The organism is Neorhizobium populisoli (genome assembly GCF_019430945.1).
Classification (GTDB): Bacteria; Pseudomonadota; Alphaproteobacteria; order Rhizobiales; family Rhizobiaceae; genus Neorhizobium; species Neorhizobium populisoli.
The window spans coordinates 1-56,633 of record NZ_JAHYCB010000022.1 but is presented as its reverse complement, the minus strand read 5'-3'; the positions used below and the strand labels follow the sequence as shown (position 1 = coordinate 56,633).

The 56,633-nt window shown below is 60.4% G+C and carries 49 protein-coding genes and 2 tRNA genes; 16 read left to right on the top strand and 35 right to left on the bottom strand.

The genetic code is table 11. The features are described 5' to 3' along the window. Positions 1–155: 155 nt before the first annotated feature. The gene (locus KX729_RS31635; protein ID WP_219746424.1) at positions 156–719 is read right to left on the bottom strand and encodes a dihydrofolate reductase family protein; all 564 of its coding nucleotides are present in this window, start codon (positions 717–719) and stop codon (positions 156–158) included. Positions 720–812: 93 nt separating this feature from the next. Here KX729_RS31635 and KX729_RS31630 point away from each other — a divergent pair, with 93 nt between their 5' ends. Next, the gene (locus KX729_RS31630) at positions 813–1,319 is read left to right on the top strand and encodes a winged helix-turn-helix transcriptional regulator (protein WP_219746423.1); all 507 of its coding nucleotides are present in this window, start codon (positions 813–815) and stop codon (positions 1,317–1,319) included. Here KX729_RS31630 and KX729_RS31625 read toward each other — a convergent pair whose 3' ends face one another. The 3 genes from KX729_RS31625 to KX729_RS31615 all read right to left on the bottom strand — a co-directional run bounded on the left by KX729_RS31625 (position 1,320) and on the right by KX729_RS31615 (position 7,361). After that, entirely contained in the window at positions 1,320–2,123 is an 804-nt protein-coding gene (locus KX729_RS31625; protein ID WP_219746422.1) for a TIGR02186 family protein, read from the bottom strand. Continuing rightward, positions 2,123–3,049, bottom strand: coding sequence for a sulfite exporter TauE/SafE family protein (locus tag KX729_RS31620; protein ID WP_219746421.1), 927 nt, complete (start codon positions 3,047–3,049; stop codon positions 2,123–2,125). The genes KX729_RS31625 and KX729_RS31620 overlap by 1 nt, the downstream gene beginning before the upstream one ends. Positions 3,050–3,314: 265 nt before the next feature. Further along, positions 3,315–7,361: a peptidoglycan-binding protein gene (locus tag KX729_RS31615; protein WP_219746420.1), complete on the bottom strand. Its 4,047-nt coding sequence runs from the start codon at positions 7,359–7,361 to the stop codon at positions 3,315–3,317. Between the two features lie 481 nt (positions 7,362–7,842). Here KX729_RS31615 and KX729_RS31610 point away from each other — a divergent pair, with 481 nt between their 5' ends. From KX729_RS31610 to KX729_RS31585, 6 genes are all read left to right on the top strand, one after another. Next, positions 7,843–9,636, top strand: coding sequence for an acyl-CoA dehydrogenase C-terminal domain-containing protein (locus tag KX729_RS31610; RefSeq protein WP_219746419.1), 1,794 nt, complete (start codon positions 7,843–7,845; stop codon positions 9,634–9,636). A gap of 233 nt (positions 9,637–9,869) precedes the next feature. After that, the gene (locus tag KX729_RS31605; protein ID WP_219746418.1) at positions 9,870–11,078 is read left to right on the top strand and encodes an acetyl-CoA C-acetyltransferase; all 1,209 of its coding nucleotides are present in this window, start codon (positions 9,870–9,872) and stop codon (positions 11,076–11,078) included. A gap of 195 nt (positions 11,079–11,273) precedes the next feature. After that, complete coding sequence (locus KX729_RS31600) at positions 11,274–13,490, top strand: 3-hydroxyacyl-CoA dehydrogenase NAD-binding domain-containing protein (RefSeq protein WP_219746417.1); 2,217 nt, start codon at positions 11,274–11,276, stop codon at positions 13,488–13,490. A gap of 88 nt (positions 13,491–13,578) precedes the next feature. Next, positions 13,579–14,046 carry an HD domain-containing protein gene (locus KX729_RS31595; protein ID WP_219746416.1) on the top strand — a complete coding sequence of 156 codons (468 nt, stop codon included), beginning with the start codon at positions 13,579–13,581 and terminating at the stop codon, positions 14,044–14,046. Continuing rightward, a complete protein-coding gene (locus KX729_RS31590; protein WP_219746415.1) occupies positions 14,001–16,175 on the top strand; it encodes an HD domain-containing protein in 2,175 nt (724 codons plus the stop codon). The genes KX729_RS31595 and KX729_RS31590 overlap by 46 nt, the downstream gene beginning before the upstream one ends. 573 nt (positions 16,176–16,748) lie before the next feature. Further along, on the top strand, positions 16,749–17,057 hold the full coding sequence (locus KX729_RS31585) for a hypothetical protein (RefSeq protein WP_219746414.1): 309 nt from the start codon (positions 16,749–16,751) through the stop codon (positions 17,055–17,057). A gap of 179 nt (positions 17,058–17,236) precedes the next feature. Here the strand turns inward: KX729_RS31585 and KX729_RS31580 are convergent, their stop codons facing one another. Then, positions 17,237–18,520, bottom strand: coding sequence for a cystathionine gamma-synthase family protein (locus KX729_RS31580; RefSeq protein WP_219746413.1), 1,284 nt, complete (start codon positions 18,518–18,520; stop codon positions 17,237–17,239). 171 nt (positions 18,521–18,691) lie between these two features. On the opposite strand from KX729_RS31580, the gene KX729_RS31575 reads away from it, so the two are divergent. Beyond that, entirely contained in the window at positions 18,692–20,134 is a 1,443-nt protein-coding gene (locus KX729_RS31575; RefSeq protein ID WP_246618019.1) for a mannitol dehydrogenase family protein, read from the top strand. Between the two features lie 257 nt (positions 20,135–20,391). Here the strand turns inward: KX729_RS31575 and KX729_RS31570 are convergent, their stop codons facing one another. The 9 genes from KX729_RS31570 to KX729_RS31530 form a co-directional block, all read right to left on the bottom strand. Further along, entirely contained in the window at positions 20,392–21,669 is a 1,278-nt protein-coding gene (locus tag KX729_RS31570; protein WP_219746412.1) for an L-fuconate dehydratase, read from the bottom strand. Between the two features lie 30 nt (positions 21,670–21,699). After that, on the bottom strand, positions 21,700–22,434 hold the full coding sequence (locus KX729_RS31565; RefSeq protein WP_219746411.1) for an SDR family oxidoreductase: 735 nt from the start codon (positions 22,432–22,434) through the stop codon (positions 21,700–21,702). 27 nt (positions 22,435–22,461) lie between these two features. Then, complete coding sequence (locus KX729_RS31560) at positions 22,462–22,791, bottom strand: L-rhamnose mutarotase (RefSeq protein ID WP_219746410.1); 330 nt, start codon at positions 22,789–22,791, stop codon at positions 22,462–22,464. A 10-nt stretch (positions 22,792–22,801) separates the two neighbouring features. Beyond that, the gene (locus tag KX729_RS31555; protein WP_219746409.1) at positions 22,802–23,809 is read right to left on the bottom strand and encodes a zinc-binding alcohol dehydrogenase family protein; all 1,008 of its coding nucleotides are present in this window, start codon (positions 23,807–23,809) and stop codon (positions 22,802–22,804) included. A gap of 4 nt (positions 23,810–23,813) precedes the next feature. Then, positions 23,814–24,632, bottom strand: coding sequence for an amidohydrolase family protein (locus KX729_RS31550; RefSeq protein WP_219746408.1), 819 nt, complete (start codon positions 24,630–24,632; stop codon positions 23,814–23,816). 3 nt (positions 24,633–24,635) lie between these two features. Beyond that, positions 24,636–25,649 carry an aldo/keto reductase gene (locus KX729_RS31545; protein ID WP_219746407.1) on the bottom strand — a complete coding sequence of 338 codons (1,014 nt, stop codon included), beginning with the start codon at positions 25,647–25,649 and terminating at the stop codon, positions 24,636–24,638. A 70-nt stretch (positions 25,650–25,719) separates the two neighbouring features. Beyond that, complete coding sequence (locus KX729_RS31540; RefSeq protein ID WP_219746406.1) at positions 25,720–26,661, bottom strand: ABC transporter substrate-binding protein; 942 nt, start codon at positions 26,659–26,661, stop codon at positions 25,720–25,722. Positions 26,662–26,754: 93 nt separating this feature from the next. Then, positions 26,755–27,783 (bottom strand): ABC transporter permease, encoded by a 1,029-nt coding sequence (locus KX729_RS31535; protein WP_219746405.1) that lies wholly within the window; start codon positions 27,781–27,783, stop codon positions 26,755–26,757. Beyond that, a complete protein-coding gene (locus KX729_RS31530; RefSeq protein ID WP_246618020.1) occupies positions 27,776–29,338 on the bottom strand; it encodes a sugar ABC transporter ATP-binding protein in 1,563 nt (520 codons plus the stop codon). Before KX729_RS31530 ends, KX729_RS31535 begins: the two co-directional genes overlap by 8 nt. A 297-nt stretch (positions 29,339–29,635) precedes the next feature. On the opposite strand from KX729_RS31530, the gene KX729_RS31525 reads away from it, so the two are divergent. Together KX729_RS31525 and KX729_RS31520 are read left to right on the top strand one after the other, a co-directional pair. Continuing rightward, positions 29,636–30,337 (top strand): FadR/GntR family transcriptional regulator, encoded by a 702-nt coding sequence (locus tag KX729_RS31525; RefSeq protein ID WP_219746403.1) that lies wholly within the window; start codon positions 29,636–29,638, stop codon positions 30,335–30,337. A gap of 30 nt (positions 30,338–30,367) precedes the next feature. Further along, positions 30,368–31,900, top strand: a complete 1,533-nt coding sequence (locus KX729_RS31520; RefSeq protein WP_219746402.1) for a D-arabinonate dehydratase — start codon at positions 30,368–30,370, stop codon at positions 31,898–31,900. Positions 31,901–31,969: 69 nt separating this feature from the next. Here KX729_RS31520 and KX729_RS31515 read toward each other — a convergent pair whose 3' ends face one another. From KX729_RS31515 to KX729_RS31500, 4 genes are all read right to left on the bottom strand, one after another. Beyond that, complete coding sequence (locus tag KX729_RS31515) at positions 31,970–32,254, bottom strand: hypothetical protein (protein WP_219746401.1); 285 nt, start codon at positions 32,252–32,254, stop codon at positions 31,970–31,972. 126 nt (positions 32,255–32,380) lie between these two features. After that, positions 32,381–33,343, bottom strand: coding sequence for a GlxA family transcriptional regulator (locus KX729_RS31510; RefSeq protein ID WP_219746400.1), 963 nt, complete (start codon positions 33,341–33,343; stop codon positions 32,381–32,383). Positions 33,344–33,477: 134 nt separating this feature from the next. Continuing rightward, positions 33,478–34,716 carry an OpgC family protein gene (locus KX729_RS31505; RefSeq protein ID WP_219746399.1) on the bottom strand — a complete coding sequence of 413 codons (1,239 nt, stop codon included), beginning with the start codon at positions 34,714–34,716 and terminating at the stop codon, positions 33,478–33,480. A gap of 228 nt (positions 34,717–34,944) precedes the next feature. Further along, on the bottom strand, positions 34,945–38,457 hold the full coding sequence (locus KX729_RS31500; RefSeq protein ID WP_219746398.1) for a PAS domain-containing hybrid sensor histidine kinase/response regulator: 3,513 nt from the start codon (positions 38,455–38,457) through the stop codon (positions 34,945–34,947). Between the two features lie 191 nt (positions 38,458–38,648). Between KX729_RS31500 and mscL the strand changes: the two genes are divergently transcribed. The 4 genes from mscL to KX729_RS31480 all read left to right on the top strand — a co-directional run bounded on the left by mscL (position 38,649) and on the right by KX729_RS31480 (position 42,586). Further along, on the top strand, positions 38,649–39,080 hold the full coding sequence (gene mscL / locus KX729_RS31495) for a large conductance mechanosensitive channel protein MscL (protein ID WP_219746397.1): 432 nt from the start codon (positions 38,649–38,651) through the stop codon (positions 39,078–39,080). A gap of 124 nt (positions 39,081–39,204) precedes the next feature. Beyond that, entirely contained in the window at positions 39,205–40,374 is a 1,170-nt protein-coding gene (locus KX729_RS31490) for a pyridoxal phosphate-dependent aminotransferase (protein WP_219746396.1), read from the top strand. Between the two features lie 157 nt (positions 40,375–40,531). Then, entirely contained in the window at positions 40,532–41,566 is a 1,035-nt protein-coding gene (galE, locus tag KX729_RS31485) for a UDP-glucose 4-epimerase GalE (RefSeq protein WP_219746395.1), read from the top strand. Positions 41,567–41,704: 138 nt separating this feature from the next. Further along, a complete protein-coding gene (locus tag KX729_RS31480) occupies positions 41,705–42,586 on the top strand; it encodes a polysaccharide deacetylase family protein (protein ID WP_246618018.1) in 882 nt (293 codons plus the stop codon). Positions 42,587–42,661: 75 nt separating this feature from the next. Here the strand turns inward: KX729_RS31480 and KX729_RS31475 are convergent, their stop codons facing one another. From KX729_RS31475 to KX729_RS31465, 3 genes are all read right to left on the bottom strand, one after another. Then, entirely contained in the window at positions 42,662–43,060 is a 399-nt protein-coding gene (locus KX729_RS31475) for a DUF1236 domain-containing protein (protein WP_219746394.1), read from the bottom strand. Positions 43,061–43,126: 66 nt separating this feature from the next. Continuing rightward, on the bottom strand, positions 43,127–43,315 hold the full coding sequence (locus KX729_RS31470; protein WP_219746393.1) for a hypothetical protein: 189 nt from the start codon (positions 43,313–43,315) through the stop codon (positions 43,127–43,129). A 45-nt stretch (positions 43,316–43,360) separates the two neighbouring features. Continuing rightward, positions 43,361–44,206 carry a DUF1236 domain-containing protein gene (locus tag KX729_RS31465; RefSeq protein ID WP_219746392.1) on the bottom strand — a complete coding sequence of 282 codons (846 nt, stop codon included), beginning with the start codon at positions 44,204–44,206 and terminating at the stop codon, positions 43,361–43,363. Between the two features lie 562 nt (positions 44,207–44,768). On the opposite strand from KX729_RS31465, the gene KX729_RS31460 reads away from it, so the two are divergent. After that, the gene (locus KX729_RS31460) at positions 44,769–45,485 is read left to right on the top strand and encodes a hypothetical protein (protein ID WP_246618017.1); all 717 of its coding nucleotides are present in this window, start codon (positions 44,769–44,771) and stop codon (positions 45,483–45,485) included. On the opposite strand, the gene KX729_RS31455 is transcribed toward KX729_RS31460, so the two are convergent. The 14 genes from KX729_RS31455 to KX729_RS31390 all read right to left on the bottom strand — a co-directional run bounded on the left by KX729_RS31455 (position 45,465) and on the right by KX729_RS31390 (position 55,669). Then, positions 45,465–46,130 (bottom strand): response regulator, encoded by a 666-nt coding sequence (locus KX729_RS31455; RefSeq protein ID WP_219746426.1) that lies wholly within the window; start codon positions 46,128–46,130, stop codon positions 45,465–45,467. The genes KX729_RS31460 and KX729_RS31455 overlap by 21 nt on opposite strands. Next, positions 46,127–47,527 carry a sensor histidine kinase gene (locus tag KX729_RS31450; protein ID WP_219746391.1) on the bottom strand — a complete coding sequence of 467 codons (1,401 nt, stop codon included), beginning with the start codon at positions 47,525–47,527 and terminating at the stop codon, positions 46,127–46,129. Before KX729_RS31450 ends, KX729_RS31455 begins: the two co-directional genes overlap by 4 nt. A 190-nt stretch (positions 47,528–47,717) precedes the next feature. Further along, on the bottom strand, positions 47,718–48,308 hold the full coding sequence (locus KX729_RS31445; protein ID WP_219746390.1) for an alpha-ketoglutarate-dependent dioxygenase AlkB: 591 nt from the start codon (positions 48,306–48,308) through the stop codon (positions 47,718–47,720). Between the two features lie 276 nt (positions 48,309–48,584). Then, a tRNA-Phe gene (locus KX729_RS31440) sits at positions 48,585–48,660 on the bottom strand. Positions 48,661–48,830: 170 nt separating this feature from the next. Further along, positions 48,831–49,046 (bottom strand): DNA gyrase inhibitor YacG, encoded by a 216-nt coding sequence (gene yacG / locus KX729_RS31435; protein WP_219746389.1) that lies wholly within the window; start codon positions 49,044–49,046, stop codon positions 48,831–48,833. An 85-nt stretch (positions 49,047–49,131) separates the two neighbouring features. Continuing rightward, positions 49,132–49,752, bottom strand: coding sequence for a Maf-like protein (locus KX729_RS31430; RefSeq protein ID WP_219746388.1), 621 nt, complete (start codon positions 49,750–49,752; stop codon positions 49,132–49,134). 29 nt (positions 49,753–49,781) lie between these two features. Continuing rightward, positions 49,782–50,000 (bottom strand): translation initiation factor IF-1, encoded by a 219-nt coding sequence (infA, locus tag KX729_RS31425; RefSeq protein ID WP_004435948.1) that lies wholly within the window; start codon positions 49,998–50,000, stop codon positions 49,782–49,784. Positions 50,001–50,141: 141 nt separating this feature from the next. Beyond that, positions 50,142–50,621, bottom strand: coding sequence for an arsenate-mycothiol transferase ArsC (locus KX729_RS31420; protein ID WP_219746387.1), 480 nt, complete (start codon positions 50,619–50,621; stop codon positions 50,142–50,144). A gap of 2 nt (positions 50,622–50,623) precedes the next feature. Next, a complete protein-coding gene (locus KX729_RS31415) occupies positions 50,624–51,097 on the bottom strand; it encodes a UPF0262 family protein (RefSeq protein ID WP_219746386.1) in 474 nt (157 codons plus the stop codon). A 3-nt stretch (positions 51,098–51,100) separates the two neighbouring features. After that, positions 51,101–52,414: a histidinol dehydrogenase gene (hisD, locus tag KX729_RS31410; RefSeq protein ID WP_219746385.1), complete on the bottom strand. Its 1,314-nt coding sequence runs from the start codon at positions 52,412–52,414 to the stop codon at positions 51,101–51,103. A 64-nt stretch (positions 52,415–52,478) separates the two neighbouring features. Continuing rightward, on the bottom strand, positions 52,479–52,910 hold the full coding sequence (locus KX729_RS31405; RefSeq protein ID WP_219746384.1) for a DUF2948 family protein: 432 nt from the start codon (positions 52,908–52,910) through the stop codon (positions 52,479–52,481). Positions 52,911–53,058: 148 nt separating this feature from the next. After that, entirely contained in the window at positions 53,059–53,901 is an 843-nt protein-coding gene (locus tag KX729_RS31400) for an oxidoreductase (RefSeq protein ID WP_219746383.1), read from the bottom strand. 144 nt (positions 53,902–54,045) lie between these two features. Continuing rightward, complete coding sequence (gene murA, locus KX729_RS31395) at positions 54,046–55,338, bottom strand: UDP-N-acetylglucosamine 1-carboxyvinyltransferase (protein WP_219746382.1); 1,293 nt, start codon at positions 55,336–55,338, stop codon at positions 54,046–54,048. Between the two features lie 100 nt (positions 55,339–55,438). Beyond that, the gene (locus KX729_RS31390) at positions 55,439–55,669 is read right to left on the bottom strand and encodes a hypothetical protein (RefSeq protein ID WP_246618016.1); all 231 of its coding nucleotides are present in this window, start codon (positions 55,667–55,669) and stop codon (positions 55,439–55,441) included. Between the two features lie 155 nt (positions 55,670–55,824). Here KX729_RS31390 and KX729_RS31385 point away from each other — a divergent pair. Next, a tRNA-Thr gene (locus KX729_RS31385) sits at positions 55,825–55,899 on the top strand. Positions 55,900–56,633: the final 734 nt, after the last annotated feature.

The window sequence follows — 56,633 nt, the reverse complement described above, 5'->3', positions numbered from 1 at the left end:
AAGTCGTAGAAGAGCTGCGCCGGAGCTGCCTGACATCCCATCATCGTCCAATCCTCCGCAAATCAATGCGGCGATTGAATCATGACAACGCAGCACCGACAACGCCGAGTTTTTCAACGGAATCGGCCGAAAGCGGAACCTTACCCCCCATTATCTCAATCGGCCTTCCTGATTGCGTAGTGCAAGATCACCGCGCCGTTCCCGGCGATCTGTGAGGAGACAAGCGTCATCTCCGTGAGCCGATCGGCTGCTTTGAACAAGGGATTACCCTTGCCCAGCAGCACCGGCACGATGCAGATCCGGTACTCGTCGACCAACCCTTCCTTCATCAGCGAGGCCACAAGCTCTGCGCTGCCGAAGATGAAGATCGTCTTGCCGTCTTCTGCCTTCAGCTTTTTCAACTCGGAACCCGGCTCGCTGACGACCTGCGTATTATTCCAGCCGGCATCCTGCATCGTCGTCGAGACGGCGATCTTTGCGATGCGGTTCATATATTCCTTGACCGTGCTTTCGTCCTCGTCGGCATTCGGCCAGTAGGCGGCCATGCCTTCATAGGTCTTGCGGCCGAAGACCAGTAGATCGCCTTCCTTGCCGAATTGTTCGGAAAGCGCCATCAGTTCCGGCCCCCAAGCCTTGCCGTGGAAAGACAGGTCCCAAGGCGTCTCGCCTTCGAAATACCCGTCCAGCGTCATCAGATTCCAGACGACCAGCTTTCTCATGTCTTCCTCCTGAGATCAAAACCGGTTGCGTTTAGCAATCGGTTGAAAGCTAACCAAACTGATTGTAGAATGCAAGCGGTATTGGAGACGATAATGGAAGACGTGCATCGGTCGGGTTGCCCGATCAATCTGACGCTGGAAGTGTTGGGCGATCGCTGGAGCCTTATCGTCATCCGCGACATCATGTTCGGCAACCGCCGCCATTTCCGCGAAATCCTGCAGAATTCGGAAGAGAAGATTGCCTCGAACATCCTGGCGGATCGCTTGAAGCGGTTGGTCGAGCGTGGCCTTCTGACCCGCGAGGACGACCCCAGCCACAAGCAGAAGGCCATCTACAGCCTCACCGAAATGTCGATTCGCCTCATCCCGATCTTCGCGGAAATGGGCGCCTGGGGAAATCGCTTCCTGCCGGTCTCGGAAGAGCTGTCGATCCGCGCGCAGCTGCTCGAAGAGGGCGGCCGGCCGCTCTGGGAAGATTTCATGCAGGAACTACGTGTCCTGCATCTCCATGTTCCGCGCGATCCGGACAAGCCTTCGGTCTTCGACCGCCTGCGCGCCGCCTATCTGGAAGTCGTCGCCCGCAAGGCGGCAGCCGAGTGATCAATCCTTGCGGAAGATCAGGCTGGCGCCCCAGCCGGTGATGACCGCGATCAGCACGCAGAAAGCGCCGTAGAACAGCGGCCTGTCATGCGCCGCATCGGTGATCGCCTGTTCGAGGCCGGTCTTGACGACACGCAATGGCATTTCCCGCTGGAAGATCAGGTCGCCGCCCTTGAACAGATAGGCGCGCACCATGTGCATGCCGTCCGGAATATTGGCCGGTAGTTTCAGCGAGGCGCGAAACAGGCTGGAAGAGGACGAGACGAAACGCACGCCGCTCGTATCGCGCTGGTAAATCCCGCTCGATAGCTTGAGCCGCCTATAGGCATCGCGGAATTCGGTGATCGAGCCGGAATTCGGAATGTAGCCCACCGGGTTCAGCGGCATATGGGTGATGCCGACGCCGATATTGTTGAGGCTCGGGGCCTCGTCGATCATATCGATCTGGCGGGTGCTGGCGATCGAATAGCTTTCCGGCACCTGCTCGAAGGTCATCGACTCGGTGTTCATCCAGATGCCGAGCACGCGCTCCTTCTTGCGCACCGTGGCATAATCCTTCGGCCCTTCCAGCGTCACCACCACGTCATACTGGCCGATCGCCAGGAAAAGCTCGTCGGCATTGGTCAGCGCGCCGAAAATCGTCAGGTCGGCACCGCGGAAATCCGAGGTAATGGCGATTTCGCTGGTCGAGGCGCCGATCTCCAGACCTTCCTTCGTCGCCGAAGCCTGCCCAAACGGCACCTGCGCCATTACAGGCGAGGCGAGGGCGGCAAGCAGTGCGAAGGTGGAAAGGAGGCGGCGCATCAGTAGGACAGGCCCCCGACCGCAACCGAATAGATATCGTCCGGCGTGACGATCAGCCCGATCGCCAGACGGATGCCGACGGCGAGAACCAGAAGAGCCAACAGCGCGCGCAACTGTTCGCCGCGCAGTTTCTGGCCGACGCGCACGCCGTATTGCGCGCCGATGACGCCCGCTACCATCAGGATCGAGGCGAGCACGATATCGACAGAATAGTTGGTCGCCGCCTGCACCATGGTCGTATAGGCGGTCACGAAGATGATCTGGAACAGCGATGTCCCGACGACGACATTGGTCGGAATGCGCAGGAGATAGATCATCGCCGGCACCATGATGAAGCCGCCGCCGACACCCATGATCGAGGTCAAGACGCCGATGCCGAAGCCGAGGCCGACGATCGGGATGGCGGAAAGATAGATTTTCGACTTCTTGAACCGCATCTTCAAGGGCAGCCGGTGCACCCAGTTATGCTGGCCGGGACGCTTCACCGGCAACGGCTCGTTATTTTTCGCGCGGCGCAGCGCCCGCACGCTTTCGAGCAGCATCAGCGTGCCGATCGAGCCGAGCAGCACGACGTAAAGAACGGAAATGAACAGATCGAGCTGGCCGAGCCGTCTCAGCCAGGAGAAGACGAAGACGCCCGCCGTCGCCCCCGCCAGACCGCCGACAAGCAGCACGCTACCGAGCTTCATGTCCAGCGTGCCGCGCCGGAAATGGGTGATGGCGCCGGAGATCGACGAAGCGACCACCTGGTTTGCGCCGGTCGCGACCGCCACGACGGGGGGGATGTTATAGAAGATCAGAAGCGGCGTGATGAGAAACCCACCGCCGACGCCGAACATGCCGGACAGGAACCCGACGGCCGCGCCCATGCCCAGGATGATGAAGATATTCACCGACAGCTCTGCGATGGGCAGGTAGACAGTCACGGCTTGGATCCCGACGGAGGCAAAACGGCATGGAGCAGACGCCCGCGGATCGCCACGGCCCGCCCGCTGCATGGAGGGAAATCACTCCCACATGCAGCATGAACGAGGCATGAAGGGTCTTATCCGTGATGCGGTCGAGGAGCCTTCAAGTCAATTCGCAAGTATCGGATAAAGCGCTAATTTTACCGTTTTTATGGCGGCGTGATTAATATAGCGCTTCACTCCAATCTCTGTCGGGTAAGTAGAGTAAAGAAAACCTTATCTCTTACTTGTTGCGTGCCAGCAATTCCTTGACGAAGGCGTCGTTGACCTTGCCGTTCGGCTCCTGGCCGACGGAGGTCTGGAATGCCTTGATCGCAGTCACTGTCTTACCACCCATCTTGCCGTCCGGCTGGCCGGCATCGAAGCCGTTCTTGTTCAGAAGTGCCTGGATGTTGCGGATCGCCTTGTCCATATCGACCGAAGCGGTGGTCAGCGGCTTGCCGGAAGCCCATTCGTCGGGAAGGTTGACGGAATTGGCTTTCGGATCGAGCGGCTTGACCTTCCACAGGTCCACCTTGGCGCGGGCGCTTTCCAGCTGTTCCTTGCGCATCGAGTTCGCCACTTCGTCGCGCTTCTGGGCGGCGTCCTTGTCGCCGTCCTTGGCTGCGACGGCAAACCACTTGTAGGATTCTTCCAAATCCTGCTTCACGCCATTGCCACGGGCGAGCAGGATGGCGAGGTTGAACTGGCTGTCGGCGACGCCGTAATCGGCAGCCTTGCCGAACCAGCCGACGGCTACGGCATAATCCGGCTGGCCGGTGGCGCCCGAAGCGTAGAGGACGGCGAGGTTGTGCATGGCGCTGGCATTGCCCTGGTCGGCAGCCTGCCTGTAATAGGTCACGGCCTTGCCGAGATCGCGCGAAACGCCGGTGCCCTTTTCGAAAAGGTTGGCCAGGCGATACTGCGCCGGTGCAAGGCCGCGGTCGGCGGCAAGCTTGTACCAGTTGGCGGCTTCGGAGGGATCGGCCTTCACGCCGCGCCCTTCGGTAAAGCGGGCTCCGATTTCAAACAGCGCATTCGGGTCGCCATTGGTCGCAGCGTCGGCGAGCGACTTCGGCTGGATACCGGCGGGAACGACGATCGGAGCCGGTGCCTCGGTCTTCAGTGCGGCGACGAACTTGTCCTGTGCCGGCTGGTTATTGGCCGAAAGCATGACCGAATTCGGCGTTGTCGGCCGGGGATCGGTCAGATGGTTCTGCGTCATCACCGAATTCGGCTGGCTGGCTGCCGGAGCAGCCGGCTGCGGCGGCGCGAGCGGTGCTGCAGCAATTTCGCTGTCGCCGTCGGCACCATCGGTGGCCGCCTGGTTTTCGATGGTCGGGATTTCGGTCTGGCCGGTCACGTTGGCCGGGGCCACGGGCTTGGCCGGAGCTTCGATCTTGGCGGTCGGGGCCGGAGCCTTGTTGCCGCCGGTCAGCTTGCCGGCGATCGGCAGCGCCATCAGGGCCAAAAGCACGGCACCGACGGCCATCAGGATCGGCCGGCGATGCTGCGAAAGCATCGCGCCGAGACCCTTGCCGCCGGACACCTGGCCGCCTGAAGTCTTGCCAACCGAGGTTTTGCCGCCCGGCTTGCGAAGGTTCTTGGATGCGGCTGCACCCTGCGAAGGATCGGTCTCCTGCGCGGCGGCCTTGGCGGCGCGGCGCGCGGCTGCGATATAGTCGGCCCGTTCGGCGGTGCCGGTGCGGTCGCCGCTGAACTCGCCGGCGGCCTGGCTGGCGCGCACGCGTTCCAGGATTTTCTTGACGTCCGGCGCGCCCGAGCCGGGTTCCAGCAGGTCGTTTTCACGATCCGCCGGCAGCACGTCTGAAGGATCGATCGACGGCGTCGGTTCCATGAACGCGCGGCCGCCGTCCTTTACAGCCTCCGCCTTGCCGCCCGGCAGGAAGCGGCGGGACAGCTCGGTCAGCAGGCTGGTCTTGGAAGCCTTTTCCGCCGCTGCAGCCTTCGCCTCGAGCGGCTCGGCGGTCATCACCGCCTCGGCTTCGGCCGGATCGCGGAACGGCATTTCGCGGTTGCCGAACGTGGCAACCGGCTGCTCGTCCTCATGCTGTTCGACGAAATGCCCCTGCGAGAAGCTGTAATGGGTGGTTTCCGCGACCTGCAAGGGCGCGGCAGCCGGCATGGCCGGAGCGCGGCGTGGTTCGTGATATTCCGGCTCGGCATGACGGCGCGCGGGCTCGGCATAGGCCGCAGCCGTCAGGCGCTCTTCCATGCCGTCCAGCCGGTCGGCGATCTGAACCAGTGTGCCGTGCAGGGCTTCGAACGTGTGCTGCGTGCGCTCTTCGGAACCGCGCGTCAGGTCTTCCAGATGGCGCAGGTCGTCGGCAAGCGCGGAAAGTGCGGCCATGTCTGCGGCGGCAACCGGCGCGCCGCCAACCGTGTTGCGCGAATAGGCCTCGACGACGGCTTCGGCCGCCTGGCGGGCCGCCTCGATGATATATTCGTCATTGGTCGCCATGTAGTTTTCGATTGCCGCCATGCGGTTGTCGAATTCTGGCGAAAGGCCCATGGCGCCGGTCTGCGGCTGGCTGATCAGGGTCGCGAGATTGGCGATCTGGTCTTCCAGGCTGCGGATCGCATTGTCGTCGTTGCGCGGTGCGACCGTCGCCTCGTCGAGACGGGCGGCGATATCGCTCAGCCGGTCTTCGAGACGGCCGAATGCCTGCTGGTCGAGGGCCGGCTGCATGCGCGGCGAAACGTCGATCTCTTCGATACGGCGAGCCAGAAAGTCGAGCCGCTCCGCCAAAGCGTCGTTGACGCTGCCCTGTTCCAGGCCATCGATCTTGCGGGAAATATCGGCGAGGTAGTCGGAAAGATCGGCCTGGATCGGGCGCTGGGCCTGTTCCAGCATGACCGAAAGCTGTTCCAGCCGCTCTTCGAGCCTGACTGCCGCCTGTTCGTCGGCCAGCTCTTCGATGCGGCCGGTCAATGCCTCAATGCGTGCGGAAAGGGCTTCCGTCGGATCGACCTGCATATGCGCCTGCTGGCCCATCATGTCGATCTGTTCGGCCAGCGCGCCGATACGGCCTTCAAGCCGGTGCAGGAAGGACTGGTCGATCGTCGCGGCGGCCGCTGCACGGCTGCCGGCAGCGATCGCGCGGCTGATCTCGTCCAGTCGCTGGTCGAGTGTCGCGAACTGCTCGGCGATCACCGCATCGTTCGGCTGCATGCGGGAGCCGATCTGCTCCATGGCGCCGGCAACGGTGATCAGCTTCTGCTCAAGCGCGCGGATGACCGGGCTGTCGCTCATTTCGCCGAGCTGGGATTTGATATCGTCGATCCGGTAGGCGAGCGCCACCAGTTCGTCGCGCAGGGCGGCGGACTCGCCGTCAGGCTGTATGCGGTCTTCGAGACCCTGCCAGCGGGTTTCCATGCGGCGCATGGAATCTTCGCGTGCAAGCCCGTCCATGACGTGGCGCAGTTCTTCGAACTCGGCGCGCAGGCCCGCCGCTTCCGGCGTCGCCTGATAACCGAGCTGGTTGATGCTTTCGGCCATGCGGGCAAGGTCGCCGCGCAGATCGTCGGCAAAATGCTGGTCCGTCGCGGCAGACTTGATCGCACGGATTTCGCCGCGCAGCGCATTCATCTCGCGGGCGACGCCCTCGGAAATATCCTGCTTCAACTCCTGGCGCAGACTGACCAGCGCCTGAGCGATCTCGCGCATGCCGTTATCCGGCTGCTGCGGCTGCGCCACCGCGCGACGTGGCTCTTCACGACGAGGAGCAGGCGCGGGAGCGGCTGCCTGGCGCGGTTCTGCATAACGAGGGGCTTCCGCGCGGGCGGCAACGGGGCGTTCCGGCTGGCGATAGGGTTCCGGCGCACGTGTTTCACGGCGCGGGGCGGCTGCATAACGGCTCTCCTCGCGGCGCGGCTCTTCCCGCTGCGGTTCAGCCCGATAGGCATCGGTTCTGTAGTTTTCGGCGCGGCGTGGTTCAGGCGTGCGCGGACGCTCGGCCCGTTGAGCACGGCCGGCTTCCAACATGCGCTGACGCTCGCGGATTTCCGCGAGCGGGTCGATGGTTTCAGGCGGGCGATAGGAGGCGGCAACGGGTGGTGCGATCGGTGCGCGCGGCTCCGGCGGGCGGCGGTCCTGGCGCGGATCACGATAGTCGGCCTGACGCGGCGGTTGCTGCGGCTGGCGGCCGTCGCGCCCCGTACCCGACATGAGCCCTTCGATACGAGCTTCGAGCCCTTCGATGGTGCGGTTCAGCGCATCCAGGGAAGAGCGGTCGCCGTGACGGGAAGGGGTCGATCGTGATCCGTTCATGTGCTCGCTCGTTTCGACTGATGCCCCGCGGTGCCTCTCCTCGAATAACCGCGTCCGGAGCCTTCGCGCGCCCGTAAAGCAGTAATATATTAGAGGGGCCTTACGCAGGACTTGCCATATCGGCGAATGCAAAGATTTTCGAATAAATGCTTTGCGCCGCCATTGAGCCCACTATTTCTACGAAACGTGGTTAACGGCCGGTTAACTTCGGTAAAAATTTTAACCTTTTCGAGCCCGAAGAGCCGCGTCGCACCTGACACGGCGTCAGGCGGCACTATCTTCCCGATCTTTCGTCCAGCTTCGCAACTGTTTTATCCATTAGCTGTGGCTTCGGGACGGAGAAGTGGGCGGCAACGGAGTGCTTCAAGATTTCCGATGCTCACATTTGACGTTTACGCAAACGTCAATTATTTATGCTAGACAGAATGCGGGCTTTGCCGCTGGCGGGGCCCTCGGACGAGGATAGGGAGGAAGCTCGACCATGCCAGTGTACAAGGCCCCGGTAAACGACACGCTTTTCATCTTGAACGATGTTCTGGGGCTGGAGCGCTACGGCAACCTGCCGGGTTTTGCCGATGCCACGCCGGACATGCTGGAAGCGATCATCGGCGAGGCCGCCAAGGTGGCCGAAGACGTGCTGTTCCCGATCAACCTCTCCGGCGACCACGAAGGCTGCACCCGTCATTCCAATGGCTCGGTTTCGGTGCCGGCGGGTTTCAAGGACGCCTATGACCAGTATTGCCAGGCGGGCTGGACCGGCCTTGCCGTGCCGGCGGAATATGGCGGCCAGGGCCTGCCCTACACGCTGCATGCCGCGGTCGGCGAATATTTCTCCTCCGCCAACATGTCGCTGATGATGTATCCGGGCCTGACCCAGGGCGCGATTGCCGCGATCCTGGTGCATGGTTCAGACGATCAGAAGCAGACTTATCTGCCAAACATGATCTCCGGTGTCTGGTCCGGCACCATGAACCTGACCGAACCCCATTGCGGCACCGACCTCGGCCTGCTGCGCAGCCGTGCGGTTCCGCAGGGCGACGGCTCCTACAAGATTTCCGGCCAGAAGATCTTCATCTCCGCCGGCGAACATTCGATGACCGACAATATCGTGCATCTGGTTCTCGCTCGTATCGAGGGCGCGCCGGAAGGCACCAAGGGCATTTCGCTGTTCATCGTGCCGAAGTTCATGGTCAATGCCGATGGCTCGCTCGGTCGCCGCAACGGCGTCACCTGCGGCGCGATCGAAGAGAAGATGGGCATTCACGGCAATGCCACCTGCGTCATGAACTATGACGAGGCGACCGGCTTCCTGATCGGCGCCGAGAACAAGGGCCTCGCCGCCATGTTCGTGATGATGAACGAGGCCCGCCTCGGCGTCGGCCTGCAGGGTCTGGCGATTGCCGAGACCGCTTATCAGAACGCGGTGAGCTACGCCCGCGAACGCATCCAGGGCCGCTCGCTTTCCGGCCCGAAGAACCCGAACGGCAAGGCCGACCCGATCATTGTCCATCCGGATGTGCGCCGCACGCTGATGACCATCCGCGCCTTCAACGAGGCCGGCCGCGCTTTCCTCCTCTGGACCGCGCTGAAATCCGATATCGCCCACCGCTCGGAAGATGCGGCCGAGCGCCAGAACGCGGATGATCTCCTCGGCCTCGCGACCCCGATCCTCAAGGGCGTCATGACCGACAAGGGTTTTGACCACGCCGTCATGGCGCAGCAGGTTTTTGGTGGCCATGGCTATATCGAAGAACATGGCATGAGCCAGTATGTCCGCGATGCGCGCATCGCGATGATCTACGAAGGCGCCAACGGCATCCAGGCACTCGACCTCGTCGGCCGCAAGCTTGCGCTGAACGGCGGCCGCGCCGTCATGGCGATGTTCAAGGAAATCGGCGATTTCTGCGAGGAAAACCGCGCCGACGCAAACATGGCGCCCTTCACCAAGGGCCTCAAGAAAGGCTTGAACGACCTGCAGGCCTCCACCATGTGGTTCATGCAGAACGCCATGGCCAAACCCGACAATGCCGGCGCCGGCTCGACCGACTATATGCACCTCTTCGGCCTCGTGACGCTCGGCTACATGTGGGCGAAGATGGCGAAAGCCGCCCAGACCGGTATCGCGGCAGGCGATGTCCGCGCCGATTACCTGAAGAACAAGCTCGTCACGGCAAAATTCTTCATGGAGAAGGTCATGCCGGAAACGGCGATGCGCAAGGTGCGGATCGAGGCGGGTGCGGATAGCCTGATGGAACTGGCGGCGGAAGCGTTTTGAGCTTTGCCCCTCACCCTAACCCTCTCCCCGCACGCGGGGAGAGGGGACGTGCCTCGTGAAACGCTTGAGGTTGCGGAAAACGGTGCGGCATATTTCCTTCTCCCCGTCAGAACGGGGAGAAGGTGGCGGCAGCCGGATGAGGGGCCTCTCTGAGCAAGAGGCAGTCTCGAACGACAAAGAATTCAAAGGCGCCCACACGCGCCGCCCCGAGTGGGTAATAGGGAGATGACACCATGACCGAAGTCTTCATTTACGACCATGTCCGCACGCCGCGCGGTCGCGGCAAAAAGGATGGCAGCCTCCACGAGGTACCGTCCGTCCGCCTCGCCGCAAAAACCCTAGAAGCCCTGCGCGACCGCAACGGTCTCGACACATCCACCGTCGACGACATCATCATGGGCTGCGTCGATCCGGTGATGGATGCCGGCGCCGTCATCCCCAAGGCCGCCGCCTTCGAGGCCGGGTATTCCACCAAGGCTCCGGGCATGCAAATTTCCCGCTTCTGCGCCTCGGGCCTCGACGCTATAAACTTCGCGGCCGGCAAGATCGCGCAAGGCGCCGACGACATCGTCATCGCCGGTGGTGTCGAGAGCATGTCGCGAGTCGGCATGGGCATGTCCGGCGGCTCCTGGTACATGGACCCGTCGGTCAACTTCCCCGCCTATTTCATGCCGCAGGGCGTCTCCGCCGACCTGATCGCCACCAAATACGGTTTTACCCGCGATGACGTCGATGCCTATGCCGTCGAGAGCCAGAAGCGCGCCGGTGCCGCCTGGGAAGCCGGTTACTTCAAGAACTCGGTCATCCCGGTCAAGGATCAGAACGGCCTGATCATCCTCGACCGCGACGAGCACATGCGCCCGACCACCGACATGCAGTCGCTCGCCTCGCTCAATGCTTCCTTCCAGATGCCCGGCGAAATGGGCGGTTTCGAAGCCGTCGGCATCCAGGCGCATCCGGAAATCGAGAAGATCAACTACGTCCACCATGCCGGCAATTCATCGGGCATCGTCGATGGCGCCGCCGCCGTGCTGATCGGCTCCAAGGCGGGCGGTGAGAGCATGGGTATCAAGCCGCGTGCCCGCATCAGGGCTTTCGCCAATATCGGCTCCGACCCGGCGCTGATGCTGACCGGCCCGGTCGACGTCACCGAAAAGCTCTTGAAGCGCTCCGGCATGAAACTTTCCGATATCGACCTGTTCGAACTCAACGAAGCCTTCGCCGCCGTTGTGCTGCGCTACATGCAGGCTTTCGAGATCCCGCACGACAAGATCAACGTCAACGGCGGCGCCATCGCCATGGGCCACCCGCTCGGCGCCACCGGCGCGATGATCCTGGGCACCGTGCTGGACGAGCTGGAACGCCGCAACCTCAACACCGCGCTGGTGACACTCTGCATCGGCGCCGGCATGGGCACGGCGACGATCATCGAACGGGTTTGAGAATAGCGCACCCGGCGGCCCCTCATCCGGCTGCCGCCACCTTCTCCCCGCGCGCGGGGAGAAGGGATATGCCGCGACGCTGCTGGTCCCCCTCGCCCCGTTTACGGGGAGAGGGTGCGCCGAGCGAAGCGGAGGCGGGGTGAGGGGCAAGCCACAAGCGAGACAGACGATTTCAAGGGAAGAGGAAATCCCGATATGAGCACCTACAAGAATTTCACCGTCGAAACCGACGCGGACGGCATAGCACTCGTCACCTGGGATATGCCGGAAAAATCGATGAACGTCTTCACCATGGAAGTGATGGACGAGATCGACGCCATCGTCGACGCCACCGTCGCGGATGCGGCCGTCAAGGGCGTCGTCTTCACCTCCGGCAAGTCGTCCTTCTCCGGCGGCGCCGATCTCACCATGATCAAGTCGCTGTTCTCGATGCTGGCCGAAGAGCAGGCGCGCGATCCAGAAGCGGCGATGAAGAAGCTCTTCGATGCCGCCGGCCGCATGTCCTGGCTGTGGCGCAAGGTCGAGACCAACGGCAAGCCCTGGGTCTCGGCGATCAACGGCACCTGCATGGGCGGCGCCTTCGAACTGTCGCTCGCCTGCCATGGCCGCGTCGCCGCCAATTCCAAGTCGGTCAAGATTGCCCTGCCGGAAGTCAAGGTCGGCATCTTCCCGGGCGCCGGCGGCACCCAGCGCGTGCCGCGGCTTGCCAACGCGCAGGACGCCCTGCAGATGATGACCACCGGTTCGTCGCTGACGGCCCAGCGCGCCAAGGCCATGGGCCTCGTGCATCAGGTCGTCGAGCCCGCCGAACTCGTCAACGCCGCCAAGCAGATGATCAAGGACGGCCTGAAACCCGTCGCTCCGTGGGATGAAAAGGGCTTCAAAGTGCCCGGCGGCGGCGTCTGGACGCCTGCCGCAGCCCAGCTCTTCCCGGCCGCTCCGGCGATCCTGCGCCGCGAATCCGCCGGCAATTATCCCGGCGCGCTGGCGATCCTCAAATGCGTCTATGAGGGTCTGCAGCTGCCGATCGACACGGCCCTGAAGGTCGAACAGCGTTATTTCACCGAGATCCTGCGCACCACCGAAGCCTTCTCGATGATCCGCTCGCTCTTCGTTTCCATGCAGGAACTCGGCAAGGGCGCCCGCCGCCCAACCGGCCAGCCGAAGACGGAGTTCAAAAAGGTCGGCGTCGTCGGCGCCGGCTTCATGGGCGCCTCGATCGCTTATGTCACCGCCGCCGCCGGCATCCCGGTCGTCCTCATCGACCGGGACCAGGAAGCCGCCGACAAGGGCAAGGCCGTCTCCGAAAAGCTGGTGGCCGATAGCGTCGGCAAGGGCCGGCTTACCAAGGACGAGGGCGAAAAGCTGCTCTCGCTGATCACCCCCACGCCGGATTATGCGACGCTTGCCGATGCCACCCTCGTCGTCGAAGCCGTCTTCGAGGACCGCACGGTCAAGAAGGCGGTCATCGAACAGGTGGAAGCGGTGATTTCGGACGCCACCATCTTCGCCTCCAACACATCCACCCTGCCGATCACCGGCCTTGCGGAAAACTCGAAGCGCCCGGAAAAATTCATCGGCGTGCATTTCTTCTCGCCGGTCGAAAAGATGATGCTGACCGAAGTCATCCTCGGCGAAAAATCCGGCGACCGGGCGCTCGCCATGGCGCTGGATTATGTCGCGGCGATCAAGAAGACGCCCATTGTCGTCAACGATACCCGCGGTTTCTTCGTCAACCGCTGCGTCTTCCGTTATATCCACGAAGCCTATGACATGCTGATCGAAGGCGTGCCGCCGGCGATGATCGAAAACGCCGCCAAGATGGCCGGCATGCCGGTCGGCCCGCTGTCGCTCAACGACGAAGTGGCGATCGACCTTTCCCAGAAAATCCTGAAAGCCACCGTCGCGGATCTCGGCCCCCAGGCCGTCGACGAGCGCCACCTGGCGCTGATCAACAAGCTGGTCGACGAACTCGACCGCCGCGGCCGCAAGAACGGCAAGGGCTTCTACGAATACCCGGCCAAGCCCGCCAAGAAATACCTCTGGCCGGAACTCAAGACCCTCTACCCGCAGAAAAAGGCCGCGGATGTGGACGTCACCACGCTCAAGCAGCGTTTCCTGGCAACGATCGCGCTCGAAGCTGCCCGCACCATGGAAGAAGGCATCGTCACCGACCCCCGCGAAGCCGACGTCGGCTCCATCCTCGGCTTCGGTTTTGCACCCTACACCGGCGGCACGCTCTCCTATATCGATGGCATGGGCGTGAAGGCCTTCGTGGCGCTCTGCGAAAAGCTGGCCGCGGACTATGGCGAGCATTTCGCCCCGACGCCGCTGCTCAAGGACATGGCGGCGAAGGGCGAGACGTTTTATGGGCGGTTTGACCCATATGCGAAGGGGAGGGAGGCGGCGTAAGCCGCCTTTTTCTTTGTAGTGCCGATATAAGTTACCACTTTTCTGACTGATCATTCAACGCTAGGTTTCTCCGAAAGGGAGAGATTCGTTGAGCTACACGCAAAGTCAAATTTGGAAGCGGCTATTCCAAAGTAAAACATTAGCAGAAGATGAGAAACATAAAGCGGAAAAGCTATCTTCCATTTTTTCGGATATTAGAAATCAAGTTTCCTTACTTGTCGGCGAAATATCAATTGATTTATCGGGCTTTACTGTACACGATATTTCGCATGTGGATGCCCTGTGGTCCTCATGCGATCAAATAATTTCAGAAGAATACCAATTAAACCCACTAGAGGGATTTATTCTCGGTTGCGCTTTTTTATTTCATGATGCCGGAATGAGTCTTGCAGCATATCCTGGCGGAATAAAGGAAGTAAAAGAAACTAATGAATGGAAGAGGATCTGGGAGAAACTCGCCCCCGACATCTCTTCGCCGGAAGCTCATGAACGACTTACACTTGAGTTTTTTTGCGCGAACAGCACGCAAGGCGCGCTGAGTTTTTGCCATTTATAGAATGGAAAAGTAGAGACGGAAGCCGCTCTCTTATCGAAAATGTAGAAATCAGGCAGAAGTTTGGGCAATTCATTGGCCAGATCGCGGCTAGTCATTGGTGGGATTATGAATCGCTTGCAAATTCATTAAACAGAAAGATACCAGCGCCTTCATCTTTTCCCGTGGCGTGGTCAGTTGATCTTCTAAAAATTGCAACACTTCTACGTTGCTGTGATGCGGCACAGATAGATGAACGTCGCGCGCCGGGTTTTTTGTGGGCTCTTCGTAAAGGAAGACTCTCCGAGTTATCGGAGAAGCATTGGAGTTTTCAAAACAGACTTACTCAGTGTGAACGAAGAGGAGATGGCTTATATTATGCGTCCACAGGGGATTTTTTAAAATCTGAGAGCGGAATATGGTGGATGCTCTATGATACGTTGAAAATGGTAGATGCGGAGTTGAAAAATGCTGATGCATTACTGGCGAGATTTAGAAATGACGATTTGCGATTCTCAGCGCGACGTGTCGCAAATACTGATAGCCCTATTGCTCTAATAGATTCGATAACTGTCAGGGGATGGCGGCCAGTAGATACCGCATTCTCGATTTCAGATATTCCGCGTCTGGTTGAGAAGTTGGGAGGAGAGCAACTCTACGGGTCGGATAAAGTAGCGCCTTTTCGTGAGCTAGTATTAAATGCAATGGATGCGATCCGGCTGCGACAAGCTTTGGATCCAGAGGCTCCTAAAGGTTTGGTCCGGGTAGAACTGCAACGGTTTACGGATAAGTTCGTAGTTTCAATACACGACAATGGCGTGGGAATGACCTCCAGTAGTATTGTCCGTCACCTGCTCTCATTTGGGTCTAGCGGTTGGTTTTCAGATCCGGCAATAGGTGAGTTTTCCGACAATTTACCAAAAGTCGGAGATGTGGCGGGCCGATTTGGTATCGGTTTCTTTTCGGTATTTATGCTTAGTAAAAAAGTTAAGGTCATTTCTCGACGTTTTGATGAAGGCGCAAATAACACTTCGATACTTGAATTTGAGAATGGGTTAGACGAGCGACCTGTAATGAGTGTTGCCGAGGGTGTGGATCGTAAAATAGGGGGCGGCACTACAATATGTTTTGAGATAGATATTGATGACGCAAGCAGCATATTTACTGCAAGAATATCTGATATATCCAATTTTTATAGAATAATTCTCAGGAAATTTCCTTCCTCAGATATAGATATATGTTTGGTTGTTGATAGTGATGAGCGTTATATTTTGGGTTGTGATTGGAGAATTATGGATGCGTCTGAATTATTGAAGCGAATTGAGGGAAAAAACTACAATGTTAAGCTGGAGAAATATAACGATAATATTAGGCCTATATATGGAGATTCGGGGGAGATATTAGCTCGCATGTGTATTATCCCTGATAGATACAGTAGCTTTACAAACTTTGAGGCCGTCTATCCCAATGGGTTTGTGGTTTCGCAAGGAGCGGCGATCGTTGATATTAGTTTTAGGGGGATAGCGGAGGGACGCGTGACTCGTGCTTCACGGGATTCCGGAGAGGTTTTGTGGTCTTCTGACGCAATAGCGCGGTGGGCTACCGAGCAGGCAAGGCTAATTGCTGAGATTGAGGAAGATCCTGTTTTGCAGGCAAGTTGCGCTGGTTTCGTTGTGGCTTGTGGAGGGGATCCGGGGCCTTTAAAGATTTGCGAGGTGAGCCAGGGTAGTTTAAGCTTGGATGAGTTGAGAGATTACCTTCGAGAAAAGGAAAAAATCTGGATTGCATATGATTTTGCGTTGCGACAAAGGCAGTACGGTCCAGTAAAATTGTTGGATGACGTGGTATTCTGTTCCTCCGGTTTTCCAACAATTTCATCTTCTCGTGGATTTTTTTCGATAAATTCGGATAGGGAATTTATTAGAGAGATTGTTGAAAAATTGGTTGCAGCTGTTTTTGATATCGATAAGTATATTTTTGACGAGTATAACGACTGGAGGTCTGATAGAGCGTATAGATATATAGGAAATACAATTTGTTTCCATGACGAAAATGGAAAAGAATTTAAGGAAGAGGCAAAATTTTATCGTCGTGGCATGAATATCTCAGATATTTCTGAATTCAAAGTAGACCAGCAGGACCTAGAGTTCTAGGTTTTTATTTTTTCTTCTGCAACCCAGCGGGAGGTAGGTTGGCTTAGTGTTTCACCGTTAATCGGCTGCTTACATTTTTTTCATCCCCCCCATCATCCCATGCCTACAATCCCCCTGCTTCCGTCGCCGGAGTGTTTCGCGAGACGTTCGCGGGCAGGCGGAGGCCGGCGCTTTCATCGGAACCGTAACGTGCGGGAAAGGTGGAAGAGGTGAAAGCCATGGAGCGTGCGTCCGAAAGGGCGGGCACTCCTATCAAGCATGCCCTTGGCCGCCAGGTCGGGTTCGGTTTGAGCCGTACAAGCGTTAAGGGAAACCTTGCGTGAAGAGAAGGCGAGGCAATCACCTGTAGGGGCCGGAAGCCCCGAGAGAACGCCGAAGGCCACGCGAATGCGGTGCCATAAACTAAAATCTATCTGAGGTTCCGAATTCGTGTGGACTCTCCGGATGAGGAATTGAGGCCCGGTTTGCCGGGAAAAATAAAATCAGTCGTGAACACGGAGCCGAAACCGGCCGCGTGAACGCCGGTGCATGCCATCGGAGATGTAACGGAGAGAGAGCGAGGAGAAGAACAGAATGGCCAGGAGAGAAGAGGAATGCCGCCGCATCATGGAAGAAGCTGATAACGAGCCTTATCTGCCCGGACTGACCCGGGGTGAGTTCAACGTCTTGTCACCGCGCCAGCAATCCCACGAATTCCAGAAATTCTTTCAGCACGTCACGTCGTACATGGGCTTCTGGAAAACCTGCAATCTTTCCCCCTGTCACCGCGCAAGGGCCTCCAAGGGCTTTCTCACGGAGGCGCAATATAGCGGCGAACCGGGCTGGATCCCGCCTTCCCGCCCTGTGTCGGCCCGGATGGCGAACGCCATGCGGAGGTTCTGACCTGCATGCGGCAGATCGAGGGCAGGATGGAAGACGATGAGCCGAAATACGACGGAAGGCGGGATGCGGACGGAGTGAGGGAGTGGTAGGCGCGGTTGCGTTTTGCCCCACATCCGCCTGCCGGCATCTTCTCCCCGTTTTGACGGGGAGAAGGACATATGCCGCACCCACCTGCCTCCTCAAGCCCTGTCCAAAGCCATCGTCAGATCCGCGATCAGGTCATCCGGGTGTTCGATGCCGATCGACAGGCGGATGGTACTATCCAGCACGCCGATCCTCTGGCGCACATCGGCAGGCACGCCGGAATGCGTCATGGTGGCCGGGTGGCTGGCGAGCGATTCCGTGCCGCCGAGGCTCACCGCCAGCTTGAAGATCGACAGCGCATTGAGGAAACGGAACGAAGCCGGCTGGCCGCCCTTGATATCGAAGGAAAAGGTCGAACCGCCGCCCGAGCACTGGCGGGCAAAAACCTTTCCGACCGGCGATTGAGGATCGAGAAACGGCAGGAAATGCAGCTTCTCGACGCTTGGATGGCTGCGCAGGAATTCGGCCACGGCACCCGCATTGGCATTCGCCCTTTCCATGCGGATCGCAAGCGTTTCGAGGCTGCGGCCGAGCATCCAGCAGGAATGCGGATCGAGCTGCGTGCCGATCGCCCCGCGCAACGCCTTCACCTGTTTCATCACGGCCTTGGAGCCGAGCGCCGCGCCGGCGATCAGGTCCGAATGGCCGCCGACATATTTGGTGAGCGAATAGAGCGAGATATCCGCTCCATGTCCGATCGGCCGCTGGAAGACCGGGCCGAGCAGCGTGTTGTCGCAGGCGATGATCGGCGTGTGGCCCTGTTTTGCGCCGATCGCATCCGCCACCTTCCGCATCAGCGCCACGTCGACCAGGCTGTTGGTCGGGTTGGCGGGCGTCTCGATGAGGATGACCGAGACGCGGCCCTTGGCCATCGCCTCTTGTGCCGCCGCCATCACAGTCGCCTCGTTGACGCCATCGGCGAAACCGACCGCCGCGACGCCGAAATTGAGGAAGGTTTTGGCCAGCAGCGTTTCCGTGCCGCCGTAGAGCGGTTGGCTGTGCAACACGCTGTCGCCGGGGCGCACGAAGGCCATCAGCGTCGTGGCGATCGCCGACATGCCGGAGGAAAACAGCGCGCAGCTTTCCGTCTGTTCGTAGACCGCCATCCGGTCCTCGACGATCTCGCTGTTCGGGTGGTTGAAGCGGGAATAGACCAGCCCCGCCGCCGTGCCCGCCGGCGGCTCCTTGCGGCCGGAAACGAAATCGAAGAAGTCGCGCCCTTCCTCGGCCGACTTGAACACGAAAGTGGAGGTGAGAAACACCGGCGGCTTCACGGCCCCTTCGGAAAGCTCCGGATCGTAACCGTAATTCAGCATCAGCGTTTCGGGATGAAGCCGGTGATTGCCGATATGCGTCTTGGAAGGATGTGGCGCCGTCATGTTCTCTCTCCCCATCGTCGCATCCCATCGGGTGATGCGGTCTTTTTGATGAGGAGTAACCTATGTCACATCCTCTCGGGTTTCGAGATGCCGAATGGCTTTGTCCGAAGTATACCGTTGACCCGTAATGCTTCGGAAGGCTATCACTTTGGCAGTTTCGAAAACGGGAGAATGTCCGGTGAAGTGTCGGGCATTGTTGATGAAATGCCGCGTCTTTCCGCTTCCACCCAACTGTCCGCCGATATCGCCAGGCCCGCTTATGATCGGGCAGCGCTGAAGCCCGGCATCGTGCATATCGGGCTTGGGGCCTTCCACCGGGCGCATCAGGCGGTTTATACCGACGAGGCGTTGGGGAAGGTGTTCGGCGACTGGGGCATTGTCGGCGTCAGCTTACGCTCGGTCGATATCGTCCATGACTTGAGGGCGCAGGACGGGCTTTATTCCGTCGTTACCCGCAATGGCGCCGGCGATAGCGTTCGGGTCATCGGTTCGATTGTGAAGAGCCTGTCCGGCACCGAAAACCGCGACGAGATTTTAAGCCTGCTGGCGGATCCTGCGACGAAGATCGTCACCATGACCGTCAGCGAAAAGGCCTATGGGCTCGATCCGGTCTCCGGCGGGCTGGACCGCAATCATCCCTCCGTCGCGGCCGATCTCGCCAATCCGGCGATGCCGGTCGGCGTGATCGGTTATATCGTCGAGGGCCTGTCGCACCGTCATGCCGCCGGCCTTGCGCCCTTCACCGTGCTCTGCTGCGACAACCTGCCTACCAATGGCCGCATCGTCCGCCGGCTGGTGATCGAGATGGCAGGCGCGCGTGATCCGGCGCTCGCCAACTGGATTTCCGGGCAGGGCGCCTTCCCCTCCAGCATGGTCGACCGCATAGTGCCCGCCGCGACCGAAGAGGCACGCGTTCGTGCCGACAAGCTGCTGGGTGTCGAGGACCGGCAATCGCTGGAGACCGAGCCCTTCATGCAATGGGTGATCGAGGATCACTTCATCTCTGGCCGCCCGGCCTGGGAAACCGCCGGCGCGCTCTTCGTCAGCGATGTCGAGCCCTACGAGAAGATGAAACTGCGGCTGCTCAACGGCTCCCATTCGCTGATCGCCTATCTCGGCCAGCTGAAGGGGCTGGAATTCGTGCGCGACGTCATGCGCGTGCCGGAATATGTGACGCTCATCCGCCGGCATATGGCGGAGGCGGTGAAGACGCTCGATCCGGTGCCGGGTATCGATCTCGATCACTACATGGACCAGTTGATCGAGCGTTTCGAAAACCCGACCATCGCCCACAAGACCCAGCAGATCGCCATGGACGCCACGCAGAAACTGCCGCAGCGCGTTTTTGCGGGGGCGGTTGAAACGCTGGAAAAAGGCGGCGATGCGTCATCGGCGGCTTACGTTGTGGCGCTGTGGATCGCCTATGTGCGGAAGACCGCCGAGATCAACGATCCGCGAGCGACGGAGCTGAAGGCGGCGGCTGCGAAGATGACAGAGGGTGATCCGTCGGCGCCGTTCTTTGCGATGCCGGGGCTTTTCCCGCAGGCTCTCGTGGAGAATAGCGCATGGCGTGCGCGGGTGAATGCGGAGATTGGGAAAATAGTTGCTGGTTGATGCCGGAGTTTGGGTCTCTGGCTGGAGCTTTGCCCCTCACCCTAACCCTCTACCCGCTTGCGGGGAGAGGGGACGTGCCCCACGCGGCGTCGGAGAGAGCTGCATACGGCGCGGCATACCTCCCTCTCTCCGCAAGCGGGGAGAAGGTGCCGGCAGGCGGATGAGGGGCACGCTGCTCCAGCCCTTCGCTTTAGCTCAAGGCGTTTGACACTCTAAACGATCCACCGGATCGTCTCATTGGTCATGCCGACCGTGCCTCACCCCCGAAACGTATAGTCCTCAATCGACTGCGGCTTCATCTCGATTGAGAACCCCGGCATGCTCGGCGGCATATACGCCGCATTCTTGATCACGCATGGGTCGACGAAATGCTCATGCAGGTGGTCGACATATTCGATCACCCGGCCTTCCTTGGTGCCGGAAACCGCCAGATAATCGATCATCGAGAGATGCTGCACATATTCGCACAACCCCACACCGCCGGCATGCGGCCAGACAGGGAGATCGTATTTCGCGGCCACCAGCAGCACGGCCAGCACCTCGTTCAGTCCGCCCATGCGGCATGAATCGATCTGCACGATATCGATCGCGCCCTCGGCGATGAACTGTTTGAACATGATGCGGTTCTGGCACATCTCGCCGGTTGCGACCTTGACCGGGCCGATCGCCTCGCGGATCTTGCGATGGCCCGCGATATCGTCCGGGCTGGTCGGCTCCTCGATGAAGAAGGGCTTGGCGAAGGCGAGTTTCTTTACCCAGTCGATCGCCTGGCCGACTTCCCAGACCTGGTTGGCGTCGATCATCAGGTAACGATCCGGGCCGATCACCTCGCGGGCAATGGTCAGCCGGCGGATATCGTCTTCCAGATCGCGGCCGACCTTCATCTTCACATGGTTGAAGCCCGCATCGACCGCCTCCTTGCAGAGACGACGGAGCTTTTCTTCCGGATAACCCAGCCAGCCGGCCGAAGTCGTATAGCAGGCATAACCCTCCCGTTTCAGTACCTCGATGCGCTCCGCCTTGCCGGCCTCGGCCTTTTTCAGGATCGCCAGCGCATCTTCGCGGGAGAGAACATCGGTCAGGTAGCGATAATCGACGATATCGGCGATCTTCTCGGCCGGCAGTTCGGAGACGAGCTGCCAGACCGGCTTGCCTTCTTGCTTGGCATAGAGATCAAAGAAAGCGTTGACGACCGCGCCGGTGGCGAGGTGCATGGCGCCTTTGTCCGGGCCGATCCAGCGCAACTGGCTGTCTCCGGTCAGGTGCCGCCAGAACTTGCCGGGAGCCTCGGCGAAGGCCTCCAACTCCTGGCCGACCACCAGATGCCGCATCGCCTTGATCGCCATGCAGCAGATGTCGTTGCCACGACCGATGGTGAAGGTGAGACCATGACCCGTAAGCCCGTCCGTATCCGTATCGAGCACGACATAGGCGGCCGAATAGTCCGGATCCGGGTTCATCGCATCGGAGCCGTCAAGGCTTTGCGAGGTCGGGAAGCGCAGATCGAAGACGCGGAGATCGGTAATGCGGGTCATGGTGTTCTCTTGGTATCAACCAGAAGGGATTTAGATGGTCCAGCCGCCGTCGATGGCGTAAGCCTGGCCTGACGTATAAGAGGCGCCGGCGAGATAGACGGCGAGTTCGGCAATCTCTTCCGGCGTGCCGAGCCGGCCCATCGGCTGGCGGGAAATGAAAGCCGCGCGGGCGGTATCGTAATCGCCCTGTGCGCGCATGCGGTCCTGCAGCGACGGGCTTTCGACCGTGCCGGGGCAAATCGCATTGCAGCGGATACCCTGCGTCACATAATCGGCGGCGACGGATTTGGTGAGGCCGAGAACGGCCGCCTTGGTGACGCCATAGGCGAAACGGTTCGGCACGCCTTTGATACTGGAAGCGACGGAGGACATGTTGACGATCGCGCCATCCTTCTTTGCCAGCATGCCCGGCAGCACGGCGCGGATGGTGCGGATCATCGAGCGGACGTTGAGATCCAGCGCGAAATCGAAATCACTGTCAGGCATGTCGAGGATCGAGCCGGCATGCACGAAACCGGCGCAGTTGAACAGGATATCGACCGTGCCGATCTTTTCGACGAAAGCCTTCACCGCAGCCTCGTCCAGCACGTCGAGCTTGCCGGCCGTCAGGTTGTCGAGCTTCGGCAAGGCGGCGAGCAGCGTGTCGTTGATATCGGTCGCGTAAACCTTGGCACCGGCCTCGGCGAAGGCGAGAGCGGCAGCACGGCCGATGCCCTGGCCGGCGGCGGTCACGAGTGCGGTTTTTCCATCCAGTCTGATCGTCATGTCATGTCCTCGAATTGATGCAGGGCCTTAGTCGTGGTGGAAAACCTCTTCCATCATCGCCCACCACTCGCCTTCCTTGCGGCTTTCGAGCGGCGTCTGGCAAGGGATCGTGAAGGCCCACCATTCCTGGTTTTTCGGATCGGCCGCCATTTTCGCCATATCGGCTTCGAAATCGGTGCCATGATATTCCCAGGTGCCGAACAGCAGGTTCTCCGGCTCGCGCAGGAAGATCGTGTAGTTCCGGATGTTGCAGCGGGTGATGAGCTCGAGCACTTCCGGCCAGACGGCAGCGTGCAGCCGCTTGTATTCCGCCACCATGCCCGGCGCGACGCCGATCATCATGCCCATGCGTTTCATCGTCTTCTCCTCAAACCTCGATCAGCGCCTTGACCACACCGGCAGCCGGATCGGTCAGGCCTGCAAAACGTTCCGGCACATCGCCGAGCGACATTCTATGGGTGATCAGCGCCGCGGGGATCTTGCCGTCGCGCATTGCCTGCATCACCCGTTCGAAATCGGTTCGCGTCGCATTGCGGCTGCCGAGCAGGGTGGTCTCGCGCTTGTGGAATTCCGGATCGGAAAAACTGATGTCGCTGGAAACGATCGATACCAGAACATAAGTGCCGCCATGCGCGACGAAACCGAAACCGCGCTCGATGGCCTTCGGATTACCGGTCGCGTCGAACACCACGTCGAAGAAATCGCCGCCGGTGATGGCCGAAAGCTGGTCCTGGTCGTCGGCGCCGAGCTGTACGGTGGAGGTGATGCCGAGATGGTCGCGCCCGAAATCCAGCCGGTCTGTGCGGCCGTCGAGCAGCGTCACCTCGCCACCGTCGAGCAGCGCGAAAATCGCCACCGCAAGGCCGATCGGCCCGGCACCCGTTACCAGCACCTTCTGGCCGGGCTCGACTTTCGCACGGGCCACCGCATGGGCGCCGATCGCCAGGAATTCCACCATGGCCGCCTGGTCGACGGAGAGGCCATCGGCCTTCAGCACGAATTCTTCCGGCAGGCTCAGATATTCGGTCATGCCGCCATCACGGTGGACGCCGAGCACGCCGATATTGCGGCAGCAATTGGTCTTACCATTTCGGCAGGCATTGCAGTGGCCGCAGGAGATATAGGGCATGATCGAGACGGTATCGCCGGCTTCCAACCGGCTGCCGGCTGGCGCTTCTTCCACCGTCGCCGCCAGCTCGTGGCCCATGACACGCGGATAGGAGAGATAGGGCTGGTTGCCGGTGAAGATATGCAGGTCCGTGCCGCAGACGCCGATGCGGCGGAGTTTCACAAGAACTTCGCCTTCGTTGCGAAGCGGCTTGGGCCGATCTATGGCGGAAAGCTTGCCGGGAGCGTCGCAGATGATTGTTAGCATTAACTTACGCTCCGAGCCGATAGAAACGGTTTGCATTGCCGCCGAAGACATCCGCATGGTCGTCGACCGGCACGATGTCGAGGCATTGGTCAAGCCAGGCGCGGTAGTCGCCGGCAAGCCGCAACACCGGCCAGTCGCTGCCCCAGATCACCCGTTCGGGGCCGAACAGGTCGAAGATGGTTTCGGCATAAGGCCGCACCGCCTGCGGTTTCTGGTCGCCCGCCTCGGTCAGCAGGCCGGAAAGCTTGCAATGGATGTTCGGCAGTTCAGCCAGCGCCTTCATGTGGGCATACCAGCCGATGAAGCGGCCTTCCGCAATCAGCGGCTTGGCGCCGTGATCGATGACGATCGGCAGGTCGGGATGGCGACGGGCAAAATTCCACAAGGCATCGAGATGGCGCGGCAGAACCAGCGCATCGAAAACGAGCCCGTACTTGATCATCGCGGCGACTGCAGCATCGAGCGCCGGATCGTCGATCCATTGATCGTCGGCAATATCCTGCAGCATCGGGCGAAAGCCCTTGAGCTTCGGATGCTGTGCCAGTCGGGCGATATTGGCCGGCGCATCGGCCGCCTTCAAATCCGTCCAGCCGACCACGCCGAGAATGAACGGGGTGTTGTCCGCGAGGTCCAGCATGAAGGCGGTATCCGCTTCGTTCTCCATCGTCTGCACCAGCACCGTGCCATCGACGCTCGCATCGGTTAGAAGCGGCCGCATGTCGTCGGGCAGGAAATCCCGGTGAATGGCGGCAAGCTCAGCCGGCGGCCATTGGCCTACCCGGTCGGCGATCCGCCAGAAATGCTGATGCGCGTCGATCCGCATTGATCAGGCTCCCGCGCCGGGGATCGGGGCTCCGTCAGCAATCAGGCCCTTGGCCTTGAGCGTCTCCCAAAAGGAGGCCGGGATCTTTTCCGAGAACCATTTGACGTTGGAAGTGATCTGCTCGCCGGTGCGGGCGCCGGAAACGACCGTAACGACGGCCTTGTGGGCGAGCGGGAATTGCAACGCGGCGGCCTGGATAGAGACGCCTTCCGCCGCGCAGGCTTCGTTTAGCGTGTCGAGCTGGGCGAGGATTTCAGCCGGCGCATCCTGATAATTGAACTTGCGGTTTCCGGCGAGCAGGCCGGAATTGAATGGGCCGGCGACGACGATGCCGACGCCCTTTGCCGCGCATTCGTCCAAAAAGGCGAGGCTCTTCTGTTCGAGCAGCGTATAACGGCCGGCCAACATGGCGCAGTCGATATCGAAGACCTGCATCGCGTCGGCGACGATTTCCCATTCGTTGACGCCGAGTCCGATTGCCTTGGTCAGGCCCTGCGAGCGCAACTCGCCCAGCGCCTTGAAGCCGCCGCCGGTCGTCAATTGCTGCCAGTAGTGCTGGTGTTTGTCGCCGTGCGTCATGCTGCCGATATCGTGGATATAGAGGATATCGGGCTTCAAGATGCCGAGCCGCTGCTGGCTGGCCTCGAAGGACCGCATGATGCCGTCATAGGAATAATCGTATTTCGGCCGGAAGGGCAGCGGGTCGAGATAGCTGTCCTCTTCGGCGCCCACCGTCTCGTCCGGCACCATGACTCGGCCGACCTTGGTGGAGAGCACGTAGTCGCCGCGCGGCTTGTCGGTCAGCATCGTTCCAAGCCGGCGTTCCGAGCGGGTGTAACCGTAGAAAGGGGCTGTGTCGTAATAACGGACGCCCGCATCCCATGCCGCATTGAACGCGCCGGCGCATTCCTCATAGGAGGTGCGGCGGTACAGGTTGCCCATCTGCGCGCAGCCGAGACCCACCAGGGTCAGTTCGACATCGGCATGGGGAAGCTTGCGGCGGTCGGCGACACTCATCGGAAAATCCCTGGAATATGGAGGGCGCGGGCGCGCGCCATTTTCGATGCGCGCCCGCTGGAGGATATTTTTAGTACAGTACGTTCTTGGCTTCCGGCTTGTCGATATTGTCCTTCGTCACGACGACGACGCCGGTATCGACGAACTTCTCGACCTTGTCCTTGTTCATGATCTTCAGAACGGTCTTGACGCCGAGTTCGCCCATCTGGAACGAGCCCTGCACAGCGATGGCGCCGAGCGTGCCGTCCTTGACGAATTCCTGCAGGTCCTGGTTGCCGTCGAAGCCGATGGCGACGACCTTGCCGGCCTTGCCGGACTGTTTCAGCGCGCGGCCCATGCCGATCGCGGTCGGCTCATTTGCGCCGAAAATGCCCTTGAGGTCCGAATTGGCGGCCAGAACGTCGGTAGTCTGGTTCAACGCCGTCGCCATCTGCGACTGCGAGTAGAACGGGCCGACGATCGTGAGTTTGGAATTGGCCTTGATGTAATCGGTGAAACCGCCGACGCGGCCGATTTCGGAGCCGGCGCCTGCGACGTAGGACATCACGGCGATCTTGCCATCCTTGCCGACCTTGTCGATCAGCGCCTTGGCGGCCAGTTCACCGGCCTTCTTGTTGTCGGTGGCGAGGAAGGACTGGTAATACTGCTCCGCGCCCTTGGCGAGCATGGAATCGATGATCACGACAGGGATACGCGCTTCCCAGGCCTTCTTGACGGCCGGCACCAGCGCGTCCGGATCGGACGGGGCGAGCACGATAGCCGAAACCTTACGGTTGACGGCGTTTTCGACCATGTTGACCTGGTCGGCAATGGCGGATTCGGCGGCCGGACCCTGGAAGGTCATCGTGTTGCCCTTGCCGTCCGACTTGATGGCGGCATCGGCTCCCTTCTGGACGTTCTGCCAGAAGGTCGAGTTGACGGTCTTCACGATGACGGCGATTTCACCCGCCTGGGCAGAAAATGCGGTAAGCGCGATTGCGGTTGTCAGCAGCGCGGCAGCAAGCTTCTTCATGTCTTCCTCCTCTGGTGGCCTGATCGGCCGGTTTTATGGGCGCTCTCCTCTGCGCCCGTAGAGTTTTCGCGGATAAAGGCCGCGTGCCTGTCCTCAGCGGCGATTACGCAGCTGGTCGATCCAGACGGTGACCAGAATGACGAGGCCGATGATGATCTGCTGGGTGAAGGCGGAAACGCCGTTCATGTTCAGGCCGTTTCGCAGGATGCCGATCACGAAGGCGCCGATCGCCGTGCCGGAAATCGTGCCGACACCGCCGATCAGCGAGGTGCCGCCGATGACGGCGCTAGCGATCGCATCGAGTTCGTACATTACGCCCTCGTTCGGCTGGGCGGTGACGAGGCGCGACATCAGCACGCAGCCGGTGAGTCCCGCGAGCGTGCCGGACAGCACATAGGTGAAATTGACGATGCGGCTGACATTGACGCCCGAAAGCCGCGCCGCATCCGCATTTGAGCCGACCGCATAGATATGCCGGCCGAGCACCGAACGGTTCAGCATGTAGGACACGGCGAGCGCGATGAGCACCATCAGGATGACCGGGTAGGGGATGCCGGGGAAAACCACGGTCGGAAAGCCGTCGTCGCCGATATTGACGATGCGGAACAACGAGCCGTTGCCGAGTTCGCCGAAGGATTCGCCAAGACCGGAGACGGCCCGCGCGCCGGTGATCTGCAGCGCCACGCCGCGCGCGATCATCATCATGCCGAGCGTGGCGATGAACGGCGGCAGCTTTAGCTTAGTTACCATCAGCCCGTTGATGAAGCCGCAGACGGAGCCGGTGAGGATGCCGACGATCATGCCGAGCCAGACCGGCATGCCGTAATCCTTGACCGCCAGCGCCGCGACCACGCCGGCCAGCGCCAGGACCGAACCGACCGACAGATCGATGCCGCCGGTGATGATCACGCAGGTGGCGCCGATGCCGAGAAAGGCGATCGAGGTGACCTGCAGGGCGACAGTCATGCCGTTGTCGATGGTGAAGAAGGCGCTGCTGGTGGCCGAAAACACGGCGATCAGCATGAACAGGCTGCCGAGCGCCGCGAATTTCTGGATGATATCCTTTTTCCGGTCGCTGAGCGCACCGCTCTTCTGTTTGGAGACGTCGGTGATCTCAGCCATGCATAGTCCTCGCTGCGCCGGCCGGACCATAGCCCGAGGCGTATCGCATGATTTCTTCCTGGGTCGTTTTCTTGGTCTCGAGCACGCCAGTGATACGGCCCTGATGGAAGACCGCGACGCGATCCGTCATGCCGAGGATTTCCGGCAGTTCGGAACTGATCAGCACGACGCCGATGCCGTTTGCGGCCAGTTCGTCCATGATCCTGTAGATGGCGAGCTTGGCGCCGACATCGATGCCGCGCGTCGGCTCGTCGAAGAACAGAACCTTCGACTGGCGGAACAGCCATTTGCCGATGATGATCTTCTGCTGGTTGCCGCCGGAGAGCAGCCGCACCGGCTGTTTCAGCGACGGCGTGCGGACATTGAGCAGATCGACATAATCCTTGGCGGCCTTGGCGTGCTTGGCGAAGTCGATCAGCCCGAACCGGTTCGACACGGCCTCCATATTGGCGAGCGTCATATTGGCATCGACCGGCATCTTGATCGCCAGCCCCTGCGCCTTCCGGTCTTCGGAAAGATAGGCGATGCCGGCGGCGATCGCATCGCGCGGCGAGGAGATCGAAAGGGTCTGCCCGTGCAGCGTCACGGTGCCGGCATCCAGCGGATCGGCGCCGAAAATGGCACGAGCGACTTCGGTGCGGCCGGCGCCCATCAACCCGGCAAAGCCGAGGATTTCTCCCCGACGGAGCGTGAACGACACGTTGCGGAAAACATGGCCACGCGAAAGCCCTTCGGCGGACAGGATGACCTCGTCGCTTGGGCTCGACGTGCGGTCCGGAAACTTCTCCTCCAGCGAACGGCCGACCATGCGCGAGACGATCTGGTCGATGCTGGTCTCGGCAAAATTGTCGGTCGAGATATATCGCCCGTCGCGCAGCACGGTGACGCGGTCGACGATCTCGGCCATTTCGTCCAGCCGGTGCGAGATATAGACGATGCCGACGCCGGAAGCCTTGAGGTCGCGGATCACCTTGAAGAGCTTCCCGGTCTCCTGCTCGGTCAGCGAGGAGGTCGGCTCGTCCATAATGAGCACCTGCGCCTCGAGCGAAAGTGCCTTGGCGATCTCGACCATCTGGCACTGCGCGACGGAAAGCCCGCGCACGGGGCGATCCGGGCTGATATCGACGCCGAGCCGGTCGAGACAGCGTTTGGCATCGGCCCGCAGTTTCTTGCGGTCGACAAGGAAGCCGCCGAGGCCGAAGCGCGGCTCGCGGGCGAGATATATGTTTTCCGCCACCGAGAGATGCGGAATGAGATTGAGTTCCTGGTGGATGATGGCGATGCCGGCGGCTTCGGATTCGCGCGTCGAGGCGAACTGCCGTTCCTCGCCCTTGTAGGAGATCGTCCCGGCGCTCGGCTGGTAAACGCCGCTGACGATTTTCATCAGGGTCGATTTGCCGGCGCCATTCTCGCCGCAGACCGCATGCACTTCGCCGCGATTGAGGTCGAAATGCACGTTGGAGAGTGCTTTTACGCCCGGAAATTCCTTGGAGATATTGTCGAGGCGCAGAAGCGGCTCATTGCCTGCAGCCGGCACGCCACGGCCTGTCGTCATGGCAGCGCCATGCGCAGACTGGCTGGTCTCGGCCGAACGGCTTTGCATCAGATCCTCCCCGGGCAAGTTGGCCCATCCGGCCCGCAGCTCCTCCCGCTGGCCTGACCAATCCGTAAACCTGAGCCGGAAACTGGTCAAGCCAATTTTTCTGGGCCTGTCGCGGCAGGTCGGTGGAAGTCCGGAATTCGCGCCCAGGTCCAGAGGAAAGGCCTTATATTTCAGCCATATGATTTACATCTTGCTCTCCAATATGACCATGATATGGTAAGGCCACATTCTTGAGGCGCTGACCAATCCATGAACAATTCGATCAAGGCGGCCGAACCGCGGCGGCTTTATCAGCAGGTGGCCGACCAGATCCGGGGCCTGATCCAGGGCGGCCAGCTGGTGCCCGGCGCACGCCTGCCGGCAGAGCGCGAACTCGCCCAGCAACTCGGCGTTTCGAGGCCGTCCTTGCGCGAGGCGCTGATTGCGCTCGAAATCGACGGCAGCGTCGAAATCCGCATGGGTTCGGGCATTTACGTCACCGCCGAGCCGGATCGCCGTCAGTGGCAGTCGGGCTCGATGGGCGAAAGCCCTCTGGAACTGATGCAGGCCCGAGCAACCGTTGAAGGCGCGGTTATTCTGCTCGCCGCCGCGCGGGTAACGCCGGATTTCCTGAAATCGCTGCGCCAGGTACTGGACCAGATGCGCACCGAAATCACCGAGAGCCGTAAGCCGCTCGATCTCGACCGGCTGTTCCATCTGACCATCGCCAACCAGTCCGGCAATTCGGTTCTGGCCCATATCGTCGGCGACCTGTTCGACGAACGACATAGCCCCATGTCGGCGCAGATCCGCACCCGGTTCGAGACGCCCGAGACCTGGACCTCTGCTCTGGCCGAGCATGAGACCATTTTTGCCGCGCTCGAAGCGCGTAACCCGCTGCTTGCACAAACACGAATGCATGCGCATCTGGAGGAGTCGAAACAGCGCTGGATGAATTACGAGACGCGATAATCCGGCGCGGCGTTTCGGGGAGGAAACATCATGGACTTTGCAGCTTCACCCATCATCATTCTCAATCCGATCGACGATGTCGGCGTGGCACGAAAGTCCATGCAGGCCGGTGGCCTGACCGGTTATGGCGAGCTGACGGCGCGCGAGCTGATCGGCCGCGGCCACAAGGTGGCAATCCGGGCAATCCCCGCCGGAACCGAAGTGAAGAAATACGGCCAGGTGATCGGCGTTGCAACGCAAGACATTCCCGCCGGTGGCCATGTTCATCTGCACAACCTCGCCATGCTGCCCTCCGAGCACGAACACCAGTTCAGCGTCGATATCGAGGAAAAGGGCATGTTGCCGCTTGCCGAGCGGCGCACTTTCTTAGGCTTCGATCGCGGTCATGGCGGCGCCGGCACGCGCAACTATATCGGCGTCATTTCCTCGGTGAACTGTTCCGCCACGGTGTCGCGCTACATCGCCGATTATTTCAACCGGCTGGGTGGGCTCGACGGTTTTTCGAATATCGATGGCGTCGTGGCGCTCACCCATGGCGGCGGCTGCGCGCTGAATACCAAGTCGGAAGGTTACCGCCTGCTGATCCGCACCATCCAGGGTTATGCCAAACACCCGAATTTCGGCGGCATCCTGATGATCGGTCTCGGTTGCGAGACCAACCAGATCGCCCCTATCCTCGAACATTACCGCATGGAAGAAGGCGACCGCCTTCGCACCATGAACATCCAGCAGCACGGCGGCACTAAGAAGACGATCGATGCGGCGATCTCCATCATCAAGGAAATGCTGCCGACCGTGAATGCTGCTGTCCGTACGCCGCAGCCGCTCTCGAAGCTGAAGCTGGCGCTCGAGTGTGGCGGTTCGGACGGTTATTCCGGCATCTCGGCAAACCCGGCGCTGGGTTATGCCTCGGACCTCATCGTCCGCAACGGCGGCACGACCGTGCTTTCTGAAACGCCGGAAATTTATGGCGCCGAACATCTGCTGACCCGCCGTGCAATCACGCCGGATGTCGCACAAAAACTCCTGCAGCGGATCGATTGGTGGCGGGATTACACCGCCCGCAACGGCGATGAGCTGAACAACAATCCCTCGCACGGCAACAAGCTCGGCGGCCTGACTACGATCCTCGAGAAGTCACTCGGGGCGGTCGCCAAGGGCGGCTCTATGCCGTTGAAGGCCGTCTACGAGTTTGCCGAAACGGTCACCGAACCCGGCTTCGTGTTCATGGATACGCCCGGTTACGATCCGGTCGCGGTCACCGGCCAGGTGGCGGGCGGCTGCAACGTCATCTGTTTCACCACCGGCCGCGGTTCGGTCTCCGGTTTCAAACCGGCGCCCTGCATCAAGATCGCCACAAACTCCGAAATGTACGAGCACATGAAGGAGGACATGGACCTGAACTGCGGCGGTATCGTCACCGGCGAGGAGACGATCGAGCAGTCGGGTGAGCGCATTTTTGAGGACGTAATCGCCACGGCTTCCGGCAAGAAGACGCTGAGCGAAATCTACGACTACGGCGACAACGAATTCGTGCCGTGGCAGGTCGGGGCTGTGACCTGATATCCTGGGCCGGTTGATCCCGCCATCTCCGTCCGGCCGGTGTGCCGATCAGAGATGGCGGAGCATAGCTTACTGGATCAGGAAACCGAGCGGCAGCAACGGGCCGACCGGCAGAAGATCGAACGTATGCAGGTTCTCGGCCGTGAACGGCAGCGCTCCAAGCAGTTTTTCCGCTTCCGCGATGGATTCAACATTGAGTAGGAAAACAGCCCCCTTCATTTCGTCGCGCAGCCAGAACTGTTCGATCTTGCCGTCCAGATAAAGCTTCAGGGTTGCTGGCACTTCGTTCGGAAAAATCCGGTCCGACTGTTCCTGGGTGAGTGGCTTCAACGTTCCGATGGCGAGGATTTTCATGACTGGTCTCCGTAAAAGGTTTGCTGTCGTTTTCGACAAGAGCAACCTAAGTGGAGGGATCGATCGGAAATATTGTCGTTTCTGACTTTCCGGTAATCGTTTACGACAATCTGTCGTCGCCGGTACCTACTGAAGTTCGGCCCTCAATTCCTTTACGGTGCGGCCGGTATGGCGCTTGAGAAGGTTTCTGAGCGTTGCCGGCTCGGCATAACCAACTTCGCTGGCGATTTTCTCGATGTCTTGCCCGATCGAGACAAGATGCTGCGCCCGCTCCACTCGCATATCCTGGAAGAAGGCCAGCGGCGATTTGCCGAGTACGGCCTCCGTTCGGCGCTGCAGGGTGCGCGGGGTCACCGAGAGCGCTTTGGCGGCACCCTGCAGCGAGAAACCCGTTGCCAGATGTTCGCGCGCCCAGCGTTCGAACCGCTCGATCAAGGGGTCGGCATGGGCCAGGAAGTCCGGAATGATGTATTGCGCCTGGGAGGGCCGCTTGTCGATCAGCATCAGCCGCGCCACCAGTGCTGCCATTTCTGGGCTCGCCTGCCGCATCAGCCAAAGAGCGAGGTCGAGATGCCCCATCGCCGCGCCGGCGGTAACCGTCTGCTCTGCCGGCACGATCATCCGCGATTCATCCAGCCGCACGTCGGGATAACGCTGACGAAACAGGGGAGAGAGTGACCACGTTGTCGTCGCTTCCAACCCGTCCAGCAGTCCGGCTTCGGCTAGCAGGAAGGTTCCGATGCAAGCCCCCGCCAGACCGATTCCCTCGGAGCGCCATGTGCGAAGCTGCGCCATGGCTGCAATGACGTCGTCGCGTTTCAACGCTTCCAGCAACTGGGCCGGCTGTTTGGCGTTGAGAGCCGGCACGACCAGCCAGTCCGGTTTCCGCAGCGTGTCTGGAGGTTCGACCTCCATCGTCAGACCGAGTGCCGTTCGGACTTGAGGCCGTATGCCGACGACCTGAACATGGAACAGCGGTCGGCTTGAGCCCTGAATGGAGGCCAGTTCATTTGCCGTCGAAAACGTATCGAGAAGGGCAGTCAAACCGGTGTCGAAAATCCCGTCCAGGGCAAGTACCGCCAATCGCATGTCGTAAGTGACCTTTGTAAGTTCATTTACGACGACACGTTATCAGCCGGATACTGTCTGTCAAATGGCATGCCCTTCACAAGAAGAGGCGGCATTGCTGCCGCCTCAAAAAGCATCTCTGCCTGATGGCTGCCTTACCTAATGACCATCTGCTGCGGAGCATTCTGTTTCGGCTGCGGGCTCTGGCTCTTCACCGTCGCCGTGGCAGGCACGCCGAAGAATTTTTCGCGTTCGCGCCACAGGGCCGGGATGGAGAGGAGCGCAACCGAGACCAGCGCAATCGCCGTCTTGGTCAGCTCGTTCAGTTCCGGCGAACGGCCGTCGAAATAGTAGACGAAATAGACGATCGCGACGTGCCATACATAGACATACAGCGAGTGGCGGCCGAGAAGCTGCAGGTAGCGGATCGAGAAGACCCAGGTGATGCCGGCGGCGATCTTGCGGACCCAGGGCGCCTCGTGCTTTGGACCGGCAACCAGCAGCCAGGTGATCAGCAGCGCCACGGCGGCGAAGTTCAGGAGATAGACCGGGCCGAAATCGGCGCGGATTTCCATCGAGGCGAACTTGCCGACCATATGCGGCGGCATCAATTCATGCGCGGTGATCAGGCGCAGCGGCAGGAAGAACATAACCAGCACCAGGGCGGCCTTCGGAATGAAGGTGTTTTCCGGCGACAGGATATTGCTCCACTTGATCTTGCCGGCAGACGTCAGCGCGCCGAGCACCAGGCCCGAATAGAACACGATCTGCCAGCCGAACAGGTTGAACGAGGCTCGGATGCCCTGGTCGTCGGCGCCCATGATCATGTCGTTGATCGGCGTCGTGGCGATCTGCTGCAGACCGAGCTGCGCGGCCATCCAGACCATAACAGAACCGGCGATGACATAGTGCCACTTGTCGTCGATCACCAGCTTCACCAGCATCGGCGCGAAGAGCATGTAGACGATATATTGCGGCAGGATGTCCATGAAGGTCGGCTGGTAGAAGAAGGTAGCGATCGCGGCGAGGCGCAGCGGATCGTCGAAGTTCGTGTAACCAAGCCAGTTGAACCAGATCGTATAGGCGCCCGGCAAAAGCATCTGTGCAACCAGTACAACCAGTACGATCCCCATCGCATAACGATAAAGCTCGAAGGCACGGTTGTAGATTGCCGTGCGGCCAGCCGCATAGCCGTTCTTCAGCATCTTCTTCGCATAGACCATGCCGATCAACAGGCCGGACAGGAACACGAAGCCCTGGGCGTCCTCCACGAAGGCGAGCTGGTTGTGGTTGATCTTCACCAGGAAATAACCGCCGGCGAAGATGAGATGGTTGAGAACCATGAACACGAGGAAATATCCGCGCATTCCGTCAATAATATCAAAGCGTTTCATCGGTCGCGGTCTCCGTCTCTGCCGGTTCCGATGGTGGGAGCCCGTCGGTCCGTAAGGCCTCTTCGGGCCAGGAAGTCACGCGCCTAAACGTTGGTAGAAGCCGGACGGTTCCGCCAGAGAAGTGGTGAACACAACCTTCTTATGCCGTTTAGACAACACAGAACGTAAACTGTCCGTGATGACTCGTAGATGAACGGCGGGATAACCGGAAAGTGATAAGCATGCTACCTATTCGGCCGCGACACGCTTCAAGCCTGCAACCTGTGTGAGGTAGGCGCGCATGGCCGCCGGCTTCACCGGCTTGTGCTGGACGCCGATATCGTGCCGCTCGGCTTCTGCTCGCACTTCCGGCGTGCGGTCGGCGGTGATGATCAGTGCGGGAATATGCGACTGGTATTTCTGGCGCAGCTTGAGGATCGCCTCGATGCCGTTGCCGTCGTCGAGATGGTAATCGGCAATGACGATTTCCGGTAGGGGCTCACGCCCAGCGATCCCGTCTATGGCGGCGATCGAATCCGCTTGAGTGACCGTGCAGCCCCAGCCGCCGATTAATACGGCCATGCCTTCCAGGATGCGCGGCTCGTTGTCGACGCACAGAACGCGCAATCCGTTCAGCGGCTGCGAGCGTTTGCGGCGTTCCGGTTCGCCGGTCGTGCGCGCCGACTGCGGCAGCGAAAGATCGAGCGGCATCTGCACCTTGAAACGCGTGCCGCGTCCGGGCGCCGAGTTGAGCTGGACGGGATGGTTCAGGACACGCGAGATGCGATCGACGATGGATAAGCCCAGCCCGAGCCCGGCGGCGGTCTTGGCGCCTTCGTCCAGCCGGGCGAATTCCTTGAAGACGGTGCGGAATTTTGAGGGTGGAATGCCGATGCCGGAATCGAACACCTCGATCACCACCTGATCGCCCTTGCGGCGGGCACCGACCAGAACCTTGCCGTCGATCGTATATTTGATCGCGTTGGACACGAGGTTCTGGACGAGGCGGCGCAAAAGGTTCGCATCCGAGCGCACGGTGAGCGAGGTCGGCATCACCACGAATTTCAAGTCTTTTTCGCGCGCCATCGGCGCATAGTCGGTCTCGATACGCTTCAGAAGATCGTTGAGCGGCACGGAGCTCAAGCGCGGTTTCATCGCGCCGGTATCGAGGCGAGAGATGTCGAGCACGGCGCCGAGGATCGCTTCGACCGATTCCAGAGCGGAATCGATATTGCTGACCAGCGCGCTGTTGTTATCCGAAGCCCCGAGGCGTTCGACCAGCGCCGAGGAATAAAGCCGGGCGGCATTCAACGGCTGCAGGATGTCGTGCCCGGCGGCAGCGAAAAAGCGCGTCTTACCGATATTGGCCTCGTCGGCGGAGGCCTGGGCTTCGGCCAGCTCCCGGTTGACGCGGGTAAGCTCCGCGGTGCGCTCGCCGACGCGCTGTTCCAGTGTTTCGTTCGCCTGTTTCAGTGCCATGTCGGCGGCGACGCGCTCGGAAATATCTGTAAAGGTCGCGACGATGCCGCGGTCGGGCATGGCGTTGGAACGCACTTCGATGATCCGCTCGCCGCCATGGAGGACAAGTGAGAAAGGGGCGTCCAGCGTATGGAACTGCCGCACGACCGCTGCATGGTCCGCATCGGCGATATCGCCGCGGTCGGCGAGGATGCCGACAATGTCGGAGAGCGGATAACCGACCTGACCCACCTGTTCGGGCAGGTTGAGAAGGTTGCGAAAACGCCGGTTCCAGATGGTCAGCCGTTCGGAACTGTCGAATACGGCGATTCCCTGGTCCATCTGCGAAAGCGCGCTTTGCAGCATGTCTTGGTTATATTGAAGCGCCTCACTCGCCTGGTCGAGCAGCCAGGCGGTATCTGCGCTGGTATCCTCCGCCTTCTGCATTATCAGCGATAATACGAGCCGTGCCGAAGAGGAGCCGATCGCGCTGCCGAGCAGCTGTTCGGAAAAATGGATCATCGCCATGTCGGCCGGCTGTTCGTCGCTGAATGTGCGGCCGGCGGTGCGCTCGTAGTTGGAGAAGGAGCGCCGCATCCGTTCTTCGCCGAGATAACGGGCGATCGCCGCCTTCAGGTCTCCGACCGCGACACGGGTCTTCCAGCCGCGGGTGGCAAACTGCGAGCGCAGGTGCCGCTTGACGAAAATGCCGGCCTGGATGCGCTCGACCGGTCGCGGATTGCGCGACAGCGAGCCGAGCACGAAAGCGATGATATTCAGCGTCAGGCTGAAGATCGTTGCGTTGACCAGCGGATCCGTATGCGGCCCGGAAAAGATGCCGGTGCCGGGGAAGAGGAAGTTCAGGACGGCTGCCGCGACATGCGAATTGTCCGGCCCGCCAAGGCTCGGCACGAACAGCATATAGGCCCAGGCGATGAAACCGAAGCTCATGCCGAGGATCGCGCCGCGCGCATTCGCTCGCCGCCAGATCAGCCCGCCGAGCAGGGCGGGAGCGACCTGCGCAATGGCCGCGAAGGCCAAGAGGCCGATCGAGGCAAGGCCCGACTGGCTGTCGGCCATGCGGTAATAGGCGTAGCCCAGCATCAGCACGCCGAAGATCGCCACGCGGCGGATATGCAGCAGCGTGCGGGTAAAATCGTTGCGCTGGCCGGAGCGCGCCGCCATCAGCCGCTGACGCAGGAAGATCGGGATGATGATGTCGTTCGACACCATGATCGACAGCGCCACCGACTCGACGATGACCATCGCCGTCGCCGCCGAGAAGCCGCCGATGAAGGCGATCAGCGACACGACCTTCAGCTCTTCGGCCAGCGGCAGCGTCAGCACGTAGATATCGGCGTCACCGACGCCGCCGAATTTGATCAGCCCGGCAAGTGCCACAGGCAAGACGAAGATGTTGATGGCGATCAGGTAGAGAGGCAGTAGCGCGCCCGCGACGCGCCGCTCCTTCGCCGTGCGGTTCTCGACGACGGTGACATGGAACTGTCGCGGCAACAGGATGATGGCGAAGGCCGAAAGGATGGTGAGGATAACCCAGCGGCTGAGCGGCGTCTCGTAGGCGAGCGCCGAACCGACCAGCATGTTCTGCGACGCCTTTTCGAACAGGTCGGAGGGGCCATCGAACATGATGAAGAAGACCGAAAACCCGACCGTTACGAAGGCGAGCAGCTTGACCACCGATTCCATCGCCACCGCGAGGATGAGACCGTCCTGGTGTTCGGTGGCATCCGTATGACGCGTGCCGAAGATCACCGCAAAACACGCCATCATCAGCGTGACGATCAGCGGCAGGTCGAGGAAATAGAGATTGCCGCTGCCGATGCCGTAATCCGACGGATTGACCATCGCCGTGACGGAGCTGGAAACGGCCTTGAGCTGCAGCGCGATATAGGGAATGGCGCCGACCAGCGCGATGACAGCGACGATCATCGCCACAGTCGAATTCTTGCCGTAACGCGCCGCGACGAAATCGGCGACCGAGGTCAGCTTCTCCGCCTTGGCCAGATCGATGATGCGCCGAAGCAGCGGCATGCCGAGCGTGAAGGCGAGGATCGGCCCGATATAGATGCCGGTGAATTCCAGCCCCTTCTGCGAGGCAAGCCCGACGCCGCCGAAATAGGTCCAGGAGGTGCAATAGATCGCCAGGCTCAGCGCATAGACGACAGGCCTGCCGTTTTTCGGCACGCCGAAAACGCGGCTTCGCCGGTCGCCATAGCTTGCCACCGCAAACAGCAGCAGCACATAGGCGAAAGCCGAAACGAATATGACCCAGCCTGAAAGCATTGCTCCTCGCCCGCCGCAAAATCATGCGGCCACTATGAACATTAGGGGAAAAGCATTCTCTTGGAAATCGGCGCCGTCTCGTCAAAAAGTCCAATAGACGATCGCATTTAAGTCTCTGGACACTTAAGTCTTTTCACCGGTTACGAAAGCGCTATGTTGTTTTGACTGAAACCTGAAAACGGGGGCAAACCATGTCAGTTATCAGCGAATTCCGTTCATTCATCGCCAAGGGCAATGTCATCGATCTTGCGGTCGGTATCATCATCGGCGCGGCCTTTACCGGCATCGTCAACTCCCTGGTCAACGATATCGTCATGCCGGTCGTCGGTGCCATTACCGGTGGCGGCTTCGACTTCTCCAACTACTTTTTCGCTCTGTCCGGCAATGTGACCGCCACGACGCTGGAAGAAGCCCGCAAGCAGGGCGCGATCTTTGCCTATGGCAGCTTCATCACAGTCATGATCAACTTCCTCATCCTCGCCTTCATCATCTTCCTGATGGTCAAGGGTGTGAACAAGCTGCGCATGATGGAAGAGAAGAAGCCGGCTGACGCAACGCCTGCTCCGCCGCCGGCAGATATCCTGCTGCTCAGCGAAATCCGCGACATCCTGAAGACCAAATAAGCAAAAGTGATCTTTTGATCACGCCAGCAAGATTCATCATCGGAATCGATCGCTGGCGCACGGATTATCATGGGATTTTCTGGCCTGCCTGGTTTAAACAGGGCAAAACAGGTCAGGGAACCCCATGTCGATCATCACCAGCCTCAGCCCCCGTGCCGTCTCCGCTCCGGAAAGCGGCATTGTCGAGATCATCAACCACGCCCGTGGCCGCGAAGGATTGATCCCGCTCTGGGCCGGCGAAGGCGATCTGCCAAGCCCGGACTTCATCAACCGCGCCACGACCGAATCCCTTCAGGCCGGCGAGACCTTCTACACCTGGCAGCGTGGTATTCCTGAACTGCGCCAGGCGCTGAGCAGCTATTATGCCCGCCACTTCTCGGTCGATCTGTCGCCGGAGCATTTCTATGTCACCGGTTCCGGCATGCATGCGATCATGATGGCCGTACAGGCTGTTGCATCGCCGGGTGACGAAGTGATCTATTTCTCGCCCACCTGGCCGAACATCATCTCGGCGATCGATATTTCCGGCGCCCGTTCCGTCGGCCTGACGCTGGATTTCGTCGATGGCGGCTGGTCGCTCGATATCGGCAAGCTGGAAGCAGCGATCACGCCGAAGACCAAGGCGCTGTTCATCAACACGCCCGCCAACCCGACCGGCTGGACGGCCACGACTGAAAACCTCAAAGCCATCCTGACGCTCGCTCGCAAGCACGGCATCTGGATCATCGCCGACGAGATCTATGCCCGTTATTATTACGGCGCCGCCAAGCGCGCGCCGTCCTTCCTCGATATCAAGGAGGACGGCGACCGTATCATCTTCGCCAACTCCTTCTCCAAGAACTGGTCGATGACCGGCTGGCGTGTCGGCTGGCTGGTGGCGCCGCCGGAAATGGGCCAGGTGATCGAAAACCTCATCCAGTATTCCAATTCCGGCGTGGCGCAGTTCATGCAGCGCGGCGCGGTCGCAGCCCTGAACGATGGCGACGACTTCGTGCAGGCCAATATCGACCGGGCGACCAAGGCCCGCGATATCCTCTGCGATGCGCTGATCGCCACCAACCGCGTCCAGACTCTGAAGCCGGAAGGCGCGATCTACGCCTTCCTCAAGGTGGATGGTATTAACGACAGCCGTCTGGCGGCTCTCGATATCGTCGACAAGATCGGCGTGGCTCTGGCGCCGGGTTCGGCTTTCGGCAAGGGCGGCGAGCTTTTCCTGCGCGCCTGCTTCCTGCGCGATGCGGCCCAAGTCGAGCAGGCCGCCGAACGGCTTGCCGGTTATATCAAGGCCCTTTGAGCCGGTTCGGCACGGGATCGATAAAATTCGAACGAATTGCTCAAATCTCTGTTTTCCGTCACCCGAGATAAACCCGGCGGAAAGGCCGTCGGGTAAGCATTGCTGAAGACCAAACGTGATTTTCTCCTGCCAACGATAAAAGGCAGGGAAGTATATCATGGCGGTTCTGGTCACTGGTGGAGCAGGTTACATCGGCAGTCACATGGCATGGGCTTTGCTCGATGCCGGTGAGGAAGTGGTTGTTCTCGATCGTCTGTCCACGGGCTTCCGCTGGGCGGTACCCGGCGAAGCGAGATTCTATCTCGGCGATGTCGGCGACCGTGCCGTGCTGAAACAGGTTTTCGCGGAAAACGATATCGACGCGATCCTGCATTTCGCAGGCTCGATCGTTGTACCGCAGTCGGTCGCCAATCCGCTGGATTATTACGACAACAATACCGGCAATACCCGCCTGCTGGCAGCCGCCGCAGTCGAAGCCGGCATCAAGCATTTCGTGTTCTCCTCGACGGCAGCCGTATATGGCGATCAGAAGGACGATACGCCGGTTCTCGAAAATGCGCCGCTGCATCCGAAGAACCCTTATGGCCAGTCGAAGCTGATGTCGGAGATGATGCTGCGCGATGCCGCCGCCGCTCACGATTTCCGCTTTGTCGCCCTGCGTTATTTCAACGTTGCCGGTGCCGATCCGCTCGGCCGTACCGGCCTGTCCACCGATGGCGCGACGCATCTCATCAAGATCGCCTGCGAAGCCGAGCTTGGAAAACGTCGCGGTGTCGATGTCTACGGCACCGATTATTCGACCGCCGACGGCACCGGCATCCGCGACTATATCCATGTCACCGACCTCGTGAATGCCCACCTGAAGGCGCTGAGCTATCTGCGCCGTGGCGGCGAACCGCTGATCGCCAATTGCGGTTATGGCCGTGGTTATTCGGTTCTGGAAGTGCTGGAAGCGGTCATGCGCGTCGGCGGCCGCAAGTTCGAGATCCGCTATGGGCCGCGCCGTCCGGGCGATGCCGCAAGCGTCGTTGCCAATTCCACGCTGGCCCGTCGCCTGCTCGACTGGACGCCGCGCCATGACGATCTCGACCTGATCGTCGACACGGCGATTGCCTGGGAAAAGGGCCTCGCCGGCCGCAAGGCGGAAGACCTCCGCTCGCTGCAGCATCGTCTCGCATCGGTGCGCTTCTAGGCGCATCGAACCGCATAATACCAATTTCAATGTTGCAAAAAGGCCGGTGATCCCGGCCTTTTTCTTTGCAGCCACTCGGTCGCATGGCGTTTTTCCGTATTCGGGAGTAGAGGAGGGGCGTCATTACATTGGTTGACCATGCGACACTTCCTTTTCTCCGTCTGTCTTACGCTCCTGCCTCTGGCAGCTGCAGCTCAAACCGCGCCCGCGGGTTATCCTCCCAAACCGGCCCCGCCCGTTCAGGCTGCGCCGAAGCAGGGAACCATTCCCCAGGCGGCTGCACAGCTCTCCCAAGGCGCAGTTCAGGCTCCCCAGAAGGCCGCGCCCTCCCAGAAGCTAGCATCTCCCAAACTGGTCGAGCCGCGGTTGAACGTTGCCCGCTCGGGCGTGGCAGCCAGTCCCCGTGTGGCGCTGACCTTTGATGCCTGCATGGGCCAGGCTGACGAGCGCATCCTGTCTACGTTGGTGCGTGAGCGTATCCCTGCGACGATCTTCGTTACGGCTCGCTGGCTGAAGAAAAATCCTCAGGCGATCCAGGTCTTCCTGCAAAACCTCGATCTCTTCGATATCGAAAACCACGGGCAGAACCATATTCCGGCCGTCGATGTGCCGACGCTGATCTATGGTATTGCGGCTGCCGGTTCGCCGGAAGCGGTGCATCAGGAAGTCGCGGGCGGCGCCTCTGCCATGCAGGCGGCCGGTTTTGCCGCTCCCCGCTGGTTCCGCGGCTCGACGGCGAAATACGATGCCTCCGCCATCCGCCAGATCCGCGACATGGGATATCGCATCGCCGGTTATTCGCTGAACGGCGATGACGGCTCGCTGCTCGGCGCGGGCGCGGCAGAACGGAAGATTTCTGCTGCGAAGGATGGCGACGTGGTCATCGCCCATATCAATCAGCCGACCCATGCGGCCGGCGAAGGAGTGGCGCGTGCTTTGCTGGCATTGAAGAAGCGTGGCGTAGAATTCGTGCGGCTTTCGGATGTCGAAGGCCTCGGCAACGACGATACGACCCAATAGAGGGTCCAAAAAATCGACATGAAAAAAGGGAGAGCCGTTTCCCAAGCTCTCCCTTTTTCAGTTCAGGTGTCGCGGTTAACGAACAACCTGCACCACCGTGCGGGTCTGCGGATCGACGATCACGCGCTGCTCGCCGACGATCGCATAGGCATATTTCGGCGAATCCGGAACCGGGGTCAGCACGACGGTTTCCGGAACCGGCTTGCCGACAACGATCTTCTCCTTGACGACGACGCGCGAGGTCGGAGCCGGAGCGCTTTCGACATAGGTCACGACGCGCTGCGGCGGCGGATCGATCGCGGTGCCGGCAACGGCGCCGACGACACCGCCAACGGCTGCACCGACCGGGCCGCCGACGATCGCGCCGGTCACTGCACCACCGGCTGCGCCGTTAACGGTGCTCTGCTGAGCGGAGGCGACCGGGGCAAGGATACCGAGAACGGCGGCGGAAAGAACGATGATCTTGGTCTTCATGACATTTCTCCTTCGTTGTTTGGTCGGCCTGCTTCTGCGCAAGGCCGGTTGGATGAGGTCGAGCTGCTATTTCGTGACTGGGTGCAGATCGACCTTGGGCAGGCTCACATCGATGTCGATGTTGCGGGTTCCGAGGTAACCGCCTTCGAAAAGGATGAGCCCGCCTGCGATGATCGCCACCAGCAGCAGGACCGCGACGGTCCAGCCGCTGCCTCCTCCGCCGGTGTGGATCACTGTGGGTTCACGGTCACTCATGTTCCGTACTCCTAGGGGCCTTCTGGGGCTCCCTGACGGCTGGGGTTAACCGGCCAAGATGTAGACGACCTCATGGGTCGCCGGCTGGACGATGATGATCCGGCCATCGGCAAGCACGAAATATTCGTAGCCGCGATAGGCGGGAACGATCTCGATGATGCGCGGCGGCAGCGGATGCAACTCGACGGTGCGCGGCACGGCAATGCCGACATTGACTTCTACGTTGATCTTGGCGGGTGCCACCTTGTTCCGCACGAAAACCTCACGGACCTGGGTGCGCTGTTCCGTGGAGATGTTGATGCTTCCGGTCACCTCGTTGGACGGGCGATCGGTCGAAGCCTGGTTTTTGCCTTCGGACTGGGTGCCGGTGTTGTTCTGGCGAGCCGTGTCGGCATTCGCCGGCTTGGTGGCGTCGGAGCCGCTCTGTGCGGTAGACTTGTCGGTCTGGCCGTCCTGCTTCTGCTGGGCGCTATCTTGAGCACGCGGCTTTTTCGGATCGGTGCTTTCCGCATTCTGCTTACCGGACTGCATCGGCTGCTGAGCCTGGTCGCCCTGCGGCTTCAGGCGCTGCCCGCCCTGGCCCTGAGTGTCCTGGCCCTGAGCTGTCGTCGAGCCGTCTGCACCGGCAGAGCCTTTCTGCTGCGTGCTGGAGCCCATGTCCTGCTGTTTCATCTGGCCGGACGCGCCGCCATTCATCGAGCCGGCACCTTCAGCGCCACCCTGGCGGGGAATGATCGGCTGGGTCTGGCTTGCGCCGCCCTGAGACTGTGTTCCCTGGGATTGGGCCCCCTGGGATTGGGTCTGGGCCATTGCCGGCGCGACCGCAAATGCGGAAAGCGTCGAACCAGCAAGAAGCGCAATCGCCAGCGTCTGTTTTGTGAGGGACTTCATGATGTTTCCTCTGTCGTTATTATGTCGCTTGCGAGGCCCTGCGTGAGCTGCAATGCGCCGACCAAACAGCCCGATTCCGCAATCTGTTCCGCCACTTGGGCTTCGGTCGGGCGGGGTAGGGACTTCAGGCCGTCGGCTTTCTGGGCCTTTGGTCCGACGGCTGTCGCGCAAAGGTCCCGACGAGCGAAACAGGGCTGAAACTGCGGAACGGACGCCTTAGAGTGCAGTTGATCGGGAGCTTTCTTGAGGAGATCCCGTCATGGACAACAGCGTTTTCGAAGCCCGGTGGCTTTTGATCCCCCTTGCGGGGCTCTTTATCTTCATTGCCACCCTTGGCGCCCCTGCGGGGTGATCGGCGCCTTGCCGGCTCGCACTGAATACATGGTTCCTGCGCGATCATCGGTCCCTTTAAGCGCAGCATCTTGCCCGCCGGTTGCAGCGGCAACCGGCGGGTCTTTTGGCTCGATGCGGAACCATTCCGGAAGACTCAAGGTTTCCCTTGCAGTTCGGGTAGGAAACCTTGGGCGCGGGTCGAAGGGATGAACGAATTCGGGAGTATGACATGCCAACGCGTAGAATGCTGGTATTGACAGGTGTGCTGACCGCGGTTCTTGCCGCGGCCAACCCTTTCAGGCTGGCCATCGATGCGGACGGCCGGTTGCATATCGCTGACCAATCCGCCGCTGCCGCAAGCGACAATGGTGGCGGGAATGGAAACGGCGGTGGCAATGGCGGCGGGAGCGAATCCGGCAACGGTAATTCCGATGGCAACAGTAATGGTAACGGCTCGGAGAACGGTAACTCGGCCAATGGAAACGGCAACGGTTCCGAAAACGGAAATGCTGGCGGTAACGGCAACGGAAATGGTGCCGGATCCGGCAAGGACGACAGCAGTTCCGAATCCACCGACGGTGCGACGGATACTGGGACCGATACCGATACGGAAGATGCAGGCGGTACAGACACCAGCGCGGGAACCGCGGGCGGAGGCGTCAAGAACGGTTCTGCCCCGGCTGCGGCGGCAGCGGTCGGCAAGCCGAACAATCCGGCCGCCACGCCGTCTGCCAAACCTGGAACGCCTGGAACGCCTTCGCCTCCGTCGAAATCCGCAGCCGAAGTGAGCGTGCGCGGCACGTCGATCACCGTGCGCCATGGCAACGGAGCGACAGAGCGTATTTCCCAAGGCCGTTATGAGATGCGAGATTCCCGCTCGCGCACCATCGTCAATCGCACCGCAACGCCGGCGGATACATCGCGCCTAAAGTCGTTCGGCAAGTGAGCCTCTGTCCGTTGCGTCCCGGAGTGCCAGGGCAGCTTCGGTGCGGTTGGTCACCTTGAGCTTCGAGAGAATACGCGTCATGTGGTGTTTGACCGTTTTCTCATGGAGATCAAGTTCGCGCGCCACGCGCTTGTTGCTGAGGCCGGAGGCGACGAGATTGAGGACTTCCTGTTCCCGATCCGTCAGTTCGGCCATCGGGTCAGGTTTATCTTCCGCATCGGGCGCCGACAGGCCGGCGATCAGCCGGGCCGAAAGGGCGGGCGAGACATAGCTCTCCCCGGATGCGACCGTATCGATGACATCAGCCAGCGCACGCGAGCCGACGCCTTTCAGCACATAACCTTTGGCACCGAGCCGCAATGCCTTGGCAATGTCCTCGCTGGCCTCAGAGACGGTCAGCATGACGATCTTGATCTCCGGGCAGTGTTCGAGAGCTTCAGTCAGTGCCTCCAGCCCATTGCCGGGCATCGATATGTCCATCAGCATCACGTCGGGGCAGATGTCGTGCACGATGCGGATTGCATCATCCTTGGAACCGCCTTCTCCGACCATCTCGAAATTCGCGATTTCGCCGAGACTCCGCATCACCCCTTCGCGAAAAAGGGGATGGTCGTCCACGACGGCTATCTTGATCGATGTCATCAGGCCTGCTCCACTTCATGCACGCTCAGGGACATCCTGACCGTGGTTCCGTCTTTTGATGTTTTGATATCGAACGTTCCACCGAGGCTTTCGATCCGTTCGCGCAAACCGGCAAGACCGAGCCCCTCGGGGCGCACCTTGCCGGGATCGAACCCCGGACCGCGATCCGAGACCTCGATGACGACATTGCCGTCGTCGAATGTCTGGTGCACGCTCTGCCCGATGCCGCCTCCGTGGCGAAAACCATTGTTGAGCGCTTCCTGGACGAAGCGATAGACGCAGATCTTAGCGGAGGGAGAAAGCGGCTTCGAACTCTGGGACATGAACAGTGCAACATCCAGCCCGCTGCGTTGGCGGTGGGCGTTGACGGCGCGGCGCAGCACGTCCGGCAGTTCCGCCGTTTCGATCTGCGGCAGAACGAGCCCGCTGCAGATGCTGCGGATTTCGTCCATTGCCTCGTCGAGCCGCGCCTTGATGGTTGTCACCTCAGTCTCGCGCGCATCCTTCGGCGTTGCGGGATCGACCAGCAGCCGGCTGTCGACGCGAAGCGCGGCATAGGCGACCAGTTGTGCCGGACCATCATGAAGATCGGCGCCCAGCCGTCGGAGATAGCTTTCGTTGAGTGCGGTGGCGCGGCTCGAGGCGCGTTGCGCCCGCGCATGCAACGCCTTGTTCTGCGACAGAAGTTCGGAAAGCTCGGCGATCCGTTGCGTCAAGGCCTGTCGCTGGTTGTCGATGGTGCGGCTGCCGCGAAACACGATCGCCGACAGAAGCAGGAAGAAGCCGAGAATGACGGTGCCGACCGCCAGCCAGCTATGCAGCTGTGCCTGATAAAGGCTCTGCTCAAAATCCTCCGCCACTTCGTAAAATTCTGAGACGGCCACGACCTCGCCGGACCATGGCTGCAGGATCGGGTTGTAGATTTCCAGGAGAGATTTGCCTTGGCCGCGCTCCAGATTGCTTTCGGGATCCTCCGGCATTCCGAACTTGGCGACCATCTGCCCCGAAAAGGCCGTCCGCAGCTTGTCACCCGGTTCGAAACGTTTGCCGAGCACACTTTTGTCGGTCGAATAAAGAATGGTGCCATCCTTGCGCCAGAGCTTGAAGGAGATCACCTTGCCGCCGAGAGCGCCCTGGCCGAACGTCTCATCCAGCGCCCGGGTGGACACGTCGTCAAGCGTCTGGTCCGTCTTCAGGTCCGGCAGAAGCGGCGCGATGATGCTGTCGACGTAGAGCGCCGTGGAGGCTGCGGAATTGCGGGTAACGGCCTGCTGGATGAGGCTCGTCACATAGGCGCCAACCAGCAGCATCGCCGCAAACGCTACCAGCCCCCCGGCCAGCACGAATTGCCGGGCGAGCGACTGCTCGTTCCAACGGTCAAGAATGGTCGCAAACCGCATCCGCTCATCATTCCCAAAGCCCGCACAGCGCGGGCTGATGCGCGCAAACGCATGAGCGGATAAACCGTTGCATCGGTAGGTGATTTTCTATCGGATGTAGGAGAGGCAAGGATCGCTTGCATAAGCTTGAGCGGCTATGATTCAGGAATTTTCTGACGAGCCGGAAGTCGTGTTTGTATTGCCGTACGCTTCAAGCCGCTCCCAGGATAACTCTGCGGAAAGTCAGAGAAATCCGCCGAGTACGATCGATCTTGACACTGCCGATGAGGTCCGACTTGCGAGCCGCGATCTCATGGCTCCAATCATAGCGGCCGCGCCCTTTCAGAAGGATCGCGGAGCGCCGCTGAAGCACTACAGCGATAACAGCCGGGCTAAATTTTTCCCGAAACACCATTTCGCATTGGGATAACAAGCTGATCGAAACGATCGTATCGGTGAAACAGGGGACGCAATCGACGTGGGCGCTTATACCTTGGCCCGGGAGATATTCGTTCGCGATAACCTGGTTCGGCTCCTCGGTGAAATATCCTTGGCGCACGAGGCGTTCTGCGAGGCAGTGAAGCCAATCCGGTAACTTGCCCAGATAAGCATCGGCCGTAACTGTGCGTGCCTTGTAATCGTATATATAGCCGAAATGCTGCACCCGCCGCTTGAGAACATTGCTCCACTCTCCGGCATCGAGCCTGGCTTCGGCCATCGCCTCTTCGGCATTGGAAAGAAAATCTTCGAAATAGGCGACGCCGGGAGGTAGAGAGGGTAGCCCTAACGCATCGTCCGCCATTCGAATTGGTTCCTCTCAAACGCAATGAAATCACCTTAAGACGCGGTGATACGTGCATACGTTAAAGTGGAATTTTTAAAAAATGCAATCTTTACGTCGCTCGTGAGCGATTGGCGAGAGGATCTGAAAGTTCCGTTGGCGATCCTGTCGCGGCAAGGGTTGTGAGAGGAAGGAACCGACAAGTGCACCGTTTGAGGTAATTAATTTATGTTCATTCCCGAAATACGTTAGCGGATGCGAACCAGTACTTGCCCCGCTTGATTGATCTGGGAAAAATGGTGCCCGGAGGCGGATTTGAACCACCGACACGCGGATTTTCAATCCGCTGCTCTACCAACTGAGCTATCCGGGCATCTCGGCTTTTCAGCCTTCCGGTCAGGACCGGCGGGGGCGTATCCCCCGGAAGCGAGCGGGGTTATAACATCTTGTTCGGACATGTCCAGCACCCCAGGCGACTTTTTTGACAGGTTTGCGAAATTCGCAAATTCTCAAGCAAAATCAGTGGGCATAAGGTGATCTATTTCAGTCCCGTTCGTCGCCGCCATCGATTTTGCTCTCGTCGTCTGCCACCGGAATGGCATAGGAGCCGTTCAGCCAGCGGGAAAGATCCAGCGTGCGGCAGCGGTCGGAGCAGAAGGGATAGTGTTCGCGCGAAGATGGCTTGTTGCATTCGGGGCAGGGGCGTGTCGCGCGCAACGGCTCAACCTTGCCACCGGTCTTGATCGGTTCGGATGTCATATCGAATTTCTCCTGTTTTGCAGGGCGCCCGGCGACGAAGGCATCAGGTGATGCCGCAACCGTGGCGACGGACCGCGGCGATGCGTCAGCCTTCCGGCCAGGCGGCCGCCACGTCGAAGCCCTCGCCGGTCAGAAGCGTCGTCACTTCGAACAGCGGCAGTCCCACGACATTGGTGTAGGAGCCGACGAGTTTCTGCACGAAAGTGCCAGCGATCCCCTGGATCGCGTAGGCGCCCGCCTTGCCGCGCCATTGGCCGGACGCGATGTAGTTTTCGATCTCGCGCGGCGAAAGCCGCTTGAAGCGGACTTTCGTCTCCACCACCTTCTGGCGGAACTGGCCGCCGGGCGTCACCAGGCAGATACCGGTATAGACCCAGTGGCCGCGGCCGGAGAGAAGATGCAGGGCGGATGACGCCTCTTCCGTATATTCCGTCTTCTCAAGGATGCGGCGGCCGACGGCCACGACCGTATCGGCAGACAGGATATAGCTGTGCCGCCAGGCCGGATCGCCGTTCACGGCAGCATAGGCCGCTTCGGCCTTTTCCGTCGAAAGCCGGCGGGCGAGAGAGCGCGGATGTTCGGATTTCTTCGGCGTCTCGTCGATATCCATCGGCATCAGCCGCGCCGGCGAGATGCCGGCCTGGTTGAGGAGATCGAGACGGCGCGGAGAACCGGAGGCCAGTATCAGCTTTTGTTCCAACGCCATCGGAGCCCGCTGCGAGATAAGAAGAGGGATTACTTGAAGCGGTAGGTGATGCGGCCCTTGGTCAGGTCGTAAGGCGTCATTTCGACGAGCACCTTGTCGCCAGCGAGAACGCGAATACGGTTCTTGCGCATGCGGCCGGCCGTGTGGGCGATGATTTCATGTTCGTTTTCGAGCTTCACGCGGAACGTCGCATTGGGAAGCAGTTCGGTAACGACGCCCGGGAATTCGAGGACTTCTTCTTTAGCCATCTGGCAGTTTTCTTCCTGTGTGTTGGATATGGGCGGAGCCGGATGGCGCCTGCCCGCAAATTTGGGCGGAAACTACACAATCATGTCCGCTTTGTGAACCTTGCTTTTCGCGCTATTTCCGCCGGCGGTTTATAACGCCCTTCAGGCAGTCTCCGCCGGAGGGCGGCCGCCTTGCGAAAGACGTTCCTCGATCAGCCGCCAGAGATGATCACGAACCTCGCGATAGGCATCCAGCATCTGGTCGCGGGTGCCGCTGACGGCGGTCGGATCCATGGTCGGCCAATAAACCACTTCAACGGCATTTGCACGCGTCAGTTCCAGGGCGGTGTGATGCGCTTCCGGCGTCAACGTGACGATCAGGTCAAAATAATCGTCTTCCAGCTCTTCCAGCGTGCGCGGCTGGTGCTTGCCGATCGAAAGGCCGACTTCGTCCAGGACCACATCCACGAAAGGATCGCGCTCGCCGGAGCGCACGCCCGCCGATTGCACGTAGATATCGTGCGGCAGCATGGCTTTTGCAATGGCTTCCGCCATCGGCGAGCGGATGACGTTGAAACCGCACATGAAGAGAATGGCGCTCGGCCCCTTCGCTCGTTTGGCAGGCGCGGCGGAGATTTCCATGCTCAACCGCGCCAGTAGAGCACGCAGACCAGCGTGAAGAGCCGGCGGGCCGTGTCGAAATCGACAGCGATCTTGCCGTCCAGCCGGTCCATCAGCGTCTGCGAACCTTCGTTATGGATGCCGCGGCGGCCCATGTCGATCGCCTCGATACGGCTCGGCGTCGAGGAACGGATCGCCTCGTAATAGCTCTCGCAGATCATGAAGTAGTCCTTGATGATCCGCCGGAAGGGGGTGAGCGACAGGATATGGGTCGCCACATCGTCGCCGGCATCGGTGGTGATGCCGAGCATCAGCTTGGAATCGACCAGCGAAAGCTTCAGCCTGTAAGGCCCGCCGGCATGGCCGGCCGGCTGGAAGGAGTTCTCTTCGACCAGATCGAAGATCGCGACTGCCCGCTCATGCTCCACATCGGGCGTCGAGCGCCCGATGGAGTCGTCCAGGACGACGTCGGAGAGACGGTAGTCGCTTGCCCCCATCCATCAGCCTCCATCGTTGAGCGGCTGGGCATTCAGTCGAATAGAGACGGAGCGGGCATGCGCATCAAGCCCTTCAGACTTGGCAAGCGTGATCGCCGCCGGTGCCAGCTGCCGCAGCTGCTCGGGGCCAAGGCGCAGGATCGAGGTGCGTTTGACGAAGTCCAGTACACCGAGGCCGGAGGAGAAACGCGCCGAACGCGCCGTCGGCAGGACGTGGTTCGAACCGCCGACATAATCGCCGATCACTTCCGGCGTATGGCGGCCGACGAAGATCGCGCCGGCATTGCGGATGCCGGGCAGCAAAGCATCCGGATCGGCAACCGCCAGTTCCAGATGCTCTGCAGCGATGCGGTTGGCCAGTGGCAGGGAAGCTTCGAGATTCGGCACGATAATGACCGCGCCGAAATCCCGCCAGCTGGCGGCGGCGGTCTGCGAACGCGATAGCGTCTTCAATTGCCGCTCGACGGCGGCTTCCACCGCCTTGCCGAAGGCGGCATCGTCGGTAACGAGGATCGACTGGGCGCCTTCGTCATGCTCTGCCTGGGCAAGGAGGTCGGCTGCCAGCCAATCCGGATCGTTTTCCTTGTCGGCGATGATCAGCACTTCGGACGGGCCGGCAATCATGTCGATGCCGACGGTGCCGAACACATGCCGTTTGGCAGCCGCGACATAGGCATTGCCGGGGCCGACGATCTTGGCGACCGGCTCGATCGTCTGCGTGCCGTAGGCGAGTGCGGCAATCGCCTGCGCGCCGCCGATACGGTAGATTTCGGTAATGCCGGCAATGCGCGCGGCGGCCAGTACGGCCGGATTGATCTTGCCGCCACCGGCCGGAACGACCATGACGAGCCGCGGCACGCCGGCAACCTTGGCCGGCATGGCGTTCATCAGCACCGAACTCGGATAGCTCGCCGTGCCGCCCGGCACATAGAGGCCGACGGCATCGATCGCCGTCCAGCGCGAGCCGAGGCCGACGCCGATCGCATCCTCGTAGATATCGTCCTTCGGCATCTGGCGAGCATGGTGGCGTTCGATGCGTTCTGCTGCGAGCTTCAGCGCGTCGATCACCTTGGGATCGGTTTCGGCGAAGGCTGCATCGATATCGGCTTCGCTGACGCGGATGCCTTCTTTCGAAAGATCGACGCGGTCGAACCGGGCGGAATAATCGATCAGCGCCGCGTCACCCCGGGCACGCACGTCGTCGATGATGTCGCGCACCACCGCGTTCACATCTTCCGAGACCTCGCGCTTGGTCGAAAGAAATGCCGAAAACGTCGCCTCGAAATCCTGCGATTCCTGCTCAAGCCAGATTGCCAAGCGGATATTCCTCTTCACTCAGAAACAATGTCTGCCCCGTTAAGGGCCATCCGGACATTCAATCTTAGGGATGGCGGGGCTTGGAGGCCGTTTCCCATGCACCGCCGACATCTGCAAGAGCAACTTCGATGCATTCGACGTCGAGCGCAATGGTGGCTGTGCCGGAAAGGACCAGTTCCACCGTGCCTTCTGGTCCATCCCCCTTCTGGGTGAAGGTGACGGCCAGCAGCGACAGCACTTCGTCCTTGTTATTGAGGTTGATGCCGATCGAGCGCACCGCCTGGACCCGTTTGAAGACGATCGCGGAGCGGCGGCGCTCATATTCCTTGCGCTTCTTGCCGAGCTTTTCCCAGACGAAGCGGTTGCCGGCGAGCGAGAAATTCCGCTCGCTGGCGGACCAGCGCACATCGCCCACCTTGAAGACGGCGTCCTGCATATGGGCGGAAATGATGCCGAGATCGTCGGTATCGAGGGCAAGCAGCTTCAGCTCGGTCATCGCTTTTTAAAAATCCATCCAGAGGCGCGGGTCACGCAAAAGTTTCTGAGACTGGAAATAAGCGACAGTCGAGCCGGAAACAACTGCGCATCAGAGCATGTCTGCCGAAAACGGTTTCCGCTTCCGGCAAAAGACAGGCTTGAAACGCTCAGGAAGGGAAATCGGCCGAAAGGCTGATATCTTCCCAGAGTTCGATCTGCGCCAGCCGCTCCTTCAGCTTCTGGGTAACGCCATTGTAGCAGATCGCACCAAGGATCAGATGGCGCGGCGCTTCCGCCGCTTCCGTCGCGGCGATCATCGCCTCGCCGGCGCGAACCGGATCTCCCGGCTGCTTGCCGCTGACACCCGCGGTCGAGGCCATGCGGGCGGCGGCGGTCTCAGTATAATCGGCGATCGTGCTCGGCGTCTGTTTCAGTGAACGGCCGGCCCAGTCGGTGCGGAACGGACCCGGCTCGACGCAGGTGACGCGGATGCCGAGCGGCGCGACTTCAAGGCTCAGCGCATCGGAAAAACCTTCGACCGCATGTTTGCTGGCCGAGTAGTAACCCGAGCTCGGCAGGCCCATGAAGCCGGCCATCGAGGTGATGTTGAGAATATGGCCCTTGCGGCGGGCGCGCATGCCCGGCAGCACGGCGCGCGTCATGGCGAAAAGGCCGAAGACATTGGCATCGAACATGCCGCGGATTTCGTCTTCGACGCCTTCCTCGATCGAGGCCTGATAACCGTAGCCGGCATTGTTCACCAATACGTCGATACGGCCGAACTTTTCCTCCGCCGCTTTCACCGCGGCGGCGATCTGACCCATGTCGGTAACGTCGAGGGCGACTGCCAGCACGTTGTCCTTGCCTTCGGCGAGATCGGCGACACGCGCCTTGTCGCGGGCACTGACGACCGTTGGCCAGCCGCGTTCGATCGTCAGCGTGGCAAGCTCGCGGCCGAAGCCGGTCGAACAGCCGGTGATGAACCAGACGGGTGAGGAAGCGTCAGCCATGGGAAATCTCCATAGGAAATGGATATGAAATGAGGGGCGGGAAGACAATGATGTGCTCCTCCAACATAGCGACGCAAAAAGGGACGGCAAGAGTATCTCTCCTGCCGTCCCTTCAAACTTTGGACACTGTGCGGATCGCTTCGATCAGCCGCTGACACGCTCGACGATTGCGCCGCAGCGCGTGAGCTTTTCTTCCAGCCGCTCGAAACCGCGATCGAGATGATAGATGCGGTTGACCATCGTCTCGCCCTCGGCCGCAAGGCCGGCAATGACCAGCGAAACGGAAGCGCGCAGATCGGTCGCCATGACCGGCGCACCCTTCAGCTTTGCCACGCCTTCGACGCGGGCCGTCTGGCCGGAAAGCGAGATCTTGGCCCCGAGGCGGGCCAGTTCCTGCACGTGCATGAAGCGGTTCTCGAAGATCGTTTCGGTGATGCTGGAAACGCCGGAAGCGCGCGTCATCAGCGCCATGAACTGCGCCTGCAGATCGGTCGGGAAGCCGGGGAACGGCTCGGTGGTAATATCCACCGCCTGGATGCCGTTGCCGTTGCGCACGATGCGCAGGCCGGACTCGGTCGCGGTAATGGAGGCGCCGGCCTGGCGCAGCGTATCGAGTGCACCGCCGAGCAGGGCTTCATCCGTGCCCTGAAGGGTGACGTCACCGCCGGCCATCGCGATCGCCATGGCATAGGTGCCGGTTTCGATCCGGTCCGGCAGAACCCGGTGCCGCGCACCGGACAGCGAGGTCACGCCATCGATGGTGATCGTTCGCGTGCCGGCGCCGGAAATCTTCGCGCCCATCGCGGTAAGGCAATTGGCAAGATCGACGACCTCAGGTTCGGACGCGGCGTTTTCGATCACCGTCGTGCCGTTGGCAAGCGTCGCCGCCATCATCAGGACATGGGTCGTTCCGACCGAGACCTTCGGGCAGGCATAACGCCCGCCGATCAATCCACCCTTCGGTGCCCTGACATTGACATAACCGCCGTCGATTTCGATTTCGGCGCCGAGCGCCTGCAGGCCGTCGAGAAGGAAGTCGACCGGCCTTGTGCCGATCGCGCAGCCGCCCGGCAGCGAAACGCGCGCCTGGCCTTCGCGGGCGAGCAGCGGGCCGATGACCCAGAAGCTGGCGCGCATCTTCGAGACCAGCTCATAAGGGGCAGTTGTATCGACGATAGTGCGGCAGGTGAAGTTGATGGTGCGGGAATAGCTCTCGTCCTGGCGTTCCCGGCGGCCGTTGACGGCAACGTCGACGCCGTGATTGCCAAGAATGCGCAACAGCTGCTCGACGTCCGCCAGATGCGGCACGTTTTCGAGCGTCAGCGTGTCGCTCGTCAGAAGGGATGCGATCATCAGGGGAAGTGCCGCGTTCTTCGCGCCGGAAATCGGAATGGTGCCCCTCAGCTCATTGCCGCCGGTAATTCTGATGCGATCCATAAGTTCTCACTTTTCGTTTAGCGCGAAAGCTCTCGTGCCTGTGACGAGCCTCGCAGCCGATTCCTTGGGTTATGTAGAAAGCCTGTCTGCAAAAAACAGATCAGGATGATTCGTCCGTTTTTGCGGCAGGCAGGCCCTGGCCTTGTTCCGCCTCGCCGGCGCGACGGGCGCGCGACTGCGTCTTGCGCCGCATAAGGTTTTCCCGAAGTTTCGCCGCCGCACGCGCCTTCTGCTGCTCTTCACGCGCCGCCGCATGCTTGCGAGCACGGTCGCCACGGCTTTCGGTGATCCCTTTGCCCTGCGAATCGGGGTTTTCTTCATCATTCGCCATATTTTTCCATAACCAAAAAGCGCGGCCGGCGAAAGCCGATGCGGGGTTTTCCGCAATCTTCGACAAATAACTTGGCATTTGCGGCTTGCACTCCCGGTGAAGCTATGGCAATAGGCCGCTCACCGACGACGCGGCCACTTCGCGCCGGTCCAGATGCTGCTATAGCTCAGCGGTAGAGCACTCCCTTGGTAAGGGAGAGGTCGAGAGTTCGATTCTCTCTAGCAGCACCATTCCATCCCATTGAAGACGTTGCATTTTAAGGCTTTCTGTTCTGTCTTCAGTTAGAAAATACGTTATAGACGAAAGACGCTCGGTGGCTTGTAGCCCGATTGGCGTGTATCGCGGTGACGAGGTGCCAACGTATTTTAGGTAAAGTAACCTGGATCTGAGATCAGATGCCCGCCGGAGCGATTCGGCGGGCTTTTTACTTGCAACGTTTTGTACTGGGCTTAGGGCCGAGTCGGCTTTGCCTCAACTGGGGCGGCTTATAAACCAAAAGCTTTCAAAAATCCACCATACATACAGCATGTTGTAATCAATCTGGGGATTTCGTGGATTTGACACAAAATCTAGTTGTGTTTAATCGAAATGACTCGACAGCAAGATTGAGTCGCATCAATACTCAGGTTGTTCGTGGAGATTAGATTCGCGAACGACGACTGCAACCTGTCTTGCCGGACAGATAGCAGTCGCGCGATGCGTGGCCGCACACGGAAACAAGGCCCTGCCGTGCGGATGTCCTAGCGGATGATGAAATCCAACTGTGCAGTTAGATTCTACATACACCGACTCACTAGAGCAAGGCAGGGCGCAAGGCATAGGAGAAAAATTATGCCTTGCTCTGATCCCCAAAAACTGGATCGTTCATAACTGGAGTTTTCCGCGTTAAATTCCCGGCTGGGAACAGGAGCGGAAGTGATGAAGGCATCGAAGTTTTCGGACGCCCAGAAGGCGTTCATTCTGA

Excerpts from the sequence above, each read along its gene's own strand:
- KX729_RS31635 (WP_219746424.1), bottom strand. The coding sequence starts at position 719 with ATGAGAAAGCTGGTCGTCTGGAATCTGATGACGCTGGACGGGTATTTC.
- KX729_RS31630 (WP_219746423.1), top strand. The coding sequence starts at position 813 with ATGGAAGACGTGCATCGGTCGGGTTGCCCGATCAATCTGACGCTGGAA.
- KX729_RS31625 (WP_219746422.1), bottom strand. The coding sequence starts at position 2,123 with ATGCGCCGCCTCCTTTCCACCTTCGCACTGCTTGCCGCCCTCGCCTCG.
- KX729_RS31615 (WP_219746420.1), bottom strand. The coding sequence starts at position 7,361 with ATGAACGGATCACGATCGACCCCTTCCCGTCACGGCGACCGCTCTTCC.
- KX729_RS31610 (WP_219746419.1), top strand. The coding sequence starts at position 7,843 with ATGCCAGTGTACAAGGCCCCGGTAAACGACACGCTTTTCATCTTGAAC.
- KX729_RS31605 (WP_219746418.1), top strand. The coding sequence starts at position 9,870 with ATGACCGAAGTCTTCATTTACGACCATGTCCGCACGCCGCGCGGTCGC.
- KX729_RS31600 (WP_219746417.1), top strand. The coding sequence starts at position 11,274 with ATGAGCACCTACAAGAATTTCACCGTCGAAACCGACGCGGACGGCATA.
- KX729_RS31585 (WP_219746414.1), top strand. The coding sequence starts at position 16,749 with ATGGCCAGGAGAGAAGAGGAATGCCGCCGCATCATGGAAGAAGCTGAT.
- KX729_RS31580 (WP_219746413.1), bottom strand. The coding sequence starts at position 18,520 with ATGACGGCGCCACATCCTTCCAAGACGCATATCGGCAATCACCGGCTT.
- KX729_RS31575 (WP_246618019.1), top strand. The coding sequence starts at position 18,692 with ATGTCCGGTGAAGTGTCGGGCATTGTTGATGAAATGCCGCGTCTTTCC.
- KX729_RS31570 (WP_219746412.1), bottom strand. The coding sequence starts at position 21,669 with ATGACCCGCATTACCGATCTCCGCGTCTTCGATCTGCGCTTCCCGACC.
- KX729_RS31565 (WP_219746411.1), bottom strand. The coding sequence starts at position 22,434 with ATGACGATCAGACTGGATGGAAAAACCGCACTCGTGACCGCCGCCGGC.
- KX729_RS31560 (WP_219746410.1), bottom strand. The coding sequence starts at position 22,791 with ATGAAACGCATGGGCATGATGATCGGCGTCGCGCCGGGCATGGTGGCG.
- KX729_RS31555 (WP_219746409.1), bottom strand. The coding sequence starts at position 23,809 with ATGCTAACAATCATCTGCGACGCTCCCGGCAAGCTTTCCGCCATAGAT.
- KX729_RS31550 (WP_219746408.1), bottom strand. The coding sequence starts at position 24,632 with ATGCGGATCGACGCGCATCAGCATTTCTGGCGGATCGCCGACCGGGTA.
- KX729_RS31545 (WP_219746407.1), bottom strand. The coding sequence starts at position 25,649 with ATGAGTGTCGCCGACCGCCGCAAGCTTCCCCATGCCGATGTCGAACTG.
- KX729_RS31540 (WP_219746406.1), bottom strand. The coding sequence starts at position 26,661 with ATGAAGAAGCTTGCTGCCGCGCTGCTGACAACCGCAATCGCGCTTACC.
- KX729_RS31535 (WP_219746405.1), bottom strand. The coding sequence starts at position 27,783 with ATGGCTGAGATCACCGACGTCTCCAAACAGAAGAGCGGTGCGCTCAGC.
- KX729_RS31530 (WP_246618020.1), bottom strand. The coding sequence starts at position 29,338 with ATGACGACAGGCCGTGGCGTGCCGGCTGCAGGCAATGAGCCGCTTCTG.
- KX729_RS31525 (WP_219746403.1), top strand. The coding sequence starts at position 29,636 with ATGAACAATTCGATCAAGGCGGCCGAACCGCGGCGGCTTTATCAGCAG.
- KX729_RS31520 (WP_219746402.1), top strand. The coding sequence starts at position 30,368 with ATGGACTTTGCAGCTTCACCCATCATCATTCTCAATCCGATCGACGAT.
- KX729_RS31515 (WP_219746401.1), bottom strand. The coding sequence starts at position 32,254 with ATGAAAATCCTCGCCATCGGAACGTTGAAGCCACTCACCCAGGAACAG.
- KX729_RS31510 (WP_219746400.1), bottom strand. The coding sequence starts at position 33,343 with ATGCGATTGGCGGTACTTGCCCTGGACGGGATTTTCGACACCGGTTTG.
- KX729_RS31505 (WP_219746399.1), bottom strand. The coding sequence starts at position 34,716 with ATGAAACGCTTTGATATTATTGACGGAATGCGCGGATATTTCCTCGTG.
- KX729_RS31500 (WP_219746398.1), bottom strand. The coding sequence starts at position 38,457 with ATGCTTTCAGGCTGGGTCATATTCGTTTCGGCTTTCGCCTATGTGCTG.
- mscL (WP_219746397.1), top strand. The coding sequence starts at position 38,649 with ATGTCAGTTATCAGCGAATTCCGTTCATTCATCGCCAAGGGCAATGTC.
- KX729_RS31490 (WP_219746396.1), top strand. The coding sequence starts at position 39,205 with ATGTCGATCATCACCAGCCTCAGCCCCCGTGCCGTCTCCGCTCCGGAA.
- galE (WP_219746395.1), top strand. The coding sequence starts at position 40,532 with ATGGCGGTTCTGGTCACTGGTGGAGCAGGTTACATCGGCAGTCACATG.
- KX729_RS31480 (WP_246618018.1), top strand. The coding sequence starts at position 41,705 with ATGCGACACTTCCTTTTCTCCGTCTGTCTTACGCTCCTGCCTCTGGCA.
- KX729_RS31475 (WP_219746394.1), bottom strand. The coding sequence starts at position 43,060 with ATGAAGACCAAGATCATCGTTCTTTCCGCCGCCGTTCTCGGTATCCTT.
- KX729_RS31470 (WP_219746393.1), bottom strand. The coding sequence starts at position 43,315 with ATGAGTGACCGTGAACCCACAGTGATCCACACCGGCGGAGGAGGCAGC.
- KX729_RS31465 (WP_219746392.1), bottom strand. The coding sequence starts at position 44,206 with ATGAAGTCCCTCACAAAACAGACGCTGGCGATTGCGCTTCTTGCTGGT.
- KX729_RS31460 (WP_246618017.1), top strand. The coding sequence starts at position 44,769 with ATGCCAACGCGTAGAATGCTGGTATTGACAGGTGTGCTGACCGCGGTT.
- KX729_RS31450 (WP_219746391.1), bottom strand. The coding sequence starts at position 47,527 with ATGCGGTTTGCGACCATTCTTGACCGTTGGAACGAGCAGTCGCTCGCC.
- KX729_RS31445 (WP_219746390.1), bottom strand. The coding sequence starts at position 48,308 with ATGGCGGACGATGCGTTAGGGCTACCCTCTCTACCTCCCGGCGTCGCC.
- yacG (WP_219746389.1), bottom strand. The coding sequence starts at position 49,046 with ATGACATCCGAACCGATCAAGACCGGTGGCAAGGTTGAGCCGTTGCGC.
- KX729_RS31430 (WP_219746388.1), bottom strand. The coding sequence starts at position 49,752 with ATGGCGTTGGAACAAAAGCTGATACTGGCCTCCGGTTCTCCGCGCCGT.
- infA (WP_004435948.1), bottom strand. The coding sequence starts at position 50,000 with ATGGCTAAAGAAGAAGTCCTCGAATTCCCGGGCGTCGTTACCGAACTG.
- KX729_RS31420 (WP_219746387.1), bottom strand. The coding sequence starts at position 50,621 with ATGGAAATCTCCGCCGCGCCTGCCAAACGAGCGAAGGGGCCGAGCGCC.
- KX729_RS31415 (WP_219746386.1), bottom strand. The coding sequence starts at position 51,097 with ATGGGGGCAAGCGACTACCGTCTCTCCGACGTCGTCCTGGACGACTCC.
- KX729_RS31405 (WP_219746384.1), bottom strand. The coding sequence starts at position 52,910 with ATGACCGAGCTGAAGCTGCTTGCCCTCGATACCGACGATCTCGGCATC.
- KX729_RS31400 (WP_219746383.1), bottom strand. The coding sequence starts at position 53,901 with ATGGCTGACGCTTCCTCACCCGTCTGGTTCATCACCGGCTGTTCGACC.
- murA (WP_219746382.1), bottom strand. The coding sequence starts at position 55,338 with ATGGATCGCATCAGAATTACCGGCGGCAATGAGCTGAGGGGCACCATT.
- KX729_RS31390 (WP_246618016.1), bottom strand. The coding sequence starts at position 55,669 with ATGGCGAATGATGAAGAAAACCCCGATTCGCAGGGCAAAGGGATCACC.